Here is a 56,441-nt window from a genome sequence, read left to right on the forward strand (position 1 = left end):
CGGTCGCCGCGGGAGGGACGGTGGCCAGGCCCTCCTCGACCGTCAGCGCGGGCGGCCGCTGGCCGCAGCCGGCCAGGAGGAGGCCGGCGAGCGGGACGAGGACGAGAACGGGGAGGCGGCGCACCCCTCAGAGGTACCAGCCGCGCCTGGGGCCGGGCTCCGCCACGCCTGAAAGCTAAACTCGGAGCCATGGCAGATTCAACGTTCGACGTCGTCAGCAAGATCGACAAGATGGAGGCGGACAACGCCCTGAACCAGGCCCACAAGGAGGTCGAGCAGCGCTACGACTTCAAGAACGTCGGCGCCTCGATCGCCTGGAGCGGCGAGAAGATCCTGATCAAGGCCAACACCGAGGAGCGGGCGAACGCCATCCTCGACGTCTTCCAGTCGAAGCTGATCAAGCGCGGCATCAGCCTCAAGAGCCTCGATGCGGGCGAGCCCTTCGCGTCCGGCAAGGAGTACCGGATCGAGGCCACCCTCAAGGAGGGCATCGACCAGGAGCACGCGAAGAAGATCAACAAGCTCATCCGCGACGAGGCGCCGAAGTCGGTCAAGTCGCAGATCCAGGGCGACGAGCTCCGCGTCTCCTCGAAGAGCCGCGACGACCTCCAGGCGACCATGGCGCTCCTGCGCGGGGCCGACCTCGAGCTCGACCTCCAGTTCGTCAACTTCCGCTGAGGAATGACGCACACGGGAGCACGCGCGTGACCGCCGGCATCGACGAGCCCGACCGGCGGGGCCGCACCGGACTCGACCGGGAGGGCCTCGACCTCGTCGGGAACCCCGACGTCGTCGTGAAGGAGGTCACCCTCCTCTCGAGCGACTGGTACGTCCTCCGCACCACCCGCTTCGACTACCGGCACCGCGACGGCAGCTGGACCAGCGAGCAGCGCGAGACCTACGACCGGGGTAACGGCGCGGCGGTCCTGCTCTACGACGCCGACGCGCGCACCGTCGTTTTGATCCGGCAGTTCCGCTACCCCGCGTACGTGAACGGCGACCTCGACGGGATGCTCCTCGAAGTGCCCGCCGGTCTCCTGGACGAGGACGGGCCCGAGGAGGGCGCCCGCCGCGAGGCGTCCGAGGAGACCGGACTCGAGGTCGGCCGGCTCGAGCACGTGTTCGACGCGTTCATGAGCCCTGGCTCGGTCACCGAGAAGCTGCACTTCTACGCCGGCCGCTACCGCGCGGGCACCCGCAGCGGAGCGTTCGCGGGACTCGCCGACGAGGGCGAGGACATCGAGGTACTCGAGCTCTCGTTCGACGAGGCGCTGACCCAGATCGGCGTGCAGATCGTCGACGCGAAGACGATCATGCTCCTGCAGTGGGCGGCCCTGTCCGGCCCGTTCTCGCGCTGACCCGCGGACGTCGCGGCTGCGGACGCGTCAGCGCGCGTACTCGGCGAGGGCGCGTCCGGTCAGCGTGTCCGCCGCCGCGAGCCCGACCGGAGTCCCCTCGAAGACGATCGTCCCTCCGTCGTGCCCGGCTCCGGGCCCCACGTCGATGATCCAGTCCGCGTGCGCCATCAGGGCGCGGTGGTGCTCGATCACCACGACCGAGTTCCCGGAGTCGACCAGCCGGTCGAGCAGTCCGAGCAGCGTGTCGACGTCCGCGAGGTGCAGGCCCGTGGTCGGCTCGTCGAGCAGGTAGACGGATCCGGACGAGGCCATGTTGATCGCGAGCTTGAGGCGCTGACGCTCACCCCCGGACAGCGTGTTCAACGGCTGTCCGAGCGTGAGGTAGCCGAGACCGACGTCGACGAGACGGGCGAGCACCGTGTGCGCCGGTCCGCTCGCGAAGAACTCCGCGGCGTCGACGATCGGCATCGAGAGCACCTCGTGGATGTTCCTCCCGCGGAGGCGGTACTCGAGCACCTCAGCGGTGAACCGCTTGCCGTCGCACTCCTCGCAGACCGACGAGACCGTCGCGGCGGGGCCCAGCTCGGTGAAGATCATCCCGGCCCCCTTGCAGACGGGGCAGGCGCCTGCCGAGTTCGCGCTGAAGAGCGCCGGTCTCACACCGTTCGCCTTCGCGAAGGCCGCCCGGATCGCGTCGAGGACCCCGGTGTAGGTCGCCGGATTGCTGCGCCGCGAGCCGCGGATCGGCGACTGGTCGGCCACCACCACGCCCGGCCGACCCGCGAGCGAGCCGTGCAGGAGCGACGACTTGCCCGAGCCGGCGACTCCGGTGACGACGGTCAGCACGCCCAGCGGGACGTCCACGTCGACGCCGCGGAGGTTGTGCGTGGAGGCCCCGCGGATCTCCACCGCCCCGGTCGGACGGCGCACGGCCTCCTTCAGCGGGACGCGGTGACCGAGATGACGGCCCGTCAGGGTGTCGGACGTGCGCAGCTGCGCCACCGTCCCCTCGAACCGCAGCTCGCCGCCGTGCGCACCGGCCCTCGGACCGAGGTCGACCACGTGATCGGCGATCTCGATGATCTCCGGCTTGTGCTCGACCACCAGGACGGTGTTGCCCTTGTCCCGCAGGCGGCGCAGCAGCTCGATCATCCGCGAGACGTCGTGCGGGTGCAGACCCGCCGTCGGCTCGTCGAAGACGTACGTGACGTCCGTGAGGCTCGACCCCAGATGCCGCACCATCTTGACCCGCTGCGCCTCACCGCCCGAGAGGGTGCCCGACTCCCGATCGAGCGACAGGTAGCCGAGGCCGACCTGGACGAGGGCGTCGAGCGTCCCGAGGAGGGTCTCGACGATCGGAGCGACGGACGGCGCCTGCAGTCCGCGGAGCCACGCGGCGAGGTCGGTCGCCTGCAGCGCGGCGCACTCGGCGATGTTCCGGCCCCCGATGCGCGACTCCAGCGCCACCCGGGTGAGCCGGCCGCCTCCGCACTCGGGACAGGCGGCGAAGGTGGCCACCCGCTCGGCGAAGGCGCGGATGTGCGGCTGGGCCGCCTCCTTCGCCAGGTAGAGGCGGGTGACCTTCACCAGGAGGCCCTCGTAGGTCATCGTCATCCCGGCGATGGCCATCTTCGTGGCCGGACGGTGGAGGAACGCGTCCATCTGCTCGGGCGTGAAATCGGCGATCGGCACATCGGCCGGATAGAGGCCGGACTCGGCGAGGCCCTTCCAGTACCAGCCGCCGACGACGAAGTTGGGGATCGCGTCGAGAGCACCGCCCTCGAGCGACTTCGAGCGGTCGATCAGCGCGTCGAGGTCGATGCTCGACACCCGGCCCGTCCCCTCGCACCGGGGGCACATCCCCTCCGGCAGGTTGAAGGAGAACGCACCGCTCGTGCCCGCGTGCGGGTCGCCGATCCGGCTGAAGAGGATCCGCAGCATCGTGTACGCGTCGGTCGCCGTGCCGACCGTGGACCGGCCGTTCGACCCCATCCGCTCCTGATCGACGACGATCGTGGCCGACAGTCCGTCGAGCGACTCCACGTCCGGGCGAGCCGGCGACCCCATGAACTGCTGCACGAAGGCGGAGTAGGTCTCGTTGATGAGGCGCTGGGACTCGGCCGCGATGGTGCCGAAGACGAGCGACGACTTGCCGGAGCCCGAGACCCCGGTGAACACGGTGATCCTCCGCTTCGGGATGTCGACGTCGATCCCCCGGAGGTTGTTCTGGCGCGCACCGCGCACCCGGATGACGTCGTGGGGCGCGGCCGTGGTCATGCTGTCTCCGTCCAGAGCGGTGCCCGAATCCTAGAGGAGGTGCGCGGCGTCCGCGCCGGAACGACGAACGGCCCCCCGGAGTGCACCGGAGGGCCGTTCGGAGAGCACGCGTCAGAGCGCGACCGGCTCCGCCCGCGATATCGCGATCATGTCCTCGCGAGGAACGACCTTCACGCGCGCACGGCCCTCGGGCTCGCCGAGCGCCATCTCGTGCTCGTCCAGCCGGTGCCAGCCGTCGAGATCCGTGTAGGCGATGTCCCGCTCCTCGAGCAGGGCGACCACGGCCGCCTCCTCGGGGTGCTCGGGCGTCCACCAGGACGCCTGGTCGTTGACCACGTGCGCGACGGTCTCCATGGCGTCGGACTTGGTGTGCCCGATGAGGCCCACCGGTCCGCGCTTGATCCAGCCGGTCGCGTAGACGCCGTGGACCTGCTGGTCCTCGTCGTCCAGGACCTGGCCCTCGCGGTTCGGGATCACGCCGCGCATCTCGTCGAACGGGAGGCCGTCGAGCGGCGAGCCGAAGTAGCCGACCGCGCGGTACACGGCCTGCACGGGGACCTCGCGGATCTCACCCGTGCCGCGCACTCCGCCCTCGCCGTCCGGCTCGGTGCGCTCGTACCGGATCGCGCCGACCCGACCCGATCCGTCGTCCACGAACTCGAGCGGCTTCGCCCAGAAGTGCAGGTGGAGACGACGCGAGGCGCTCCCGACCTCGCGGGTGCGCCACTGGTTGAGCACCCGGTTGATGACCATGACCTGCTTGTTGGTCGCGATGGCGGCCTCCGAAGCGGGATCGAGGTCGAAGTCCTCGTCGGCGACGATCATGTCGACGTCGCGCAGCTCGCCCAGCTCGCGCAGCTCCAGCGGCGTGAACTTCACCTGAGCGGGACCGCGGCGCCCGAAGACGTGCACGTCGGTGACGGGAGAAGCCTTCAGCCCCTCGTAGACGTTCGGCGGGACCTCGGTGGGCAGGAGGTCCTCGGCGTGCTTCGCCAGCATCCGCGAGACGTCGAGCGCCACGTTGCCGTTGCCGATGACAGCGACGGAGGACGCCTCCAGCGGCCAGGTGCGCGACACGTCGGGGTGGCCGTCGAACCAGCTGACGAAGTCGGCCGCACCGTAGGAGCCCTCGAGCTCGACACCCGGGACGTCGAGCGGAGCGTCCCGGACGGCGCCGGTCGCGAAGATCACGGCGTGGTAGTGCCGCTTGAGATCCTCGAGCGTGATGTCGGTCCCGAAGTGCACGTTGCCGAAGATGCGGATGTCGCCCCGGTCGAGCACCTCCCGCAGCGCGGTGATGATCCCCTTGATGCGCGGGTGATCGGGCGCCACGCCGTAGCGGACCAGGCCGTAGGGCGCGGGCAGGTGCTCGAACAGATCGATCGAGACGTCGTACTTCTTCTCGGCCTTGATCATGAGGTCGGCGGCGTAGATGCCCGCGGGACCCGCGCCGACGATGGCCAGCCTGAGCTTGGTCATTGCGTTCCTCCTGCCGGGGCGCCGCAGCGCACAACCGGTCTCATTCCTGCGGCGCAGGGCGCGCCGCGACGATCGGGGTCAGCCGTTGCGCTCGACGACGGTGTCGGCGAAGCGCGTCAGCGCCTTGCGGACGGAGCCGTCGGGCAGCGGAGCGAGGGCGGCGACGGCCTCGTCGGCCCACCGGTGGGCCTCGGCGAGGGTCTGCGCGGTGACGTCGTGATCGCGCAGCTGAGCGATGGCGTCCGAGATGTCGGCGCTCTGCTCCTCCGTGTGCGCGATGGCGTCGTTCGAGCGGCTCACATAGCTCTCGATGCGGGCGAGGAGAGCCGCGGCGTCCCTGTCCGAGGAGGCGCGCTCGCGCAGGCGCAGGATCGGCAGCGTCGACACGCCGGCGCGGATGTCCGTGCCGGGGTTCTTGCCGGTCTCCTCCGGCTGGGGAGAGAGGTCGATCACGTCGTCGACGATCTGGAAGGCGACGCCGATCTTCTCGCCGAAGACGCGCATGGCCTCCTCGTACTCCTCCGGAGCCTCCGAGAACGCGACTCCCGTGCGGCCCGCCGCGGCGATCAGGGACCCGGTCTTGTCGGCCAGGACGGACAGGTAGTGCTCGACCGGGTCCTCGCCGTCGGTCGGGCCGACCGTCTCGTGCAGCTGCCCGAGGACGAGCCGCTCGAACGTGTCGGCCTGGAGCCGGATCGCCTTGTCGCCGAGCTCGACCATCAGCTGGTTCGCGCGGGCGAAGAGCAGATCGCCCGTCAGGATGGCCACGTTGTTGCCCCACACGGTCTGCGCCGACGGGACGCCGCGGCGCTTCTCCGCCTCGTCCATGACGTCGTCGTGGTAGAGCGATGCGAGATGCGTGATCTCGATCGCCTGCGCACCGAGCAGGACCTGCGGCGTGTTGCCGCGGCCCAGCGACGCGGCCAGGAGGGTGAGCATCGGGCGCACACGCTTGCCGCCCGCCTCGAGGAGGTACCGGGTGGAGACATCGGCCACAGCGTCCGCGAAGGACAGCTGCCGGACGAGACCCTCCTCGACCTGCTCCAGACCCGCGTCGATCGCGCGGGCGAGAGCCCGGTCCGACGAGGAGGAGAAGATGCGCTCGGAGAGGCCGAGCTGCGCCGTCAGAGACGGGCTGCGACGGGCGACGGGCGCAGTGGCGTTCACAGGGAAACCCTAACGTCTCGGCCTGTGCGGACCCCGGTCGTCATCGGGTCGCCGCGATCGGCTTGACGCCGCGGTGCAGCGCCACGATGCCAGCGGTCAGATCGCGGTAGGCCACGCGCTCGAAGCCCGCCGCGCGGAGCCAGGCGGCGACGACGCTCTGCTCCGGCCAGGCCCGGATGGAATCGCCGAGATAGTCGTACGCAGGATTGTTCGACGACGCGAGGCGCACGACGGCGGGCATGACCGTCGACAGGTAGAAGTCGTACGCGGCGGCCAGCGGAGCGATCGGCGGAGTCGAGAACTCGCAGATCACGACCCGGCCGCCGGGCTTCAGCACACGCAGGAACTCGGCGAGCGCCGTCCTCGGCTCGGCCACGTTGCGCAGACCGAACGAGATGGTCACGGCGTCGAACGACTCGTCCTCGAACGGGAGGTCCATCGCGTCGGCCTGGACGAACTCGATCCGGTCGTTGCCCGCCTGACGGCGACGGCCGACGGCGATCATCCCCGGGGAGAAGTCGGCTGCGACGACCTGGGCGCCCGACCGCGCCAGCGACGCGCTCGACGTTCCGGTGCCGGCCGCGATGTCGAGGATGCGCTCACCGGGAGCAGGGTTGACGGCGCGAGTCGTCGCGATCCGCCAGAGCCGGTCGTTCCCCACCGAGAGGAGTCCGTTCACCAGGTCGTAGGCGGGAGCCACGGTGTCGAACATCGAGGCGACCTCGTCGGGCCGTTTGGTGAGGTCTGCCTTCGTCACGATCCGCAAGTCTACGGCGAGACGCGGGACGGCGGCTGTGCATCCGCCGTCCCGCGCCCGGTCGGCGCGCTCCCCCCTGGGGAAGCGCCGGGACCGCCCCGCTCCGCCTCGCGCGGCGGCCCCGGACCGGATCACGGTAGCAACGGAGCCCTGCGCCCCGAGCCCCGCGGCATGGGACGTCCCACCTTCTGGCGCGGGCGTACCCTGCTGAGGTGACGCTCATCGGCGCTGGAACCCCCCTGCTGCGTGCGGAGACGACTCCACTGGACTCTCCGCCGTCGCTCCTCTCCCACTCCGACCCGAGGCGGCCCCTCCTCTGGCAGCGCGACGGCGCCGGCCTCAGCGGACGCGGCGAGGCCCTGCGCCTCGAGTTCTCGGGCCCGGAACGGCTGCGGGATGCCGCGGCGGCCTGGCGTCGGCTCTGCGACGCGGCGACGGTGGAGGACCGGGTCGGACTGCCCGGGACGGGGCTGGTCGCGTTCGGGACCTTCGCTTTCTCGAGCCGATCCGAGGCGACGAGCGTGCTGATCGTGCCGCGCACCGTGATCGGGACGCGCGACGGCCGGTCATGGCTGACGCGGATCACGATCGGCGAGGCGGAGAGACCGTATACGCCGAGCGAGGAGCCGCTGGGGGCGGAGTACCACGTGCCGCTCTCGCCGGGTGCGCTGCCGCCGGACGGGTACCGCGCGGCGATCGCTGCCGCGGTGGAGACGATCCGGGCGGGTGAGCTGTCCAAGGTCGTGATCGCGCGCGATCTGCAGGGGCGGCTCCCGCCGGGGGCGGACCTGCGTCGGATGCTGGGTGCGCTCACCGAGCGGTACCCGGACTGCTGGGGCTTCGCCGTGGACGGATTCCTCGGCGCCAGTCCGGAGACGCTGGTCGCGGTCGATCGGGGCGAGATCTCGGCGAGGGTGTTGGCCGGCACGGCCGCACGAGGCGAGGATCCCCTCGCCGACGCGGACGTGGAGGCCGCTCTGCTCGAGAGTCCGAAGGACCGCTCGGAGCACGCTTTCGCTCTCGCCAGTCTGGTCCGGGAACTCGAGCCCCACACACGGGAGCTGACGGCGGGCGCCGCCCCGTTCACGCTCCGCCTGCCGAATCTCTGGCACCTCGCGACGGACGTGCGAGGAATTCTGGGCGACTCCTCCAGCGCGCTCGATCTCGTCGATGCTCTTCACCCGACCGCGGCAGTGGCCGGCACTCCGACCGCCGACGCTCTTGCGCTCATCGAGCACCTGGAGCCCTTCGACCGCGGTCGGTACGCAGGACCCGTCGGCTGGATCGACGGCAACGGCGACGGCGAGTGGGCCGTCGGACTCCGCAGCGCCGAGGTCACGGCCGAGGGCGCGGTCACGGCCTGGGCGGGCGCCGGCATCGTGGCCGACAGCGTTCCCGAGTCCGAGCTCGCCGAGACCCGCATGAAGTTCCGCCCGATCACCGACGCGCTGGCATGACGCACGTCGGGAGTCGCTGAAGCCGTCGGCTACCCCGCCGGGTCGCTCTCGAGCCGGGGAGCACCCGGCCGTCGTCCTGCGCCCACCGGCGGACGCCCGGGCAGTGCCGGCGGCCGGGTCGTCACGCGACGGCCGGTCGGTGTGGTCCAGTCCGCTGTGCCGTCCGGATGGAGCAGATACGTCCAGCGGTCGCCGTGGCGCACGTGGTGGTGGGCGACGCACAGGGAGGCGAGGTTGTCGGGAGTCGTCTCTCCCCCGTTCGGCCATTCGACGCTGTGGTCGGTCTCCGTCGAGGACGCCGGCCGGGTGCAGCCCGGGAAGCGGCAGGTCTGGTCGCGGAGGCGGACCAGCAGCCTCATCCTCGGCGGTGGGAGCCGGTGGCGGCGCCCGACGGAGACGACCGCGCCGGTCTCCTCGTCGGTCAGCACGGGAGTGAAGGCGGCGTCGTCGTCGATGAGCGCTCGCACCGTCTCGGCAGGGATCGGCCCGTAGCCGTCGAGCTCGGCGGCCTCCTCGTCGTCACCCGCGGCGGTGCTCGCCGCCACGGTGACTCTCACCTCGGCCCGCAGCCCGGTCGAGGGCGCCGCGGCTCCCTCCGGAGTGGTCCCCGCCACGTCCCCGTGGCTGAGCAGGTCGGCCCACGCATCGGCGCGGAGCTGCGCCAGCGTCCGCAGATCGCGGTCCCCTTCGGCGCCGTCCCGCAGATCCCTCGCGATGCGGTCGAGCCGGGCGAGCGCTCCGACGGCCTCGGGCGCGGGGACGTGCGCGCAGACCGTCGCCATGCCGTCGATCCCGGCTGTCATCCACACCCGGCGGTCCTCGCGGGCGCGAGCGTGCCGCTCGGCGAGGGGCTCGTCGTGCAGCTCCTCCCGCACCCGCGCGAGGGCGTGGCGCAGCTGCCCCGGGGTCAGCGTCTCCGCGAGGTCGACGGCCCGGTCGTCATAGGCCGCGCGCGCCGCTGCGGGGAGGGTCGCCGCGACGGAGCAGATGAGCTGGCCGGCCTCCCAGCGCATTCTGGCGTCGGCGAGCGCGGAGCGGGTCCGCGGCAGCTCCTCCATCAGGAGCGAGGCGTGCAGCAGCTCCCTGGCGGCGGTGCGCTCGGAGACCCCGAGGGCGACGGCGAACTCCGCTCGGATCGACCGTTCGACGAGGTCCGTCGCATCCTTGCTGTCCGTCGAGGAGCCTCGGGCGAACGCGTCGGGACAGGTCAGCGCCGCGCGGTGTCCCGCGTGCAGCGCCTCCGCCGCGGACAGGAGCACCGGGGAGGCGCTCCTCGCGAGCGCCGCCGCCCGGTCGCCGAGGGCGAGGACCTCTCCTCGCACCGTCTCCGCATCAGCCATGCCTCCAGCGAAGCAGCAGCAGACGAGCTGCGGAGCTCGAACGAGGCGTCCCCGGGAGAACAGCGTCCGACGACGACCTGTAGAGGACCGACCGACCGGACCCGTGCGGACTCAGCGCTCGAGCCGGATCTCCACGACGCCCGGCCCGTCGCCCGGCGAGGTCAGCGCCTGCTCCAGCTCGCCGCGCGTCGCCGCACGACGGTGGCCCCACCCGTAAGCGCGCGCGAGAGCCTCCAGATCGGCGTTCTGCGGGGTGAACTGCACGCGATCGAACGCATCGGGATGCGAGCTCGATGCGACCTCGAGTCCGTCGAAGATCGTGCCGCCCCCGTCGTTCACGACGACGAGCTGCACGCGCGGGCGCCGTTCTCCGGGCGGGAGGAGGAGGCCGCCGGCCTCGTGGAGCAGAGTGAGATCACCGAGGACCGCGCGGGTGACTCCGCCCGCTCCCTGCTCGGTCGCCTGCGAAGCCACCGCGATCCCGAGAGCCGTCGAGATCGTGCCGTCGATGCCGGCGAGGCCGCGGTTCGCCAGGACGGATATCCGCTTGCCCGGCAGGGTCCCGTCGGCGACGCGGATCAGCCGCGACGCTCCGAACAGCAGCCGGTCGTGCGGCCAGGTGACCTTCCAGACCGCGGCGACGACGAAGTCGCGGGTGAGCGGTGCCCTGATCGCGGCGAGGGCGTTGCGCGCGTAGCCGCGGCGGTCCTCGACCGACATCGACCCGGCGTCGGGGACCTCGTCCAGCTCGTCGGGGTCGACCGTCAGGGCGCGGCTCGCGGACACCCAGGATCCGGCCCAAGCGCGCTCGCCGCGCTCGGGACGCGGCGACCCCTCGGGGCGGACCACGTCGACGCCTCCGACGCGGCGGGCGCGCCGGCCGGGGTTGTAGAACTGCTCGCGCACGGCGTCCACGACGATCACCTCGACGTCCTCGCGCCGCAGCAGCTCGGGGACCTCGCGGGAGAGCGTCGGGTGTCCGAGCACGATCGCCCGGCGGATGCGTCCGCCGAAGTCGGGCTCGCCGAGCAGGCGACGCCAGGCGACGACGAGCTGCGGTCCGAAGCGGGCGCCGGAGGAGACCTCGGCCAGCAGCGGCCAGTCGCCGGCGCGAGCGATCTCCTCGGCCGCGGCGCCCGCCTTGTCCCCGGCGATGACGACCGTGAGCGGCTCATCAGGGCCGGCGGTCACGACGGCACGCGGGATCCCGGATCCGACGGCGGGCGACGAGACCGGTTCGATCCGCTCGATGTCCGGCAGAGCGGAGGAGAGCGGATCGCGGAAGGAGAGGTTCAGGTGGACCGGCCCGCGGCGCGCCGCGGTGACGGCACGATCGGCGAGCGCCCGCGCGTCCTCGGACAGGGAGGCGTCGTCCGGAGCAGCGACGTCCTCGAACAGCCGCACGGCTCGCCCGTACAGCTCGCGCTGCTCGGCCGTCTGGTTCGAGCGGATGCCGCGCAGCTCGTCGGGCCGGTCGGCGGTCAGGACGATCATCGGCACGTCCGAGGCGTCCGCCTCGAGCACGGCCGGGTGCAGGTTCGCGGTCGCCGTGCCGGAGGTCGTGATGACGAGCGCCGGCATCCCGGATTCGAGGGCGAGGCCCAGCGCCAGGAACCCAGCGGAGCGCTCATCGATCCGCACGTGCAGCCGGACGTCGCCGCGGGTCTCGAGCTCGGCCGCCACCAGGGCGAGCGCCTGCGAGCGGGAGCCCGGAGCGACGACGACGTCGCGGACGCCGAGCGCGACGAAGCGGGTCAGGAGGTCGACCGCGAATCGGGTGGAGGGGGCGACCGGCCGGTGCTCAGGCATCCCGGCGGCCGGGGCCGTCGGCCTCGCCCTGCTCGTCCATGTCGGCGAGGTCGCGCTCGAGCTGGGCGATGCGCTCGGCCTGCAGGCGTTCCTCCTCGGGGTCGCGCTCGGTGCGGAGGGTGCCGAGGAAGTCGGGGTCGTCGTCCGGAGCGGTGTAGCGGCGGCCGGCGGCGCGCTGCTTTCGGGGGCGGCCGATCCAGAACCACAGTCCCGCACCGATGACCGGGAGGATCAGCACCACCAGGAGCCAGGACCACTTCGGGATCGCCCGCACGGCGTGACGGTTGCTCATCGCGACGTCGATCACGGTGTAGACCGTGAAGACGGCGAGGGCCACGAGCAGGCCGATGACGAGGCGGATCATGGACACGAGTCTACGTCCGGCACCCCCGTCGGGGAGGGTCCGCACGGACGCTGGACAGGAGGCTCCCACGGTGCTCACGGAAGCGCGTGCAGGGGCCGACGTACACTGTCCCGGTGAAACTGAGCCGCGCGGTCGTCGTCTACTCGCTCCTGCGCCTGGCGATGTTCGCCGGCGTCTTCGTGCTGGTGTACCTGCCGGCGCGCACCTTCGTCGACTCGGAGCTGACGGCCGCGGTCACCGCGGGCTTCGTCGCCGCGATCGCGAGCCTGTCCCTCTCCTACATCCTGCTGAGGAAGCCCCGCGAGCGCATCGCGGAGGCGATCTACGAGCGCCGCAAGGACGTCCCGCGCGCTCCGACCGACGACGACGTCGAGGACGCCGCGGTCGACGCGACCCGCGACGACCGCTGAGCCGGGCGATCCCGCCGGCGAGGGCTCCCCTCGGACGCGCTGACCCCGCTCGCACCAGGCCCGGCACGCAACAGCCGATCTCACCCGAATCCGGCCCACCCTAGCCCGCCTCGTGCGAGCCGCCGCTCTAGAACGCCAGCGCCGCCCCGAGGATCACCGCGTAGGCGAGCCCGCCCAGGCTGGTCAGCTGCAGCGCCAGGATGAGCTCCTTCGCCGTCTTCGCCGTCAGGGTGATCAGGATGGCCGGCAGGATCATCAGAAGCACGAAGAGCGTCAGCCACGCCAGCGGGTAGAACAGCGCGAGGATCACCGCGATGCCGAACGGGATCAGCACGAAACCCGTGTAGATCGCTCGGGACACGGCCGGTCCTGCGAGCACCGCGAGGGTCCGCTTGCCCGAGAGGCGGTCGGTCGGGATGTCGCGGATGTTGTTGACCATGAGCACGGCGCAGGCGAACAGGCCCGCCGCCACGGCGCCGAGCCACGACTCCTGGTTGGTGCGGCCGATCTGCACGAACGTGGTGCCGACGGTGGCGACCAGGCCGAAGAACACGAAGACGAAGAGCTCGCCGAGCCCGAGGTAGCCGTAGGGGCGGCGTCCGCCGGTGTAGAACCAGCCGGCCGCGATCGCCGCCGCGCCGACGATCAGGAACCACCACTGCCCCGAGAGGGCGGTGAGCACGAGGCCGGCGACGGCCGCGATCCCGAAGAAGACCAGGGCGACGGTGAGCACCTGGCGGGGCTTCGCCGCTCCGGAGCCGGTCAGCCGCGAGGGTCCGACGCGGTTGGCGTCGGTGCCGCGCACGCCGTCGGAGTAGTCGTTGGCGTAGTTGACGGCGATCTGCAGGGCGAGCGAGACGGCCAGGCAGAGCAGGGCGCGCACCCAGTGCCAGCCCTCGTCGACGACCTGGGTCGCTCCGGTGCCGATGAGCACGGGGGCGACGGCCAGCGGGAGGGTGCGGAGGCGGGCGCCGGCGATCCACTCGCGGGGACCGGCGGGCTTCACGACGACCGCTCGCGGGCTGCCCCCGGGGCGGCCGCTGGAGGACTTCTTCTTGCGACTCGTACTCGACACGGAGGGAATCCTACCCACCGGCCCGTCGACGCTCGGAGCCGGTCAGGCCTGCTCGGCGAGCACCTCGAGGGCGCGGCGGTCGGGCTTCCCGGAGGCGAGGAGGGGGATGCGGCCGACGGGCAGCACGGCCGCGGGAGCGGCGGCGCGCCCGAGGCGGTCGGCGATCAGGGCGCGCAGGTCGGTGAGCGGGGGAGCCTCCTCCGCCGTCACGACGACCGGGACCTCGCCCCACTGCTCGTCCGCCCGCCGCACGACGACCGCGTCGGGGACGGTCCCCTCGCGCAGCACGGCCTCGACGGCGTCGAGCGACACCTTCTCCCCGCCCGACACGATCACGCGGTCGAGCCGACCGGTCACCCGGAGGCGCCCGTCGACGATCGACCCCGCGTCGCCCGTGCGGTACCAGCGCTCCCCGTCGATCTCGAGGAAGGCGGCGGCGCTGCGCTCGTGGTCGATCGCGCCGTCGGCGTCGAGGTAGCCCTCCGCGAGGGTCGGCCCGCCGAGCAGCACCTGCCCGTCCTCGACGCGCATCCGCACGTCGTGGAGCGGGACGCCGTCGTAGACGCAGCCACCGGACGTCTCGCTCGATCCGTAGGTCAGGCGGATGCGCACACCGAGGGCGGCGGCGCGGTCCCGCAGCGGCTGCGGCGTCGCCTGGCCGCCGATCAGGAGCGCGTCGAACGAGCGGAGCGCCTCGGCCGCGGCCGGATCGCGCTCGGCGAGATCCAGCAGCCTCGCGAGCTGCACGGGGACCAGCGAGGAGTACCGCCGTTCCCCCGCCGGCATCGTCCGAGCGAGAGCGAGGAAGGCCGCCGCGTCGAAGCCGCCGGCCGGGAGGACGACCGGGTCGGCCTCCGCCGTCAGCGAGCGGACGAGCACCTGTAGTCCCGCGACGTAGTGCGTCGGCAGGCAGAGCAGCCAGCGTCCCGGCCCGCCCAGCTCGGCGAGGGTCGCGGAGGCGCTGGTGAGCAGGGCCGCTGTCGAGAGCGCGACCCGCTTGGGCGGCCCCGACGAGCCCGAGGTCTCGACGACGACGGCGACGCGCTGCGGCACGACGCCATCCTCGGAGGCGGTCGCAGCGCCGGGGGCGGAGACGCGGATCGCCGGGCCGCTGCCGTCCAGGGCCGCGCGAAGAGCGAGGAGGACGGCCTCGACCGTCGCGTCGACACCGGCGAGCGGGCGGGTCACCTGCGTGCCCTCCGGCTCAGAACTGCCACGGGAACGGCGACCAGTCGGGCTCGCGCTTCTCGAGGAAGGAGTCGCGTCCCTCGACGGCCTCGTCGGTGCCGTAGGCGAGGCGCGTGGTCTCGCCCGCGAAGAGCTGCTGGCCCACGAGGCCGTCGTCCACGGCGTTGAACGCGTACTTCAGCATCCGGATGGCCGTGGGCGACTTAGTGAGGATCGTCTCGGCCCACTCCACCGCGGTCGTCTCGAGCTCGGCGTGCGGGACGACCGCGTTCACGGCACCCATCTCGTAGGCGCGCTGCGCGGAGTACTCCCGCGCGAGGAAGAACACCTCGCGCGCGGCCTTCTGCCCGATCTGGCGGGCGAAGTACGCCGAGCCGTAGCCCGCGTCGAAGGAGCCGACGTCGGCGTCCGTCTGCTTGAAGCGCCCGTGCTCGGCGGAGGCGAGGGTGAGGTCGCAGACCACGTGCAGCGAGTGCCCGCCTCCCGCGGCCCAGCCGGGGACGGCCGCGATGACGACCTTCGGCATGAAGCGGATGAGGCGCTGCACCTCGAGGATGTGCAGGCGGCCGTTCCGCGCGGAGTCGATGCCCTCGGCGGTCTCGCCGTCGGAGTACCGGTAGCCGTCGCGGCCGCGGATCCGCTGGTCTCCCCCGGAGCAGAACGCCCAGCCCCCGTCGCGCGGGCTCGGGCCGTTGCCGGTGAGGATGACGACGCCGATGCGCGGGTTCGTCCGGGCGTCCTCGAGGGCGCGGAACAGCTCGTCGACCGTGCGCGGCCGGAACGCGTTGCGGACCTCGGGCCGGTCGAACGCGACCCGCGCGATGCGGCCGGAGCGGTCGTGGTGGTAGGTGATGTCCTCGAGTGCGTCGAAGCCGTCGACGGCCGCCCAGCGGTGCGCGTCGAACAGTTCGGAGACCTGCGTGCTCATGTCATGACCCTACTGATCCGGACTGCACGGCGACTCGACACCGCTCGGGCAGACGGAAGGGGACCCCGCTGACGCGGAGTCCCCTTCCCGGTGCTCGCCCCTACTTGGCGGCGGAGGTGGTGCGGTTCTCGGCCGACACCATCCAGGCGTACTGCTCGAGGCTCTGGATGATCGCGTGGAGGAGGTCCGCGCTGGTCGGGTCCTCCTCGTCCACCTGGTCGTGGACCTCGCGCATGGTGGCGGCGGTGTTCTCGAGGCGGATCGTGACCAGGTCGACGGTCTCGGCCGTGTCGATCTCGCCGTGCGGGTACTCGGGGAGGGTGGTGGTCGCGGCGACGGTGTCGCTGCGGCCGTCCGGGATCCCGTGGAGGGCGCGCATGCGCTCGGCGATGTCGTCGCTGAACTCGCGCGCGGCCTCGATGATCTCGTCGAGCTGCAGGTGGAGGTCGCGGAAGTTCTTGCCGACGACGTTCCAGTGGGCCTGCTTGCCCTGGACGTGGAGCTCGATCAGGTCGACGAGGACGATCTGGAGGCTGTCGAGCAGCTCCTTGGAGGCCTTGAAGCCCTTCTCGGCGTTCTGACGGCGGCTGGTCTTGGCACCGGAGCCCGCGGGGGCTTCGACGTGGCGTTCGAGGGTGGTGGTCATGGACCGTTCCTTTCTCTTGCAGTGCCGGGTGCGGTGTCCCGCCCCGAGTCTGGCTTCTTCGGCTGGACGGCGCCCGCACGCGCGGGGTGCGCGCGCTGGACGGGGCCCGTGGTTGCGGGGATCAGATCGTGGCGACGGATCCGGAGTCGACGCGGTAGTTCGAGCCGTTCACGAACGAGGCGCGGTCGGAGCAGAGGAAGGCGATCACGGCTGCGACCTCCTCGGCCTCGCCCCGGCGCTTCAGCTCCATGTACGGGCGCTCCTCGTCGAGGAAGGACGAGATCGCCTCGTCGACCGAGGTGCCCCTCTGCTCGGCGCGCTTGGACATCATCGCGTCGGTCATCGGAGTGCGGATGAACGCGGGCGAGACCGTGTTCACGAGCAGGCCCTCCTGCGCGTAGGAGCGCGAGAGGCCCTTGGCGAAGGCGAGGACGCCCGCCTTCGCGGCGCAGTAGGGCAGTTCGTCGTCGTAGGGCTGCACGGCGTCCTCGGAGGCGGTGAGCACGAGCCGGCCCCAGCCTCCGGTGCGGAGGTCGGGGAGGAACTCGCGCACGAGCCGCACAGGCCCGAGCAGATCGACCTCGAGGGTGCTGGTCCAGCCCTCGTCGTCGATCTCGTGGAAGAGGCCCTGCGCCCCCGTGACTCCGGCGCACTGCACGAGGATGTCGATCGCGCCGACCGCTCCGGCCACGCGGCGATGCAGCTCGACGAGCTGCTCCGTGCTGGTGACGTCGGCGGCGAAGGCGTGCAGGCGGCCCTCCGGAGCGTCGAGCCCGGCCGCCGCCCGGTCCAGCTCCGCCTGGTCCTTGTCGGTGATCACGACGGTCGCGCCCTCGGCGAGGAGGAGCTGCGCCGTGGCCAGGCCGATGCCGGAGTCGCCTCCGGTGACGAGGGCGGTGCGGCCGGTGATCCCGAGATCCATGCTGAGGTGCTCCTTGTGGGTGCGGTGCGAGGGGGTGGTACCGGTCTACGCCCCTCGGAGCCGGCCCTCAACGGGTTGCGCGGACGCCGTCGGCGGGGTTACGCGCGGCCGACCTTCTTCGGCGCCAGCTCCTCGATGGTGATGGCCGCGTTGATCAACGCGAGGTGGCTGAGCCCCTGCGGCAGGTTGCCCCAGAAGGCCAGGTCGTCGACCGCGATCATCTCGGACATGATCCCGACGTCGTTCGGGACCGTGGCGACGAGCTCGTCCATCAGGGCGACCGACTCGTCGTGCCGACCGACGCAGGCCAGGGCGGAGGCGAGCCAGAACGAGCAGGCCACGAACGGGTGCTCCTCGCCCTCCATGCCGGAGTAGCGGAACAGCAGCGCGCCGCGGCCCAGCTCCTTCACCAGGGCGTCGATGGTCGAGATCATCCGCTCGCCGCGCTCGTAGCCGCTGGGCGCGTGCAGGAGCACCGAGGCGTCCAGCTCCTCGCTGCCCGGGTACATCACGTAGGAGCCGAGCTCCTCGGACCAGCAGTGCTCCTCGATCCACTCCCGGATGCGGTCGCGCTCGAAGCGCCAGCGGTCGGGGCTGCCCGCGACCTGGCCGAGCTCCGCCAGGTGCACGGCCGCGTCGAGCGCCTGCCAGCAGCCCATCTTCGAGGAGGTGTAGTGCTGCTCCTCCTCCAGCTCCCACATGCCCGCATCGCGGTTCCGCCACAGGTCGCAGGTGGTGTCGGCGACGCGGGCGAGGAGCCGACCGGTCTGGATGTCGAGGACGTTGCCCTCGTCGACGTAGATGCGGCAGATGTCGAAGAGGTCGCCGAAGACGCCCAGCTGCAGCTGGCTCTGCGCTGCGTTGCCGGCGACGACCGGGCCGATGCCGGCGTAGCCCGGGACGTCGAACTCCTCGAGGACGGTCGGCATGGAGCCGTCGAGTCCGTAGAAGATGTGCAGGTCCGGCCCGTGCTCCTTGATCGTGCGGAGGAGCCAGGACAGCGCGGCGTGCGTCTCCTCGCGCAGGCCGAAGCGCACCAGCGCGTGCATCGTGTACGCGGCGTCGCGCACCCAGGCGAAGCGGTAGTCCCAGTTCTTGCCGCCGTTGGGCGACTCCGGGAGCGACGTGGTCGCGGCCGCGGCGATGGCTCCTGTGGGCGAGTAGATCAGCAGCTTGAGCGCGAGGGCGCTGCGCTGGACGGCCTCGGACCACGGGCCGTCGTAGGAGAACTCCTCCGACCAGTTCTGCCAGCTGCGGATGGTGCGGTCGATGCCGCGGTCGACGTTCTTCGCGACCGGGAAGTGCAGCGGCTCGTCATGCGTGGCCGACACGACCAGGACGTGCCGCACGGCGTCCTTCCCCGCGGTCACGACGAAGGAGCCCGTCAGCTCGTCGCCGGCGCCGGAGGGCGCGTCGTCGCCGTCGGGCCCGTGCTCCTGCCCGGTGACGCCGATGGTGATGTCTCCGGCGCGGATGAGCGAGCGGCCGTCGGCGTTCTGGATCCACGGGGAGAACCGGCCGAGTCCCGTTCCGGGACGCACGGCCCACCGCATCCGCACCTCGCCGTCGACACCGTCCACGCGGCGCGCGAGCTCGGCCCACGGGAGGCGGCCCGCGATCCCGGTGACGAGCGCGTCCGTCACGCGGACGGTCCCCGACTCGGTGGTGAAGGTGGTCTCGAGGACGTTCGTGTCGCGGATGTAGGCGCGCGAGACCTCGGCGGGCTCCTCGGGGGCGAGCTCGACGCAGCCGCCGGACTCGGCGTCGATCAGGGCGGCGAAGGCGGGGGTGGAGCCGAGGTCCGGGACGGGCATCCAGTCGACGCTGCCGTCCTTCGCGATCAGGGCGACCGTGCGACCGTCTCCGATCGCGGCGTAGTCGCGCAGGGGCCTGGTCGAGCGGGGTGCAGCCATCCCCTCACCGTAGGGCGCGGGCGGTGCACCGATTCGGGCTTGCGGGCGGACGGGCTTGCTTGTAGCGCCCGGTCAGGTCGTGGCGACTCCGCCGTACTCCTCGAGGCGGTCGGTGAACTCGCCGCGGTCCTCGTCCTGGAGGACCCCGTTCGCGTACCCCGCCAGGAACGCGCCCTGCGGGTCCGGCGAGAGGCCGACTCCGTCGAGCATGTCGGCGACCAGGCCGGTCGGATCGGCGTCGAGGTCGACGAGGCCCAGCTCGATCGCGGGCACGAGGTCGGCGGATGAGCGGGCGGTGACGATCCAGAGCGCGGCCGAGGCCTCCTCGTCCGAGAGGTCGCCGTCGAGCTCGTAGCCCGCCTCCGACCACTCCTCGGGGGTGTCGGCCACCTCGACGTCGTCGAAGCCGAGAGGCGAGAGCGCTGCGGTGAAACGGTCGACCGCCGCCTGCCTGTCGGCGTCGGTCGAGACGTCGGCGGCGGCGTACTCGGTCGCCGAGATGTAGTCGTAGAGGAGGGAGGGCCCGCCGTAGGCGTTCTGCGACTGCTCGTAGTACTCGTCGTCGGCCGAGGTCCACTCCTCGGGGACGGCGCCCTCGACGGCCGCGACGGCCTTCTCGGCACTCGCGCGCACGTCCTCCGCGGACGGCTGGCCGAGGATCGTCGCGGCGTCGCCGTCCTGGTAGCCGGGGTAGTCGTAGAGCGGATCGGACGGGTCCCCGCTGCCGAACGGGTCGTCCGTCGGGTCGCCGAACGGCTCGGACGGAGCGCTCGTCGACGCGCTGCCGGCGGCGGAGTCGAGCGCGCCGCCCACTCCGACGGCGACGAGCGTGCCGAGCACGCCGGTGTAGACGACGCCCACGAGGAGGCTCGTGCCCAGCGCGATCCAGGCGCCCCTGCCGAGCGGGCGGTGGGAGGGGACGGAGCCCTGCGTCGGGCCCGGGGCGGGCGCGGGCGGCGGGCTCATCGGCATCTGGCTCATCGCACTCCTCCGGACTCCAACGGCAGCCTCGTCAGTCTGGCACCTCGGCGGGCGCTCGGAGGAGGGACCCCGGGGGCTTGCGCGCGCGTCGCCGACCTCCTGCGCCCGGGTGGCCGCCGCGTCGCCCCGGCCGGTGGACAATGGCCGGATGGACGACGTCGTGCCCGCCTCCCCGCTCCCCTCCCTCGGCGAGATCGACGCGGGACTCCGCGTCGTCGCTCTGCCGCTGCGCACCCGCTTCCGCGGTGTGGACCACCGCGAGATCGCGCTCGTGCGCGGCCCCGAGGGCTGGACCGAGTTCTCGCCCTTCCTCGAGTACGGCGCAGAGGAGTCGGCGGCGTGGCTCCGGGCGGCGATCGACTACGGCTGGAGCGAGCAGCCGGCACCGCTGCGCGACCGCATCCCGGTGAACGCGACCATCCCGGCCGTCGCACCGCACGAGGTCGCCGCCGTGCTCGCGAGCTACCACGGCTGCCGCACGGCGAAGGTGAAGGTCGCCGAGCGCGGCCAGACGCTGGCCGACGACGTGGCCCGGGTCGTCGAGGTCCGCCGCCTGCTCGGTCCGGAGGGCCGGATCCGCGTGGACGCGAACGGCGGCTGGAACCTCGACGAGGCCGAGCACGCCGTCCACGCCCTCGCGGAGTCCGACCTCGAGTACGTCGAGCAGCCGTGCGCGAGCGTCGACGAGCTGGCGGAGCTGCGCTACCGGGTGAAGTACATGGGCATCCCGATCGCCGCCGACGAGAGCGTCCGCAAGGCCGCCGATCCACTCGCCGTCGCCCGGGCAAGAGCCGCGGACCTGCTGGTCGTGAAGGTCCAGCCGCTCGGGGGGACGCGCCGGGCGCTGGCCCTCGTCGCCGAGGCGGGGCTGCCGGCGGTGGTCTCGAGCGCGATCGACAGCTCGGTCGGACTCGCCATGGGCGCCGCCCTGGCCGCGGCGCTCCCCGAGCTGCCCTTCGACTGCGGACTCGGCACCGCGTCCCTCCTCGCCGCGGACGTCACGGAGCGGCCGCTGCGGCCGGTCGACGGCAGCATCCCCGTCGGCCGCGTGGAGGTCTCGGAGGAGCTCCTCTCCCGTCACGCCGTGTCGCCGGAGCGGCTCGCCTGGTGGCGGGCGCGGCTCCGCGACTCCTACGCGCTGCTCTGATCGTCGGCGGCGGGCGCCGCGTCCGAGGAGCGGCAGAATGGGAGCGTCGGCCGTCGGTGCCCGACGCATCCCCCACCCTCGAGCATCGGAGCACCGTGAGCGCATCGACCGTCCCCGTCCCCGTCTTCCTCGACTGCGACACCGGCATCGACGACTCGCTCGCCCTGGCGTACCTCCTCCGCTCGCCCCGGGCCCGCCTCGTCGGGATCAGCACGGTCAGCGGCAACACCGACGCCCGCCGGGCCGCGGTCAACAGCCTCGGCCTGCTGGCGCTGGCCGGCCGCGACGACGTGCCGGTCGCCGTGGGGGCGCACCACTTCCTCGAGGAGGACTACGCCGGCGGATCTCCGCACGTGCACGGCGACGACGGCATCGGCGGGGTCGCGCTGCCCGAGGGCGGCGAGCCGGTCGACGAGGATCCGGCCGACCTCCTCCTCCGTCTCGCCCGTGAGCACGAGGGCGAGCTGCGGCTGGTCGCGATCGGCCCGCTGACGAATCTCGCGATCGCCCTCCGTGCGCACCCGGAGATCGCGTCCCTCGTCCACTCGGTGACCGTGATGGGCGGAGCCGCGCTGGTCCCCGGCAACGTGACCGCCGTGGCGGAGGCCAACATCTGGCACGACCCTGCGGCCGCCGCCGAGGTCGTCGCGGCCGACTGGGATCTGACGCTCGTGCCCCTGGACGTGACCATGCGGCACCTGCTGACGGAGGAGGATCGCGCCGTCCTGCTCGCGTCGCCCGATCCCCTCGCGCAGGCCATCGGGCAGGCGCTCGACTTCTACTTCGACTTCTACGTCGGCCACTTCGGCGAGCGCACCGCTGCCATGCACGACCCCATGGCCGCCGCGATCGCCGTCGACGCCGTCGCCCTCACCTCCGCCCCGCGCGTCCACGTCACTGTCGACGCCACCCACGGCCCCGGCCGCGGCCAGACCGTCGCCGACCTCCGCGGCATCTACCGCGGCGTCCACCCCTCCGACGCCCGCACCCGCATCGTCCTCGCCCTCGACGCCCCTTTCGCCCCCCACCTCATCGGCGTCGTCACCGCCGTCTGACCCGCGCGGGGCCACCCGAAGCCCGTCCGTGCCCCCGGCCGCGACGCGCCCGTTCCTCGATCAGCACGCACCGACCCGGCGCTTCCGTACGCGGGAACTCGACAGGCTCGCTCCGAGCGTTCGTGTCAGGGGATCTCGATACTCGCGCTGCTCACTACTCGATCAGCATGTCCCGTCGACCGCCGTCCCCCCGCACTCCCGCGAAGCGCAGCTCCCCAGAACCCGACCGCGCAGCGGAGCGCTCCCCCACGGCGATCGCGAAGCGGAGCCCACCCACCTCGGCGACCGCGAAGCGGAGCCCACGCAGACCCGACCGCGAAGCGGAGCCCACCCACCACCGCGACCGCGAAGCGGAGCACTCCCCCACGGCGACCGCGAAGCGGAGCCCACCCAGACCCGACCGCGAAGCGGAGGCCCTCCCGCGGCGAACGCGAAGCGGAGCCGTCCCCAGTGCGCGTCCTGGTGGGCGGTCGGCGGGGCCTGGTGGGGTCGATCGCAAGGCGGAGGCGTCGGGCGTAGCGGCGCTACGTTCGTCGCCGACAACGCCGCGAGGGACCCCGCCAGGCCCCGCCGATCACATGCCGGTGTCGAGGCCGGAGTAGGCGTGGAGTCCCTTGAAGAACACGTTGACGACGCCGAAGTTGAACATGACGGCGGCGAAGCCGACGATGGCGAGCCAGGCGGAGGGGGTGCCGCGCCAGCCGCGGGTGGCGCGGGCGTGGATGTAGCCGGCGTAGATGGTCCAGATGATGAAGGTCCAGACCTCCTTGGTGTCCCAGCCCCAGTAGCGGCCCCAGGCCTTCTCGGCCCAGACGGCGCCGGCGATGAGCGTGAAGGTCCAGAGGATGAAGCCGAGGATCGTGACGCGGTAGGCGAGGTTCTCGAGGGTGAGGGAGCTGGGCAGGGTGCCCAGGAAGCGGAGGACCGAGCGGGGGCTGTCGCCGGAGGATTCGCGGCGTGCCTGGAGGAGCTGGGTGACCGAGAGCGCGAAGCCGAGGGCGAAGAACGCGGTGCCGAGGATCGCGACGAGCACGTGGATGACCAGCCAGTAGGACTGGAGTGCCGGCGGGAGCGGGACGACGGCGACGTAGTAGTTGACGGTCGCGATGCCGAGGAGCACCAGGACGAGGCCGGTGATGAACGCTCCGAGGAAGCGGAGGTCCCAGCGCAGCTGGACGGCGAGGAAGACGCCGATGATGATGAGCGTCCCGGTCATCGAGAACTCGTACATGTTCGCCCAGGGGACGCGGCCGGCGGCGACGCCGCGGAGGACGGTCGCGGCGAGGTGCAGCACGAAGCCGAGGAGCGTGAGCGAGAACCCGATGCGCATGGTCTTCGAGCGGGCGGGGGCGCGGTAGACCTCGTCCTCGACGCGGCTGCCGATGCGGGAGAGCGTCGCGGTGCGTCCGGAGCCTGCGGCGGCGACGGTGGCCTTGCCGCTGGCCGCGCGGTCGGCGGCGGCCGCGGAGGCGACGCGCTCCGCCTCCTGCACGACCTCGATCGACTCGCCGTCGGCCAGGGAGGCGCGGCGGGCGAGGTCGATCGCGAAGAAGACGAACGCCATGGCGTAAATGCCCATGGCGGAGGAGAGGCACAGCACCGAGTACTGCGAGAGGGTCGCGATCACCTCCTCAGGGTAATCGCTCGCCGCCCCGCCCGCCCCTTCGCGCTTGCACAGACTCGGCCCCTGCCCAGCCGGGCGGCGCCTGTGGAGGGGCCTCCGGGGCGTCCGGGAGGCGGGTCAGTCGAGCGGGGCGTGCCGGTCGGCGATCGTCCGCACGGCGCGCACCAGCTGCGGGTCCTCGCCACGGGCGAGTCCCGCGTACTCGAGGAGGAGGCCGCCGTCGTCCTGGGCGGTCGCCTTCACCCACACGCGGCGCCGCGGGACGAACAGCGAGGTGAGGAGTCCGGCGAGCACGAGGATCGCGAAGAGCAGCACCCAGCCCTGGGTCGCGTCGTGGTGGATGTCGAACGAGGCGAAGCGCTTGACGCTGTCGGTGCCGATCCGCGTGGGGTCGGCGCCCGTGTTGTCGAAGGTCACGCTGCCGAGCCCGTTCGGGAGCTCGGCCGTGTCGCCGGGCTTGAGGGTGATCGGCGCGACGCCGGTGGTGCCGCCGGTGAGCCGGGTCAGCGAGTCGGTGTTGAGCACGTAGACGGATGTGGGCACTCCCCCGTCGAGGCCGAGGTCGCCAGCGAAGACGTTCAGCGAGAGCACGGGGTACTGCAGGTCGGGGAAGATCGAGGTCGACGCCCCGGAGGCCAGCGTGTCCTGCGTCGGGTAGAAGAATCCGGTGAGGCCCAGCTGCTCGGAGAGCCCGTCCGGCACCTTGACGACGCCGACGGAGGTCAGGTTCGCGTCCTGCGGGAGGAACGGCACCGAGTCGGTGAAGATCGCCCGGCCGGAGGGATCCCGGACCGTGATCGTCGGCGCGTAGCCGTTGCCGAGGAGGTAGACGTTCGTGCCGCCGATCGCCAGCGGGTCGTTGACCTTGATCGTGCGGTCCTCGGTGCCCCCGCCGCGCTCGGAGGTCGTGACGTTCGCGGTGAAATCGACGGGCTGGCCGAGCGCCGACTGGTTCTGCTCCTCGTACTTCACGTCGAGGCTGTCGAGGGTCAGCTGGTACGGGTCGAGCTGGCTGCTGTCGAAGAAGCGACCGGGGTTGAAGGAGTCGTAGGCCGCGAGGTTGTTCGCGAACCCCTGGGAGCCCTCGACCAGCACGCGCTGCCCGCTGTAGCCGAACCCGCCGCCCACTCCGACGGCGACGAGGATGCCGACCAGGGCGGAGTGGAAGACAAGGTTGCCGGTCTCGCGGAGGTATCCGCGCTCGGCCGAGACGCTCGACCAGCGGCCGCGCGGGTCGTCGTAGCGCTCGACGCGGTAGCCCGCCCGGCGCAGGACGGAGTGGGCGGAGGCGACGGCCTCCTCCTCCGTCGCGCCCTCGACCTCGCGGACGGTGTAGCCGGCGAGGCGCTGCAGGCGTGCCGGGGTGCGCGGCGGCCGCGACCGCATCGCCTGGAAGTGGTGGCGCGTGCGCGGGACGATGCAGCCGATCAGGGAGATGAACAGCAGCAGGTAGATGCTCGAGAACCAGGCGGAGGTGTAGGTGTCGAACGCCTGCACCCTGTCGAGCAGGGGCGCGAGGTCGGGGTTGTCGACGAAGTACTGGGTCACGCCGTTGGGGTCGGAGGAGCGCTGCGGCACGAGCGATCCGGGGACCGCCGCGATCGCCAGCAGCAGCAGCAGGAACAGCGCCGTGCGCATGCTGGTGAGCTGGCGCCACATCCAGCGGAGCCAGCCGGTGAACCCGAGCGCCGGCTGCGTGACAGTGCCGTCGGAGTCGTAGTGGTCGGCGGGGCGGAAGGAGGCGTCCGTCCTCCGCTGCGCGGCCTCGTCGGGGCGGCGCGTGCTCTCCTCGGGCTCAGATCGCCGGCTGGAAGCCATCGATCACCGCCGAGAGGGATCCGTAGACGAGGGTGTTCCAGATGCCCGTGACCATCAGGACTCCGATCAGGACGAGGGCGGCGCCGCCGAGGATGTTGACCACGCGGATGTGGCGCTTCACGAAGGCGAGCGTGCTGGTCACCCAGCTGAAGCCGAAGGCGACGAGGAGGAAGGGGATGCCGAGTCCGAGGCAGTAGACCAGGGCGAGGAGGGCGCCGCGCCAGGGCGAGCCCACGCCGTAGCTGAGGGCGAGGATCGAGCTCAGCGTCGGGCCGAGGCAGGGCGTCCAGCCGACGCCGAAGACGATGCCGAGCAGCGGCGCTCCGATCAGCCCGGTGGCGGGACGGATACCGGGCCGGAGCGTGCGCTGGAGGAACGAGAACTGGCCGATGAAGACGAGCCCCATCGCGATCACGACGAGCCCGAGGACGCGGGTGATCAGGTCGGTGTACTGGCGCAGCCAGAAGCCGACCGTGCCCGCCGCCGCACCGTAGAGGACGAACACCAGCGAGAATCCGAGCACGAAGAGGAGGACGCCCAGCACGACCCGGCGGCGTCCGCGGGCCGCACGCTCGTCGGCGTCGGTGAATCCGCCGACGTAGGCGAGGTAGCCGGGCACCAGCGGGAGCACGCAGGGCGACGCGAAGGACACGAGCCCGGCCAGGAGCGCGATCGGCACGGCCAGCAGGAGCTGACCGCTGACGACGATGTCGCCCACGCCGCTACTCCTCCTCGGCGAGCGTGTCGCCCACGAGGGTCGAGAGGATCGACGCCTCCTGGAGCTGGCCGAGGATGCGCGACGCGACGCGCCCCTCCCTGTCGAGGACGAGCGTCGTGGGCACGGCGTTCGGCGGGACGGTGCCGGTGAAGGCGAGCTGCACCGACGAGTCGGTGTCGACGATGGAGGGGTAGCCGAGCCCGAAGGTGTCGGCGAAGGCGGCCGCGGTGGGGGCCTGATCGCGCACGTTGACGCCGACGAACGACACCCCCTTGTCGGCGAACTCCGTGTTCACCGTCTCGAGGTCCGCGGCCTCGGCGCGGCACGGGGCGCAGCTGGCGTACCAGAAGTTGACGACGACGACCTGCCCGGCGAGGTCGGCGGAGTCGATGGTGGCGCCGGTCTCGTCGGTGCCGGAGAAGACGATGGGGTCGTCCCGGTCGGCGGCGGCGATCTCGGTGACGGTGCCGTCCCCCGAGATGTAGCCCTTGTTGCTGCCGTTGCGGTACTGGTCGGCGAGCGGATCCTCGGAGCAGCCCGTCAGCGCGAGCGCGGCGGCCAGCGCGAGGACGCCCGCTGCGCGGAGCCGCCCCGTCCGGCGCATCAGACCGCTCCCACGTCGGTGGCCAGGCCCTGCAGGCCGGCGGCCGGGTCGGAGTAGCCGACCTCGACGAAGCCGTCCCCGCGCCGCTCGAGGGTCGTGATGCTCGAGAGGGCGCAGCGGCGCTTGCGCGGATCGTGGAAGAGGCGCTCGCCGGCGAGGGCGCGGTGGACCGTCCAGATGGGGAGCTGGTGGCTGACGATCGCGGCGTCGCCCTCCTCCGTGCTCTCCCACGCCGACTCGATCGCCGCGTACATCCGCGCCGAGATGGAGAGGTACGGCTCGCCCCAGCTGGGCTCGAAGGGGTTGCGGAGCCAGGGCCAGTGCTTGGGGTTCCGCAAGGCGGAGCTGCGCGCGGCGAGGGACTTCCCCTCGAAGCGGTTGCTCGGCTCGATCACCCGCTCATCGGTGCGGATCTCGAGCTCGAACGCCTGCGAGATCGGCTGCGCGGACTCCTGCGTGCGCTGGAGCGGCGAGGCGATCAGCGCCGTGACGTGGCGACGGCGCTCGAGCAGGTCGTCGGCGGCGGAGCGGGCCATGCGGTGGCCCAGATCCGAGAGCCGGAAGTTCGGGAGTCGTCCGTAGAGGACCCGGTCGGGGTTGAACACCTCGCCGTGCCGCACGAGATGGATCTGATCGGCAACCACGAGCGTCAAGTGTACGGAACGCGGCGTGGGGGAACGCCGGGAAAGGGTCGCCTGAGCCGGACCTGAGCGGAGCCTCAGCGGCGCGCCGAGACCGCCGCCGACAGCCGCCGCACGAGCGGTCCGGGCAGGTGCCGCACCACGGCCATCGGGACCCCGAAGCGCAGCGACGGCACCGAGACGACGGAGCCGCGCGCGACGTCGCGGAGGAACTCCTCCACCACCGCGTCCGCGTCGAGCCAGAGGAAGGAGGGGATGGAGGAGGTGTCCATCGCCGCCCGCTCGTGGAACTCGGTGCGCACCCAGCCCGGGCAGAGCGCGGCCGAGCGGACGCCGGTGCCGCGCAGCTCGACGGCCAGCGACTGCGCGAAGGCGGTCGCCCACGCCTTCACCGCGGAGTAGGGGCCGAGGTGCACGAAGCCCGCGACGCTCGAGACCGTGAGGATCGCGCCGCGGCCGCGGGTGGTCATCGCCTCGGCCGCCGCGCCCGAGAGCACGGCGACCGAGCGCACCATCACCTCGAAGGCGCGGTCCTGGGCGGCGACGTCCGGCTCGGCGAAGGTCCCGTCGATCCCGAAGCCGGCGTTGTTGACGAGGACGCGGACCGGACGAGCCGGATCGACGAGCCGCGCGCGCACGCTCTCGACCTGCTCGCGGTCGCCGAGGTCCGCGGGCAGGACCTCGACCGCCGCGGCGCCGAGGCCGCGCAGTCCGGCCGCCGCCTCCTGGAGGCGCTGCTCGCTGCGGGCGACGAGGACGAGGCTCCAGCCGCGGCGCGCGAACGCCCGGGCGAAGGCGAGGCCGATGCCGGAGGACGCGCCGGTGATCAGTGCGGCGCTCATGCGCGCAGGAGGGCGGCGAGGCCGTCCTCGCTCACGACGGGGATCCCGTAGTCGCGGGCCTTCCTCGCCTTGCCGGACAGGGAGTCGGGATCGGCGGCGACGACCAGCTTGACCTTCTTCGTCACTCCGGGGTGGGCGATCAGCCCGCAGTCCTCGAGGACGGTCGTCCACTCCTGGCGGGTCCGGCGCATCTCCCCGGTCAGGACGACGAGGTCGCCCGGCTCGAGCGAGAAGCGGTCGACGACGGGCGCGGGCTGTTCGACGGCGTCCCGCGGCTCCGTGGCCGCGACGAGCCGCTCGTGATCGATGCCGAGCAGATCGGCGACAGTCGCGAGGTCCATCAGCTCGTCGTCGGCGAGGACGCCGTCCGACCAGGCGACCGCGGTCAGGTCGTCGAAGTAGCGGTCGTGGAGGACGCGCACGACCGCACGACCGATTCCGAGGTCGTCGGCCGCGGTGACCAGTTCGCGCTCCTCGTGCGCCGAGATGACGCGGTCCAGGAGGCAGCGGTCCAGGAGGGCGAGGTACTCGCCGTGCTCCACGGGTCCGGAGTGGTCGGGCATCCGCTGGACGACGCGCTCCAGGAAGGAGGCGGGAGCCACGGCGGTCGCGGGTCGGGGCGTCCACAGTGTGCGCCTCCGCGGAACAGGAGGCCAGCCGTAGGCGAGTGCCTCTCTCAGGTGATCGTCCCAGCGGTCGCGACCACCGGAGACGGCGATGTACTCCGCGAGCAGGCGGCCCGTGGCGGTCGCATCGACGACGGCTCGGTGAGCGTTCTCCAGCGGGATGTCGAACGCGGCGCAGCAGTCGGCGAGCGAGCGCCCCGCACCCGGCAGGAACTCGCGTGCGAGCTGCATCGTGCACAGCAGCATCTCGCTCGAGAGTGCCGTCTCGACGCCGAGTCGGGCCAGTTCCGCTGTCAGGAACCGCCGCTCGAAGCTCGCATTGTGGGCGACGACCACCCGGCCGTCGAGATGTGCCAGCAGATCGGCGGCGATCGCGGCGAAGGACGGTGCGTCCAGTATCTCGCGCGCCGAGATGCCGTGGATCCTCTGCGCGCCGAGATCGCGGTCCGGGTTCACGAGCGTCTCGAACGCCGCCTCGAAGCGCCCCTCCGCATCGAGATGGACGACAGCGACCTCGATGACGCGGTCGCCCCGCTCGGGACGGACCCCCGTCGTCTCGAAGTCGATGACCGCGAATCCCGGTCCCGCCATGGCACATCCCCCTCGGATCCTCTCGAGCCCGCGCGCTCGCTCCGCGATGCTAGCCCGACGCCGGAGCACGCAGGGGGACCGACTGGACCCCCTTTCGTGCCGCGCCGGAGGCCGCGGGCCGGCGCGTGCTCCTGCTCCGCGCCGCCCGGCGGCCCCCGAGTAGACTCCCCTACCGTGACCGACGAGACCCGCCTCCCCCGAACCACTGTCAAGAAGCTCGCCGCGCTCGAGGACGGACCCGTCCGCGTGTCCGGCTGGGTCGAGACCGTGCGCGACCAGAAGAAGGTGCAGTTCGTCGTCCTGCGCGACGAGTCGGGTGCCGTGCAGCTGGTGAACCCGGCCGTGCGCGAGGCCGTCGAGGGCGACGACGCGTCGGCTGCGCGCCTCGCGATCACCGAGGAGATCTCCGGCCTCGCCCAGGGCTCCTTCATCACCGTCACCGGTGCGCTCAAGCACGACGAGCGCGTGAAGCTCGGCGGCATCGAGGTCAAGCTCGAGACGCTCGAGGTCGTCGCCGCGTCGATCCCGGAGGCGCCGATCGCGCCCGACTCCGGCATCGACAAGCGCATGGACTGGCGCTTCCTCGACCTGCGCCGTCCCGAGCAGAACCTCATCGCCCGTGTGCAGACCACGTTCGAGCACGCGCTGCGCACGTACTGGATCGAGCACGACTTCATCGAGATCCACACCCCGAAGCTCATGGCGAGCGCCTCGGAGTCGCGGGCCGAGCTCTTCGAGGTCGAGTACTTCGAGACGAAGGCCTACCTGGCGCAGAGCCCCCAGTTCTTCAAGCAGATGGCGCAGCCCGCCGGCTTCGGCAAGGTCTTCGAGGTCGGCCCCGCCTTCCGCGCCGACCCCAGCTTCACCTCGCGTCACGCGACCGAGTTCACGAGCGTCGACGCCGAGGTCTCCTGGATCGACTCTCACGAGGACGTCATGGAGCTGCACGAGCAGCTGATGGTCGCCGGCCTCACCGCCGTCGTCGAGAAGCACGGCGCCGAGGTCAGGGCGCTCTTCGACATCGACCTGACCGTCCCGACCACGCCGTTCCCGCGCATCCCGCTCGCCGAGGCCAAGCGCATCGTCGCCGAGCGCGGCTACGAGGTGCCCCGCGCCGACGACGACATGGACCCCGAGGGCGAGCGCCGCATCGCGGCCTACGTGCAGGAGGAGTTCGGGCACGACTTCGTGTTCCTCACCGACTACGCATCGAGCATCCGGCCGTTCTACCACATGCGCCGCGAGGGCGACGGGACGATCACCAACAGCTACGACCTCATCTACAACGGCGTCGAGATCTCGACCGGAGCCCAGCGCGAGCACCGCGTCGACGTCCTCGTCGAGCAGGCCCGCGAGAAGGGCCTCGACCCGGAGGAGCTCGAGTTCTACCTCGACTTCTTCCGCTACGGCGTCCCGCCGCACGGCGGCTTCGGCATGGGCCTCTCGCGCGTGATCATGCTGATGCTGAACCAGGCGAACCTCCGCGAGGTCACCTACCTGTTCCGCGGCCCGACCCGCCTGCTGCCCTAGGCGCGCACCACGGTCGCGGGAACCCCGAGCCGTCGAGACCGCCGCGGACGGCGGGTCCCCTCGACGGGCCGGGGTTCCCTCGCGCCAGCGGCTAGGGAGCCGGCAGCACCACGAGGTCGAGGTAGTCGGCCAGGCACGCCACCATGTCCACCGCGTCGCGCTCGAGCAGCCACTGCAGCTGCACACCGTCCCAGAGCGCGATGATCGACGCCGCCACCCGCTCCGGATCGGACCCCTCGCGCAGGCGGCCGGCTGCCTGGAGCTCGCGCAGCTCGGCCGCGTACTCGCTGCGGAGGCGGCGGAACCGCGCGGCGAAGAAGTCGCGCCCCGGGTGCTCCTGCGTCGTCGACTCGCCGCAGAGCACGGCGTACAGCTCGATCACTCCGGGCGCCGTCTCGTTGTAGCGGGTCTGCCGCAGGATGCCGGCGACCAGCCCCTCCTCCGGGTCCGGCGGCGAGGAACCGTCGCCCGTGATCAGGTCGCGGTGCTCAAGGACCGCGAAGAGCAGGTCGGTCTTCGACGGGAAGTAGTGCAGGAGGCTCGTCTGGCTGAGCCCGACGCGGTCGGCGACCTCCTGGAGGGAGCCGCGGGCGTAGCCCCGCGCGGCGAAGACCTGGTGGGCGGCCTCGATGATGGCGCGGCGGCGCTCGGCCGACTTCGCGTACGGGCCGCGTCGCCTCGTCGCCTCCGCCATCGACCCCTCCTCCGCACTGGAGGCGCCTCGCCGTGCCCCTCGAACGGCCAGCGTAGCGGCGGCGGAGGAGCAGTGCCGCCAATTTCGAGTACGTACTCGAATTCGTGGTAGCGTCCCGATCATCGCCGGGTGAGACTCCCCGGCTCTCCACCACGACGAAGTGAGGGAAGATGCATCCGTTCACCCGGAGACAGCTCATCGCCGCCGGTCTCGGCACCGCGGCACTCGGGAGCCTGACGGCCTGCGCGACACCGGGCACCGTCTCGGTCAACACGGCGCCGACGATCGCCCCGGCCACCGGCCCGGTCCGCCTGCAGTACTGGGGCTGGCTGAAGGACCTGCAGAAGGTCTGCGACGTCTGGAACGCCTCGCACCCCGAGATCCAGGTCGAGGCCGTCTGGATCCCCGGCGGCAACGCGGGCGGGTACCAGAAGCTCTACTCGGCTCTCGCCGCGGGCGGCGGGCCGGACCTCGGCCAGGTCGAGATCCGCTCCGTCCCCGAGTTCATGCTCGTCAACGGCCTCGTCGACCTCACCCGGTACGGCGTCGAGCAGTATCGCGACCTGTACGACCCCACGCTCTGGGGCCAGGTCAGCTACACCGGCGGCGTCTACGGCATCCCGCAGGACAGCGGCCCGATGGCTCTCTTCTACCAGCCCGAGGTGTTCGGGAAGGTGGGTGCGGAGCCGCCGACGACCTGGGACGACTGGGCCGCGGTGGCGACGGAGCTGCGCGGAGCCGGCTCCTACATCGACTGCTTCCCCCTCGCCGACGCCTCGGTCTTCGCCGCGTTCGCGACGCAGGCCGGTGCGCAGTGGCTGCGCCCGGAGGAGGACGGCTGGGTCATCGACATGACCGACGACGCCACGACGCGCGTCGCCTCCTTCTTCGACACGGCCATCGACCAGGACCTGGTGCAGACCGGCTACGGCGCCTACTCCCCCGCGTGGTTCGCGGCCGCGGCGAAGGGCGGTATCGCCTCCTGCGCCACCGGCAGCTGGGGCGACGCCCTGATCGAGGGGGTCAGCGGAGGCGCGGGCAAGTGGCGCGCTGCTCCCATGCCGGTCTGGGGCGACACCGGCTTCGGCTCGAGCTTCCTCGGCGGATCGACCGCGGCGGTGTTCTCGAGCAGCAAGCACCCGGAGGAGGCGATCGAGTTCGCCGTCTGGATGACCACCACGCAGGAGGGCATCGACGCGATGATCGCCAACAGCGGCATCGGCTGGTCTCCCGCGGTCGGCGAGATCGGAACGGCCCGCAAGGGTCCGAGCGACTTCTTCAGCGGACAGAACTACAACGAGGACGTCCTCGTGCCCGCATCGAAGGAGCAGAACCCGGACTGGTCCTGGTGGCCCGTCACGCAGCAGTCCTTCAACATCCTCAGCGACGGCTTCCGGAAGAAGGCGTCCGGGCTCTCGCTCGTGGACGCGGTCGCCGAGGCGGAGCAGCAGATCATCACGGTCTTCGAGAACAAGGGCCTGAGCATCAGGAGGGCCTCCGCATGACCACCACGACCTCCCCCGCCGCCGCCGCGGTCGCGGCCACCACGCGGACGCCGGGCGCGCCCCGGCGCAGCCGCGCCGTCGCCCGCGCCCCGTGGATCCTCCTCGGACCCTTCCTGGCCCTGTTCGTCCTCACGTTCATCGTCCCGATCGTCGTCGCCGTCGGCTCCAGCTTCACGAAGGTGACGCGCTCCGGCCTCTTCGGCGAGGCCGGGGTCACCAGCGGGTTCGCGGGCTTCGACAACTACGCGCAGGCCCTCGCCGACGGCAACTTCATCGCCTCCATCGGGCGGATGTTCCTCTTCGGCATCGTCCAGGTGCCGGTGATGATCGCCCTCTGCACCGTCCTCGCGCTGATGCTCGAGTCGGCGTCGGCGAAGTTCCCCGGCTTCTTCCGGGCGGCCTACTTCCTCCCCTACGGAGTGCCCGGAGTCATCGCGACGATCCTGTGGTCGTTCCTCTACGTGCCCGGCCTCAGCCCGCTCATCGACGCGGCGAACGTGGTCGGGCTCCAGCCCGACTTCCTCGGTGCGGACACGGTGCTCTGGTCGATCGCGAACATCTCGCTCTGGAGCTACACCGGCTACAACATGCTGATCATCGTCGCCCAGCTCAAGGCGATCCCGGTCGAGCTCTACGAGGCGGCGAAGGTCGACGGCGCCTCCACCTGGCGCGTCGCCCGCAGCATCCAGCTGCCGCTCATCCGCCCCGCGCTGGTGCTGACGACGATCTTCTCGATCATCGGAACGCTCCAGCTGTTCGCCGAGGCGCAGGTGCTGAAGACGGTCGCTCCGGCGATCGACAGCCAGTACACGCCGAACCTCAGCGCGTACACCACGGCCTTCGCCTACAACGACTACAACGTCGCCGCCGCCCAGGCCGTCCTGATCGCGCTGGTCGCGTTCCTGCTCTCCTTCACGTTCCTCTCGATCTCGAACAGGAGGTCGTCATGAGCCGCACCGAGACCCCGCCGACCACGACCACCGGAGTCGTCACCGCCGACCGCCCCGTGAAGACCGGACGCGGGCCCGACCGCTCGGCCGGCCGCAACCGCGCCTCGACCATCATCGTCACCGCGATCCTCGTCGTCGTGGCGGTCTACTTCCTCATCCCCGTCTACTGGGTCGTCGTCGCGGCGACCAAGACGACCGAGGACCTCTTCGCCACCTACGGCTTCTGGTTCGCCCCGACGTTCGCGCTCTGGGACAACCTGACGCAGGTGCTGACCTACGGCGACGGCATCTTCGTCCGCTGGTTCCTCAACTCCGTCCTCTACGCCGGAGTGGGCGCCCTGCTCGCGACCTACCTCGCCGCGGCGGGCGGCTACGCGCTGGCCAAGTACGAGTTCCGCGGCAGCAGGCTCGTGTTCGGGACGATCCTTGCGGGCGTCCTGGTGCCGGGCACCGCGACCGCTCTGCCGCTGTTCCTGCTCTTCAGCCAGATGGGCATCGCGAACACCTACTGGAGCGTGCTGATCCCCTCGCTCGTCTCGCCGTTCGGGCTGTTCCTCTGCCGGATCTACGCTCAGGCGACCGTGGACACCGCGATCATCGAGGCGGCGCGCATCGACGGCGCCGGGGAGCTGCGGATCTTCCACACGCTCGGGCTGCGCATCCTGACTCCCGCGCTGGTCACCGTGTTCCTCTTCCAGCTGGTCGGGATCTGGAACAACTACTTTCTGCCCCTGGTGATGCTCTCGGACACGAACCTGTTCCCGATCACACTGGGACTGAACAACTGGCTCGGACAGGTCGACCGCCTGCCCGAGTTCTACGAGCTGACGACCGGCGGCGTCCTGCTGTCGATCATCCCGCTCGCCATCGCCATGATCGTGCTGCAGCGCTTCTGGCGCGGCGGCCTGACGGAAGGCTCCGTGAAGTGACGACTCCCCCGACGACCTCCCACTACCTGACGGACACCGGACCGGGCTCCGGCCGCCGCCGGGCCCCCCGCTCGTGGCTGCACACCGACGCCCCGGCGCTCCCGCTGGACGGGGAGTGGCGCTTCCGCCTGCTCCCCGCCGCTCCGGGGACCCCGGGCGGCGCCGGCGTGCTGCCGGAGGGCGAGGGCGTGGACGCCGTCGGGGACGAGTCGTTCGACGACTCCGGCTGGGACCTGATGCCGGTGCCCTCGCACTGGGTGCTGCAGGGCGACGGGCGCTACGGACTGCCGGCTTACACGAACGTGCAGTTCCCGTTCCCGACCGAGCCGCCGTTCGTTCCGGACGCGAACCCGACGGGCGACTACCGCCGCACCGTCGTGGTCCCGGAGGAGTGGGACTCCGCCGAGGCGGTCGTCCTGCGCTTCGACGGGGTCGAGTCGCGCTACCGCGTCTGGGTCAACGGCGTCGAGATCGGCATCGGGTCCGGCAGCCGGCTCGCGCAGGAGTTCGACGTCACCGGCGTCGTCCGCCCGGGCGAGAACCTCGTCGTGGTCCGCGTGCACCAGTGGTCGGCCTCGAGCTACGTGGAGGACCAGGACCAGTGGTGGCTGCCGGGGATCTTCCGCTCGGTGCACCTGCTCGCGCGCCCCGTCGGCGGGATCGAGGACGTGTGGCTGCGCTCCTCCTTCGCCGGCGGCGCGGGCCGCATCGAGGCGGAGGTGACCGCCGCGGCCGACGCGTTCCCGCTGACGCTGCGCGTGCCCGGGCTCGGGATCGAGACGGTCTGGGCCTCGGCGGAGGAGATCGCCGCGATCGAGGTGACCGAGGTCGAGCCGTGGTCGGCGGAGGCTCCGCGCCTCTACGACGCGACGCTCGCCTCCGCCGGCGAGACGGTCTCGCTGCGGCTCGGCTTCCGCACGGTCGAGATCCGCGGCGACCGCTTCCTGGTCAACGGCGAGCGCGTCGTCTTCCACGGAGTCAACCGCCACGAGACGCACCCCGACCGCGGTCGAGCGTTCGACGAGGACTCCGCCCGCGAGGACCTCGCGATGATGAAGCGCTTCAACGTGAACGCCATCCGCACCAGCCACTACCCGCCGCATCCCCGTCTGCTCGACCTCGCCGACGAGCTCGGCTTCTGGGTGGTCCTCGAGTGCGATCTCGAGACCCACGGCTTCGAGCGGGTCGGCTGGGCGGGCAACCCCAGCGACGACCCCGCCTGGCGCGAGGCCTACCTCGACCGCATCGAGCGGACCGTCGAGCGCGACAAGAACCACCCGAGCATCGTGCTCTGGTCCCTCGGCAACGAGGCGGGCACCGGCGCGAACCTCGCCGCGATGTCCGCCTGGGTGCACGGCCGCGACCCCGAGCGCCCCATCCACTACGAGGGCGACTACACCGGCGGGTACACCGACGTGTACTCGCGGATGTACTCCTCGATCCCCGAGACCGAGCGGATCGGCACCGACGGCTCGCTCACTCCGCTGCTCGGCTGCTCCCCCGGCGAGTCCGCTCGGCAGCGCTCCAAGCCCTTCCTGCTCTGCGAGTACGTGCACGCGATGGGCAACGGCCCGGGAGCGATCGACCAGTACGAGGACCTCGTCGACCGCTTCCCGCGGCTGCACGGCGGCTTCGTCTGGGAGTGGCGCGACCACGGCCTGCGGGCGCGCACGCCGGAGGGCGTCGAGTACTACGCGTACGGCGGCGACTTCGGCGAGGTGGTGCACGACGGCAACTTCGTGATGGACGGCATGGTGCTCTCCGACGGCACGCCCAGCCCGGGCCTGTTCGAGTGGAAGCAGATCGTCGCTCCGGTGCGCCTCACGGTCCGCGGCGACGGCGTCGTCATCGAGAACCGCCGACACGACGCCTCCACCGCCGATCTGCGCTTCGCGTGGCGGGTCGAGCGGGACGGGCGGGTCACCGCGGAGGGAGTGCTCGACGCCCCGGTCATCGCGGCCGGCGACGCCGTGCACGTCGAGCTCCCCCCGCTCGAGGTGCGTCCCGGCGGCGAGACCTGGCTCACCGTCGACGCGGTCCTCGACGCCTCGACCGCCTGGGCGGAGGAGGGCCACGTGCTCTCCACCGGTCAGCACCTCCTCGCCGTGCCGTCGGCGGTGCCCGCGTGGACCCGCGCCGTCCGCGCCGCTCCGCCCCTCGAGGGCGGCGCGCTCGGAGTCGCGCGGTTCCGCGACGGCCGGCTCGCCTCCCTCGCCGGCCTGCCCGTCGACGGACCGCGCGCCGAGCTCTGGCGCGCCCCGACCGACAACGACGAGGGCGCGGGCTTCCCCGGCTACGTCACCGGCGACCCGTACGACGGCGACGGCCGCGGGACGCCGGCCCCCTCCTCCGCCGCCCGCTGGCGCGAGGCCGGACTCGACCGCCTGGTCGGCCGCGTGCAGGAGGTGGACGCCTCCGCCGGGCTCCGCCGCGTGACCCGCTTCTCGGCCGCGGACCTCGATGCGGGACTCCTGATGGAGGAGCGCTGGAGCGTCGACGGGGAGAGCACGGTCCTCCGCGTCGACCTCGTGCCGACCCGGGGCTGGGACTCCGTCTGGCCGCGGCTGGGCATCCGGATCGACATGCCCGCGTCGATCGACGGCGCGGAGTGGTTCGGCACCGGCCCGCTCGAGTCCTACCCCGACAGCCTCCGGGCCGCGCGGGTGGGGCGCTTCACGGCGGAGATGGACCGGCTGACGACTCCGTACGCCCGCCCGCAGGAGAGCGGTCACCGCAGCAGCGTGCGCGAGCTGACGCTGACGGAGGCGGGCTCGCCCCGGCTCCGCATCGAAGCCGCGCGCGACCTGCACGGGCGCCTCCCCGGCTTCACCCTGGCAAGGCACACGCCGCAGGAGATCACGGCAGCCGCGCACCCGCACGAGCTGCCGGCGTCGGAGCGCGCGGTCCTCGTGATCGACGCCGCCCAGCACGGCCTGGGCTCCCGTGCGTGCGGTCCGGACGTGTGGCCCGACTTCCAGCTGCGGCCGGAGGCGCGGACGATCCTCCTCCGCTTCACCGCGGCCGGCTGAGCGCCGGGAGAGGACGAGGGAAGGCCCGCGGGATCGCGTCTCGCGGGCCTTCCCTCGTCCTCCGGACGCGTCAGTCGCTCTGCGTGCGCGGCAGCGGTCCGCCGATGAAGAGGTCCGTGTTCATGCGCCGGCGGCGCATCACGACCAGGACGGCCGCGCAGGCGACGAGCGACGCGGCGACCGCGCCGCCGCCGATCATCAGCGCGGTGGTCGGCGTGATGCCGGCCGGTCCCGCCGAGGCGGCCGTGCTGAGGAAGGCGGTGCGCGCGGCGCTGATCGCGGTGCCGCAGACCTGCTGCGCCTCCCACGGTGCGGCCGTGGTGTCGCTGTCACGGTAGGAGACGGTCACGGCTGCCGTGCGGTGCGACTCGCGACCGAAGGCGACGACGCAGTAGACGGAGGGGTCGGGGTCGGCGATGACCGCGTCGCCCAGCGCCAGCTCGGCCCAGCCGATGGAGTCGGACTGCACGGCGACGTCGCCGGCGGCCAGGTCGGCGCGGGACCCGGAGGTCTCGAAGGCGCCCACGGCGACCTCCTCGTCGGCGTCGAAGCCCCAGACGGCGCCGCGAGGCGCCTCGGTGCTGCCGTCGCCGAGCTCGCGCGGCTCGAGCAGGAGGCCGTTGCCGGTGGAGGGCGCCAGCCGGAAGACGACCTTGGCGGCGGAGCCCTGGTCGCCCGTGAGGTCGACCGTGAAGGCGCCCGACTTGGTGATCAGCGCGGTCGGCACGGTCGCGGTGCCGCTCCCCGCCTCGAGGGTCAGCGGGGTCTTGGTGCCGTTCGGGTCGCGGAGGACCGCGGAGACGGCCTCGCCGCTCGCGAAGCCGGTGTACGAGAAGCCGACGCCGTAGAAGCGGGCGAGCTCGACGGTGAGCGCCTCCGGCTGCACGGCGAGCTCGCGGGTGAGGAAGACTTCCGCGGTCGCGGCACCGGCCGCCGGCTTCGCGCCCTCGGTCGAGGTGCCGAGCTCGGTGCGTCCGGGGGCCGACGCCGCCGGAGTGACGGCGCCCGCACCGGAGGAGCCGGCGGTGCCGGACGTGGTGGTGCCGGAGGTGGTGCCGCCGCCGGAGGTGCCGCCGGACGTCGCTCCGCCGGTGGTGCCGCCGCCGGAGCCGGAGCCGCCGGAGGACGATCCGCCGCCGGTGGAGGGCTGGCCGCCGCCGGAGCCGCCCTGCTGGCCGCCGCCGGTCGAGCCGCCGCCGGTCGAGCCGCCGCCGGTCGAGCCGCCGCCGGTGGATCCACCGCCGGTGGAGGGCTGGCTCGGCTGCTGGGGCGCGGGGTCGACCGGTGCCGGATCGACCGGCGCGGGGTCCACGGGCGCGGGGTCGACGGGAGCGGGCTGCTCGGGTTCTGCCGGCTCTTCGGGCACTCCGGGAACGGACGGCTCCTCGGGGACGCCGGGAACGGGGTCGGAGCCGCCGTCGCCCGGCTGCTCGGGATCCTCCGGCACGCCGGGGATGGTCGTCGCGGCCGGCTGCTCGACCGTGGTCGAGACCGTCGAGGCGGAGGGGGCCGCGACGGCCGCTCCGGGGAGGGCCAGGCCGAGCACGAGCGCCGCGAGAGCGGCGGCGGGCAGGGCGAGTCGGCGGGATGACGGCATGGCGGTTCCTTCCTCCACGGGCGACGATCTGCGTCCGCGCACGGAGGAGCGCACCCCTCCCTACGAGGGTAAGGGCGAGAGGCGAGCTATCGCGAGCCGTCCTGTCCCCCGTCAGAGGGACGTCGCGGTCGTGCTTCCGTCCGGACGGCCCGGTCGAGGCTCACCCGCGATCGAGGAGGGCCCGCCGGAGACGCGCGGGATCGACCCGCCAGAAGGTGTGCACGCGCCCGTCGATCAGCACCACCGGGATCTCCTCGACGAAGCGCTCGTGCAGCTCGGGATCGTCGAGGATCGACACCTCCGAGACGGCGACCGACGCCTCGGCGCCCAGGTCGGCGACCACCTGCTCGACCACGGTCCGCGCGTCGTCGCAGAGATGACAGCCCGGCTTGCCCACGAGCGTCAGCTCCACGTCCACCATGCGGTCAGTGTACGGCGGCCCCGGCGACGGGCGCCGAGACGGCGAGCGCCGCCGGGATGATCCGTGAACGCAGACGAGCGCCCGACCCCGGAAGGGCGGACGCTCGAGTGGGAAGAGGCGCGAGCCTACTTCTTGTTGCGACGCTGGTGGCGAGTCTTGCGAAGCAGCTTGCGGTGCTTCTTCTTCGCCATACGCTTGCGACGCTTCTTGATGACAGAACCCACGAAGACCTCACAACGTTCAGGGGGTCGACCGCCCGACGGGCGGCCGCTTACGAAAAACTGGCTCCCGCGAGCTTACACGACCCGGGGCTCCACCGTTTCCGGCTCCTCGGCGCCCCTCACTTGCGGATGCGCAGCGCCTCCGCCACCTTCGTCGCTCCCTCGCTGACGCCCCGCTGGATGTCCTGCACCACGGTGCTGACCTGGTGGGTGCGCTCGGCGAGCGCCCGACCCAGCGACTCCGCCCGGGCCGCGGTCGGAGCGTCGAGCAGGGCGCCGGCCGCCTCGTCCTCGGCGAGGAAGGGCAGCAGCCAGTCCTCGACCTCCGCCAGCGGCGCGTACTCGAGCGCGTAGAAGCGGTGCTGTCCGCTCTCGCGCACCGTGACGAGGCCGGTCTCGCGCAGCACCTTGAGGTGCTTCGAGACGGTCGGCTGGCTCAGCTCGAGGCGCGCCACGATCCGCGACACGCTCATGCCCTCGGCCGAGCCGTCCCGCCGCTGCTCGAGCAGCAGGGCGAGGATGTCCCGGCGGGTCCCGTCCGCGATCACCCCGAAGATGTCAGCCATGCGCCCAGGCTAGTCAGCGCCCCGGGGGCCCGGCACCGAGCGGGTAGCATGGCCGCGATCGAGTGGAGGATCCGCCGTGGTGGTTCGGCAGCAGTTCCGCAGCCCCGTGGGCGTCTCGCCCGTCTCCCCCTGGTCGGGGTTCGAGCGGGCCCGCGACCTCATCGACGACTTCGCCGGACGCTCGCCGTCCCGCTTCGCGATCCTCATCTTCTCGGCGCTCGTGCTCGTCTTCACCCTGCTGTTCTCGTTGCCGGTGTCGAGCACCACGGGCACCGTCACTCCGCTGCACGACGCCTTCTTCACCGCGATGTCGGTGATCTGCGTGACCGGCCTCGCGACGGTCGACATGGCGACGCACTGGTCGGCGTTCGGCCACTCGATCATCTTCGTCGGCGTGAACATCGGCGCTCTGGGAGTGCTGACGCTCGCCTCGATCATGGGCCTGGCGATCTCGCGCCGCCTCGGGCTCCGGGCGAAGCTCATGGTCGCCAGCGACTCGAACCCGCTGCGGATCCACTCCGGCCCCGTCGCCGAGGGCCAGGCCGTGCGCCTGGGCGAGATCGGCGGACTGCTCGCCACCGTCGCGATCAGCGCCGCCGCGATCGAGATCATCGTCGCGCTCCTGCTGTTCCCGCGGATGCTGATCGACGGGATCCCGATCGGCGAAGCCGTCTGGCACTCCTTCTACTACTCCGCGATGGCGTTCACGAACACCGGCTTCGCCCCGAACGCCGCGGGACTCACCCCCTTCGAGGACGACTACTGGTTCCTCGGCATCCTGATGCTCGGCGTCTTCCTCGGCTCGATCGGCTTCCCCGTCATCTACGCCTTCTCCCGCGGCTGGCGGCGCCCGCGCAAGTGGTCGGTGCACGTGAAGCTGACGCTGGTCACCTCCGTGATCCTGCTCGTCGCCGGGGCCGTCCTCTACATCGTGCTCGAGTTCGACAATCCGAGGACCTTCGGCAGCCTCGATGCGGGAGACACCGTCTTCCAGTCCTTCTTCCTCTCGACGATGACGCGGTCGGGCGGCTTCTCGACGATCTCGGTCCCCGACCTCAACGGCTCGAGCCTGCTCGTGACGGACATGCTGATGTTCATCGGCGGAGGATCGGCCTCCACGGCCGGCGGGATCAAGGTCACGACCCTCGCGATCCTGTTCCTGGCCGCCTTCGCCGAGGCCCGCGGCAACAACGACATGGAGGCGTTCGGCCGCCGGATCCCGAACGACGTCCTGCGCCTGGCCGTCTCGGTCGTGCTGTGGGGCGCGACGACGGTCGCCGTGTCGAGCGTCCTGATCCTGCACATCACCAAGGCCTCGCTCGACCACGTGCTCTTCGACGTGATCTCGGCCTTCGCGACCTCCGGGCTCTCGACGGGGCTCACCGCGGAGCTGCCGCCGTCCGGGGTCTACATCCTGGCGCTGACGATGTTCATGGGCCGCGTTGGTACCGTGACTCTCGCCGCCGCACTCGCCGCGAGCCAGCGGAGGCAGTTGTTCAGACGACCGGAAGAGAGGCCCATCGTTGGTTGACCGCATCAGGTACGACGCCCCGGTGCTGGTGATCGGCCTCGGGCGCTTCGGAGCCGCCACGGCCGGCCAGCTCGACCGCCTCGACCGCGAGGTCCTCGCCATCGACGCCGACGCCGGTCTCGTGCAGAAGTGGTCGGAGCGGGTCACCCACGCGGTGCAGGCCGACGCCCGCTCGCTCGACGCCCTCGCGCAGATCGGCGCGCAGGACTTCCAGGTCGCCGTCGTCGCGGTCGGCTCCTCCATCGAGGCGTCCGTGCTGATCACCGCGAACCTCGTCGACCTCAAGATCCCGCAGATCTGGGCGAAGGCGATCTCGCGCTCGCACGGCAAGATCCTCGAACGGATCGGCGCGAACCACGTGATCTACCCCGAGGCGGAGGCGGGCGAGCGCGTCGCGCACCTGGTCTCGGGCCGCATGCTCGACTTCATCGAGTTCGACGACGACTTCGTGCTCGCGAAGATGTACCCGCCCAAGCCGATCCGGGGGCTGACGCTCACGGAGTCGGGCGTGCGCCGCAAGCACCGCGTGACCGTCGTCGGCGTCAAGAGCCCGGGCAAGCCCTTCACCTACGCGACCGAGCAGACCGTCGTCTCGAACCACGACCTCATCGTGGTCAGCGGCACCCCCAGCGACATCGAGCGCTTCGCGGCCCTCGGCTCCTGACCCGCGCCCCCTCCCTCCTCCTCCTCAGCGGGATGCCGCTCCGGTTCGCCCGCTCCGGGGTGTCGCGTACCCGGGCGGCGTCTCGCGGAGAGGAGGGCGGAGTCAGGAGGCGGCGAGCTCGCGGGCGCGGGCCAGCGCGGCGTCGGTCGCCCGCGTGAAGAGGGCGGCGAGGTCGGCCTCCTGCAGGACCGCGACGGCCCGCTCGGTGGTGCCCTTCGGGCTCGTGACCCGCCGGCGCAGCTCCGCCGGCTCCTCGCCGGAGTCCGCGAGCAGCTCGGCGGCGCCGCGGAACGTGCCGACCACCATCGTCGACGCCTGCTCCGGAGTGAAGCCCTTCGCGACAGCGGCCGCGATGAGCTCCTCGATCAGCAGGAACACGTAGGCGGGCCCCGAGCCGGAGATCGTCGAGAGCGCGTCGAGCTGCGACTCCGGCACCTCGACCACCTCGCCGACCGTCTCGAACAGGCGGCGCACGAGCGCCAGGTCCTCGTCGCCGGACCGCGTGCCCGCGCTGAGGCCGGTGACGGCGCGGCCCACGACCGCGGGAGTGTTCGGCATCGAGCGGAGCACGGCGACGGACGCGGGCAGGTGCCGCTCGAACGTGGCCGCGGTCACGCCGGCGGCGACGGAGACGACGACCGCGCCCGGGGCGAGCGCGTCGGCGATCTCGTCGAGCAGGTCCGGCACCATGTGCGGCTTGACGGCCACGAGCACGATCGCCGCGCCCTCGACCGCACGCCGGTTGGCCTCCGGGTCGTCCGCGGTGGCGAAGGCGGTGACCACCGGGTGGCCGTCCCACGCGGCGGCCTTCGCGGAGTCGCGGTTGGTCACCCGCACGCCCCCCTCGACGCGCACGCCGGGAGCCAGCAGGCCCTGGAGGATCGCGCCCCCCATCGAGCCGAGGCCGAGGACGGCGATGGACGGGAGCAGGACGGGCGCATCGGTCACGCCGCTCATCCTACGAAGAGCCCGCGGCAAGGGGGTCCGGGTGCGGTCCGGCGCCTCGTAGGATGGCCCGACCATCCAGCGGCGAGCCCGAGGAGACCACGTGAGCGCATCCGGAGGCGGCACCGCGATCATCGCGGCGCTCGCGGCCAACCTCGGCATCGCCCTGACGAAGTTCGTCGCCTGGTTCTTCTCCGGATCCGCCTCCATGCTCGCCGAGGGCGTGCACTCGCTCGCCGACTCCGGCAATCAGCTGCTCCTGCTGCTCGGCGGCCGCAAGTCGCGGAAGGCCGCCGACGAGGAGCACCCGTTCGGCTACGGACGGGAGCGCTACGTCTACGCCTTCGTGGTGTCGATCATCCTGTTCTCCGTCGGCGGCGTCTTCTCGCTCTACGAGGGCATCGAGAAGATCGCCGAGCCGCACGAGCTCGAGAACGCCTGGCTGCCGATCCTGGTCCTCGTGATCTCGATCTGCCTCGAGGGCTACTCGCTGCGCACCGGAGTGAAGGAGTCGAACCGGGTCCGCGGCTCGCAGTCCTGGTTCCAGTTCATCCGCCGGGCGAAGGCGCCGGAGCTGCCGGTCGTGCTCCTCGAGGACGTCGCCGCGCTCACCGGTCTGACGTTCGCGCTGCTCGGAGTCGGGCTGACCGTGATCACCGGCGACTCGGTCTACGACGCGATCGGAACGATCATGATCGGCACCCTGCTGATCGTGGTGGCGATCGTGCTGGGCGTCGAGACGAAGAGCCTGCTGGTCGGAGAGGGGGCGACCCCCGCCGACGCCGCCTCGATCCGCGCCGCGCTCGAGGCCGGGCGCGACGTCGAGCGCGTCATCCACATGCGCACGCTCTACCTCGGACCGGACGAGATCCTCGTGGCCGCGAAGCTCGCCTTCCCGGCCGCCGAGACCCTCGAGCACGTGGCCGCCGGGATCGACGCCGCCGAGAAGCGGATCCGCGAGGCCGTTCCCGCCGCCACCACGATCTACCTCGAGCCCGACGTCGACCGCGGACGCGCGGGACCGCCGGCGGCCCGTCCGGCCGTGACGGAGGCGGAAGGGACGGCCGCCGCGGCCGCTCCGGCCGCCGCCGCTCCGCCCGCCGCCTCCCCGCCGGCCGCGCCGCACGGGAGCGCCTGAGATGCGCCGGGCCCTGGCGATCGTCAACGAGCGCGGTGCCGGGCTCGGCGCGCTCGAGCCGATGCTGACCGAGCGGGGGTTCGCCGTCGACGCCGTCGCAGGGACGGACCTCGACGCGATCGACATCCTCGCCCCCGACCTCGTCGTCACGCTCGGCTCCAGCGCCGGCGTCTACGAGACCTCGCGGCACCCCTTCATCAGCCCCGAGATCGCGCTCCTGCAGGACCGGATGCACCACCGCCGTCCCACGCTCGGCGTCTGCTTCGGAGCGCAGCTGATCGCGACCGCCCTGGGCGAGTCCGTCCATCCCGGATCGGCCCGCGAGGTCGGCTTCCGCCCGGTCGTGCTCACGGAGGAGGGCGCCGGCTCCCCGCTCCGGCACCTCGCCGGCGTCGACGTGATGCAGTGGCACGGCGACACCTTCGCGCTGCCGAGCGGAGCGGCGCTGCTGGCGTCGTCGCCGGCGGGCGAGGTGCAGGCGTTCGCCGTGGAGGACTGGCTCCTCGGCGTGCAGTTCCACCCCGAGCTGACCGGCACGATGGCCGCGCAGTGGCTCGAGGGCGACGGGGAGTGGGCGGGAGCGGCGGGCTACGACGCCGCCGCGCTCGCCGACGACGTCGCGGCGGAGCGCTTCGAGCGGATGCACGCGGCGACGCGGCTCGCGCTGACGGAGTGGCTGGGCGCTCCGAGCTGAGGGGTTCGTCGGCGCTCGGCGTCAGCGGCGGTCGGCGAAGAAGTCGAGCAGGAGCCGCGAGCACTCCGCGGTGCGGACCCCGGGGTACACCTCGACCACGTGGTTGTGCCGGCGGTCGCGGAGGAGGTCGTGCACGGATCCGGAGGCGCCCGCCTTCTCGTCCCACGCACCGAAGACGACGCGGTCGATCCGCGCCGCCAGGATCGCTCCGGCGCAAAGCACGCACGGCTCGAGCGTGACCACCAGCGTGCAGCCCTCGAGATGCCAGTCGCCGCGGGCCTCGGCCGCCGCGCGGATCGCGACCACCTCGGCGTGCGCCGTCGGATCCCGCCGCAGCTCGCGCTCGTTGCGCCCGAGCCCGAGCACCGCACCCTCCGAGTCGAGGACCACCGCGCCCACGGGGACGTCGCCCCAGCCCGCGGCCCGCCGCGCCTCGTCGAGCGCCAGGCCCATCCACTCCTCGGAGCGGCGGGGGACGCGGAGATCGCTGTCGCGCATCGCTCCCCCTCCTGCGGCGGCCAGCTGCGACCGGTGGGGCGCCGCTCCGGCCAGTAGATTGAGCTTATGCGCGTCCACGTAGCCGACCACCCGCTGATCACCCACAAGCTCACCGTGCTGCGTGACAAGCGCACCCCCTCCCCCACCTTCCGGCAGCTCGCCGAGGAGCTGATGACGCTCCTCGCCTACGAGGCCACCCGCGGCGTCCGCACCCGCACCGTCACCATCGAGACCCCCGTGACGCAGACCACCGGCCTCGCGCTCAGCGACCCGCAGCCGCTGGTCGTCCCGATCCTCCGGGCCGGCCTCGGGATGCTCGAGGGCATGGTCAAGCTCATCCCGACCGCCGAGGTCGGCTTCCTGGGCATGGCGCGCAACGAGGAGACGCTCGAGCCGACCACGTACGCGGAGCGCCTGCCCGACGACCTGTCGAACCGCCAGTGCTTCGTCCTCGACCCGATGCTCGCGACCGGCGGCTCACTCGTCGCGGCCATCCAGTTCCTCTTCGACCGGGGAGCGGTCGACGTCACCGCCGTCTGCCTGCTCGCCGCCCCCGAGGGCCTGGCCGCCGTCGAGAAGGCCTTCGGCGACCGCGACGTGACCATCGTCCTCGGCTCCCTCGACGAGAAGCTCAACGAGCTCGGCTACATCGTCCCCGGCCTCGGCGACGCGGGCGACCGCCTCTACGGCCTCGCGGGCTGAGCCCGCCGGCCCCCGGACGAGCGGGCCTCGCGTCGCACCCCGGAACAGGGAGCCCCGCTGAGCCGTGCCGGTCGGTCGGCGCAGCGAGGGTCTCGACAGCCCCCACCGCGACCGTCCGGCAAAGCCCGTCCTGCGGATCGAGCAGCCCGCGCAGCGGGCGCATCGAGGTCCCCAATCACGGCGCGCGCCTCCTCCCGAGCACCGGAACCACCCCCGACGCGCCGTCCATCCCCACGGAAGTGTTGACGCACCGCACCGGCCTCCGCTTTACTGACGGACATGACTGACACCCTGCACGCCCTGACCTCCCTCGAGGCCACCGGGAATGTCGGCATGATGATGGCCGGTGGCCCCGTCATGTGCTGTCGAATGTGTGCATGAGGAACTGACCTCGCCGGATCCCCGCACCGCCTCCGCCCGCTGATCGTCACGATCGGCTGAGCGTCCGAGGCGCGGACGATCCCCTGGATGCCCCGCATCCGTCTCTGCCGCCACCGCGCACCGCGGGCCGGCTCGATCGCGCACACCCGGATCCGCTCCCTCGGACACTCGTCCCGGATCCGACCAGCCAAGGACTCGTCATGACCCTCCTCCACACCCGCACCGTCCCCGCCGCCACCTCCACCGAGGCGCCCCGCCTCCAGCCGGTCGCCGACGCCGCGCCCGCAGCACCCCGCCTCCGCGCCGTCCCCCAGGGCACCGAGGCCCGCGGCTTCGCCCTGTACGTCGGCATCGACGAGGCCAAGGCCCGCGCCGCCGGAGTCGACCTCGGCCGCCTGGTCGAGGAGCTCAAGCGCGTCACGGCGCAGCTCGCCCCCGACGCCGAGACCTACGCCTCCGTCGCCCTCGCCCCGCAGGGCGCCGGCGGCCGCGACGTGGACGTGGTCCGCCTCGCGCTGCAGGACCCGGCCGCCGTCGCCAAGCGCCGCTCCGACGCCGAGCCCGACCCCGACCGTGCACCCGGCGGCGTCGTCATCGACATCTCCCGCAAGCGCGTCATCCTCGACGAGGAGACCACCCCCCTCACCTACAAGGAGTTCGAGCTCCTCCAGTACCTCGTGCTCCGCGAGGGCCGCACCATCGAGCGCGCCGAGCTCATCGCCTCGCTCTGGGGCGCCGCGGACGTCGACGCGCCGAACGAGCGCACCATCGACGTCCACGTCCGCCGCCTCCGCGCCAAGCTCGGCCGCTACGAGGAGATCGTGCGCACCGTCCGCGGAGTCGGCTACCGCTTCGACCGCCACGCCGACGTCGCCATCCGCTACGCGTCGACGCCGTCGCCGGATCTGTTCTGAATTGTGAGGAGAGCGCTTGCGCTCTCCTCACCGCGGTCGGCTTCACCGGTGGTCGCGATTCGGAGAGCGGGTCGCGACCGGCTAGCGGGAAACGCTGACACGCGTTTCCCGCGTTCGCCTCGAGAGCGGAACGTCCTCCCGACCTCCGGGGATGTGCGCGTACCGCCCCTACCCTGGAAAGGGCTGCTCGGCGGCCTGCTGTGTGGCCGAGGGCGTGGGGGGCGGGCGCGCCTCGCGGGGCAGGACGACGGGGCCGGGCCGCGTCGGCGGGGGACGCGGGCAGAGGGTGCTCGTCGTGTCCGCGGACGGTCAGGGATGGGCTGCGGTTCGGTGCGAACGTCGGAAGGCAGCAGACGGGGCGTCCTGGGTCAGGAGAGAGTCGTGCGGAGCGCGGGCGGGGTGGGGCGGCTCAGGGAGGATTCAGGAAAGAGAGGGTTGCGTCGTTACCGGGTCGTTATATAGTTCAAGTGCGTCGACCGTTTGCTGTGGCGGGAAGCGCGAGAAGTGATTGCAGGACACTCTTGGTGCAAGGGAATGAAGGCCGGCCGCTCGCCTCAGCGGCCGGCCTTCTGTCGTTCCCCCGGCCACCCTCCTCCGGCTCCCCTCCTCCCAGCACCCCGGCGTAGGCTGTACGGCGTCTGGATGTCAGGGAACCGCTTCCTGAGCGCCGAGAAGGAGGACCAGTGGGGTCGAGAGAGGCCGTCGCCGCCTGGGAGTCGCTCTTCCGCGCCCAGGTCCAGGTGATGCGCACCCTGAGCACCGAGTTCCCCTCGCGGGAGATCTCGATGAACGAGTACGACGTGCTCTTCAACCTCACCCGGCAGCCCGGTCGGCGCGCACGGCTGCGCGACCTGAACCGGCACGTCCTCCTGACGCAGCCCAGCGTCAGCAGGCTGATCGACCGGCTCGCCGCCCGCGGCTGCGTCGAGAAGAGCGAGGATCCGGCGGACGCCCGCGGCACGATCATCGCGATCACCGACGAGGGCTACGCGCTCTTCCGCCGCGTCGCGCTCACCCACATGAGGACCATCTCGGAGCAGGTCGGCGGCGTCCTCGACGAGGACGAGCTGAAGCAGCTGACCGCGCTCTGCGACAAGCTCCGCGACGGCATCGCCTCCTCCTGATCCGTCCCCGCTAGCACGGGCCGCAGCGACCGGCCAGGTCTTCGCCGCGGCGCGGGACTCGCGGATCATGGGGGTCACCATGAGTGACACCTCCCCCACCCTCGTCTGGCTCCGCGACGACCTGCGCCTGGCCGACAACCCCGCTCTGCGCGCTGCGATCGGCCGTGGCGGCCCCGTCGCGGTCTGCTACGTGCTCGACGAGGAGTCGGCGGGCATCCGTCCGCTCGGGGGCGCCTCCCGCTGGTGGCTGCACGGCAGCCTCGCAGCCCTCGCCGCCGACCTGCGCGAGCACGGCGCCCCGCTGATCCTGCGCCGCGGGCCGGCCGAGGCCGTCGTCCTCCAGCTCGCCGAGGAGATCGGCGCCGGAGCCGTGCACTGGAACCGCCGCTACGGGAGGGCCGAGCGCACCGTCGACGCGGCGGTGAAGGAATCGCTCCGCAACGGCGGCCTCGAGGCCGAGAGCCACCAGGGCTCGCTGATGTTCGAGCCGTGGACCGTGCAGACCGGCGCGGGCGGCCCCTACTCCGTCTACACGCCCTTCGCCCGCGCCTGCCGCGCCAAGCCGACGCCGCGCGCGCCGCTCCCCCGCCCCCGCTCGCTCGACGGCGTCACGGGAGAGATCGCCTCCGACTCCCTCGACGACTGGGAGCTGCTGCCCACGCGTCCCGACTGGGCGGGAGGGCTGCGCGAGCGCTGGGTCCCCGGCGAGAAGGCGGCGGCCGACCGGCTGCGCGCGTTCCTCGCGGAGCAGCTCGACGACTACGCCGACGGTCGCGACCGGCCGGCGGAGGACGCCACCTCGAACCTCTCCCCGCACCTGAGGTGGGGCGAGATCAGCCCCTTCCAGGTGTGGCACGCCCTGGAGGAGGCGCACGCGAAGGGCCTGCACCGCGGCGACGGCAGCGACCGGTTCCTCTCCGAGGTGCTCTGGCGCGAGTTCTGCTACCACCTGCTGTTCCACTGGCCGGATCTGGCGACCGCGAACTTCGACACCCGGTTCGACTCCTTCCCGTGGGGACGCCCAGGCCAGGAGGCGATCGACGCCTGGCACCAGGGGCGCACCGGCTACCCCCTGGTGGACGCCGGCATGCGCGAGCTCTGGAGCACCGGCTACATGCACAACCGGGTCCGGATGGTGACCGCGTCGTTCCTGATCAAGAACCTGCTGGTCGACTGGCGGGTGGGCGAGGAGTGGTTCTGGGACACCCTGGTGGACGCGGACCCGGCGAGCAACGCCGCGAACTGGCAGTGGGTCGCGGGCTCGGGAGCCGATGCGTCGCCGTTCTTCCGGGTCTTCAACCCGGTCACGCAGTCGAGGAAGTTCGACCCGGCCGGCGAGTACATCCGCCACAACGTGCCGGAGCTGGACGGAGTCGAGGGCGCCGCCGTGCACGAGCCGTGGACGCTCGAGGACACGCTGACCGGAGGCGCGGACGGCTACCCGGCGCCCCTCGTCGACCTCAAGGAGACGCGGGCGCACGCACTGGACGCCTTCGCGCAGATCAAGAGCGCCCCGCGCGACATCTCGCCGAGGGGCGACGACTGAGCGTCGCCGGCTAGACGCGTCCCGCCGGGCCGGTGGAGCGGCCGGACCCGGCGAGCGGGTCCTCATCCCCGCCCTGATCGCGCAGATCGCGGGCCGGGATGCCGACGAGCACCGCCCCGTCGGGCGCGTCCTTCACCACGACGGCGTTCGCGCCCACGCTGACGTCCGATCCGAGCACGAGCGGGCCCAGGACGACCGCGCCGGCGCCGACGACCACCCGGTTGCCGAGCGTGGGGTGCCGACGCTCGCGCCGGGCCGACCTCCCGCCCAGCGTGACGGAGTGGTAGAGCATGCAGTCGTCGCCGATCCGCGCGGTCTCGCCGATGACGACGCCCATGCCGTGGTCGATGAACAGGCGTCGGCCGATGGTCGCACCGGGGTGGATCTCCACCCCGGTCGCCGCGCGCGCCGCCTGGCTGAGCAGCCGGGCGGGCAGGCGGAGGCCCCGCCGCCACCAGGCGTGCGCGACGCGGTGCACCCAGACCGCGTGCACTCCCGGGTAGGAGAGGACGACCTCCACCGCGCTCCGGGCGGCGGGGTCGCGCTCCCGGGCGGTGCGGACGTCCTCGCGGAGCAGGGCGAGGAGCCCGGGACGCTCCGGTCCGGACGGGACGCGGCGCTCCGGCCGACCGTCGCGTCCGGAGCGGGGCGTCCCGGCTCGTCTCGAGGGGCTCAGCTGCGGAGGTCCTCGTACAGGACGGTCGAGATGTACCGCTCGCCGAAGTCGCAGACGATGGCGACGATGGTCTTCCCCGCGTTCTCGGGGCGCTTCGCGACCTCGAGCGCGGCCCACATGATCGAGCCGGAGGAGATGCCGCCGAGGATCCCCTCCTGCGCGGCCATCTCGCGGGCCACCCGCACGGAGTCGTCGAGCGTCACGTCGATGATCTCGTCGTAGACCTCGCGGTCGAGGATCGCGGGGACGAAGTTGGCGCCGATGCCCTGGATCTTGTGCGGACCGGCGGTGCCCTGGGTGAGGAGCGGGGAGTCGATCGGCTCCACTCCGATGATCTGCACGCCGGGCTTGCGCTCCTTGAGCACCTGGCCGACTCCGGTGATGGTGCCGCCGGTTCCGATGCCGGCCACGAAGACGTCGACCTCGCCGTCGGTGTCCTCCCAGACCTCCTCCGCGGTGGTGCGGCGGTGCACCTCGGGGTTGGCGGCGTTCTCGAACTGGCGGGCGAGGATCGCGCCGGGGGTCTCGTCGACGATCGCGCGGGCGCGCTCGACCGCTCCGCGCATGCCCTCGCTGCCGGGGGTGAGCACGATCTCGGCTCCGTAGGCGCGGAGGAGGACCCGGCGCTCGACGGACATCGTCTCGGGCATCGTGAGGACGACCTTGTAGCCGCGGGCGGCGCCCACCATCGCGAGCGCGATGCCGGTGTTGCCGCTCGTGCCCTCGACGATCGTCCCGCCGGGGTGCAGCTCGCCGGAGGCCTCGGCCGCGTCGATGATGGCGACGCCGATGCGGTCCTTCACGCTGTTCGCAGGGTTGTAGAACTCGAGCTTGGCGAGGACCGTCGCCTGGTCGGCGCCCTCCAGCCGGTTGATGCGGACGAGGGGGGTCCTGCCGACGAGCTGGGTCACGTCGTCGTGGATGCGTGCCATGGTGTGCGCTTTCTGCCGGGGCCGGCCGCCCGGGGCCCCGGAGCGGTGGGTGGAACGGGTGCTGCAGCGCCCCTCGGAGCGGCGCTCCCTCCACGATACGGATGCATCGACCCGAGGTCAGCACCCCGGACGCGCCCGCTCCTGCGCATCACCCGCCAGCTCCTCATCTCCACCGGGAGGAGGACGCCCCGCGGGCGCACCCGTCACGTACCATGAAGCCGGGGGATCGCGCGACTGCTCGCGAGGCTTCTCGCCACCCTCCCTCAGATCTCCGCGGCCCGGCGCCGCGTCGAAAGGACGACCGCTCCATGGCACTTCCCACTGCATCCCGCCGCTCCGTCCGGCCGCTCGGGATGTCGCTGCGGGCGGTCATGGGGTTCATCGGGATGAGCGCCGTGGCGGGCGTCCTGATCACCGTCGGCGTCACGCCGGCCCTCGCGCTGACGGGCCTGGCGACGAGCAACACGATCGGCATGTTCCAGAACCTGCCGGGCTACCTCGACGTGGGCCAGCTGATGCAGCGCACCAACGTCTACGCGAGCGACGGGACGACCCTCCTCGCCTCCGTCTACGACCAGAACCGCGTCGAGGTCGGCTGGGACGACGTCGCGCAGTCCGCGAAGGACGCCGCCGTCGCCGGCGAGGACCCGCGCTTCTACGAGCACGGCGGCATCGACCTCCAGGGCACGCTCCGGGCGATCGCCGTCACGCTGACGGGCGACGACCTGCAGGGCGGGTCGTCGATCACGCAGCAGTACGTCAAGAACGTCCTGGTGCAGAAGGCGGAGTCGATCACCGACGAGGCTGCGCGCGACAAGGCCTACCAGGAGGCGACGGACCCGACCCCCGAGCGCAAGCTCAAGGAGATGCGCCTCGCGATCGGACTCGAGAAGGAGGCGTCGAAGGACGACATCCTGCTCGGCTACCTCAACATCGCCCTCTTCGGGGGCACCGTCTACGGCATCGAGGCCGCGGCGAACTACTACTACGGCATCCCCGCGAGCCAGCTCTCGACCTCGCAGGCGGCCGCGCTGCTGGCGATCGTGAACAACCCGGCGAAGTTCCGCTTCGACAACCCGGGCGACGAGGCGAACGGCGCCGCCAACGGCTACGCCGCCACCAAGGAGCGCCGCGACTACATCCTGTCGGAGGAGCTCAAGCACGGCCGGATCGACCAGGCCGCGCACGACGCCGCCGTCGCCGAGCCGATCACCCCGAACATCACGGAGCCCTCGACCGGCTGCACCACCGCCGGCAACGCCGCGTACTTCTGCGACTACGTGCTGAACGTCCTCCGCAACGACTCCGTCTTCGGGGCGACCGACGACGAGCGCTATCAGCGCATCCGCCAGGGCGGCTTCGACGTCGTGACGACCCTCGACCTCGACATCCAGCAGGTCTCGCAGGCGGCGCTCAACGCCTACATCCCCTCCGTCGACCCGCGCTTCCAGGTCGGCGCGACGGCCGCCTCCGTCGAGGCGAAGACGGGCCGCGTGCTCTCCATGGTGCAGAACACGCAGTACAGCCAGGACGAGCAGTTCCTCGCCGCGAACCCCGGCTACAGCGCGATCAACCTCAACGTCGACCTCAGCATGGGCGGCGGCTCCGGCGTGCAGACCGGATCGACCTACAAGGTGTTCACGCTGGCGCAGTGGCTGAAGGCGGGGCACACCGTCAACGAGTCGTTCGCCTCCCCCACCTCCGGCTTCAGCTCCTACCCCCAGAAGTGCAACGTCGAGGGCGACGGCGGCTACTACGGCAAGTTCTCGCCTCGCAACGACGACCCGTCGGAGGACGCGAGCTCGATGAGCGCGCTCGGCGCGACCACGAACTCGATCAACACCGGCTTCATGGGAATGGCGCAGCAGCTCGACCTCTGCGACATCCGCACCACCGCCGAGTCGTTCGGGATGCACCGCGCCGACGGCCGCGAGCTCGCCAACGGGCCGGCCTCGGTCCTCGGGACGAACGAGATCGCGCCGCTGACGGTGGCCAACGCCTACGCGGGGATCGCGAACGACGGCACGACCTGCTCGGCGATCGTCATCGACCGGATCACCGACAGCGAGGGCAACGCCGTCGCCGCCCCGGCATCGGCGTGCACGCCCTCCGTGTCGCCCGAGGTCGCCCGAGGGATGCAGTACGCGATGCAGCGGGTGATGACCTCCGGAACGGCCTACGCCTCGAACCCCTTCGACGGGATCGAGCACATCGGCAAGACGGGCACCACCGACGAGGCCGCCGACGTATGGACGGCGGGCGCCAGCAAGGCCGCCTCCCTGGCGGTCTGGGTCGGCAGCATCAACGGCTTCGCCGACAACACCAAGCAGAACCTGCGCTTCATCAGCCTGACGGGCGAGAAGGGCACCATCCGCGCCTCCAACGCCCGGCACGCCATCTGGAAGCCGATCATGACCGCGCTCGACGAGAAGTACGGCGGCGACGACTTCACGGCACCGCCGGCCTCGATGCTCGCGTACTCGCCCCGATCGGCGGCGAACTCCGAGGTCCCCGACGTCACGGGCGAGACGGTCGAGAGCGCCACGGCGATCCTCACCGCCGCCGGTTTCGTCGTCGGGATGCACGAGTCGGTCGACTCCGCGACGATCCCGGAGGGCTCCGTCGTGTCGACGACGCCGAGCGCGGAGGAGACGGCGGTCGCCGGCGGGGTGATCCCCCTCCAGGTGAGCACGGGCAAGGCTCCGGCCAATCCGAACGACATCTCGGACCTGAACGGCGACCTGATCGAGTAGAGGCGTCGCCCGTCCCGTGAAGGGGCCGATCCCTCCGGGGTCGGCCCCTTCTGCTGTCGCAGGCGCCGGGCCTGCGCGGGCGCCCTCGCGCCGACTCCGGGCGGACGGGCGTCCGGCGCGGCCGTGGCGCGCCTCGTCGGGGATGTCGCAGGCCTCGCCTAGGGTGCTGGTGCAGCGAGAGGATCAATCCTGAAGCGACCGAACGTCCCCGTCTTCCAGCCCCGTCGAACCGTCCACGGGGCTCTCGGTGCGCTGTTCGGATTCATGATCGTCAGCGTCCTGGCGGGTCTGCTCGCCTCGCTCGTGGTCGCCCCCGCCGCCGCGCTCACCGGCGCGGCGACCTCCGGCACCATCTCGGCGTTCCAGTCCCTCCCGAGCTACCTCGAGGTCGGGCGCCTGATGCAGAAGAGCGACGTCTACGCGGGCGACCCGGGCGATCCGACGCTGCTGGCCTCCTTCTACGACCAGAACCGGATCGAGGTCCCGGCCGACCGGATCGCCGACTCCGTGAAGGACGCGCTCGTCGCGAGCGAGGACCCGCGCTTCTACGACCACGGCGGGATCGACCTGCAGGGCACCCTCCGCGCCATCGCCAGCACCTACCTCCTCGACGGCGACACCCAGGGCGGCTCGTCGATCACGCAGCAGTACGTGAAGAACGTGCTGGTGCAGAAGGCCGAGTCGATCCCGGACGAGGCGGACCGCGACCGCGCGTACGCGGAGGCGACGGCGACCACGGCCGAGCGCAAGCTCAAGGAGATGCG

52 protein-coding genes (2 of these 52 cut by a window edge) are annotated in these 56,441 nt (G+C 72.1%); 21 read left to right on the top strand and 31 right to left on the bottom strand.

Features of this window, described 5'->3' with window-relative positions; genetic code table 11:
* On the bottom strand, positions 1–124 hold the 5' portion of the coding sequence (locus C5B95_RS02435) for a hypothetical protein (protein ID WP_104348399.1). The gene continues 611 nt to the left of window position 1, outside the view; 124 of the gene's 735 nt are visible here — the first part of the coding sequence; its start codon is at positions 122–124; the stop codon falls past the left edge of the window.
* Positions 125–189: 65 nt separating this feature from the next.
* Here C5B95_RS02435 and C5B95_RS02440 point away from each other — a divergent pair, with 65 nt between their 5' ends.
* Both C5B95_RS02440 and C5B95_RS02445 read left to right on the top strand, forming a co-directional pair.
* A complete protein-coding gene (locus tag C5B95_RS02440; RefSeq protein ID WP_104223606.1) occupies positions 190–678 on the top strand; it encodes a YajQ family cyclic di-GMP-binding protein in 489 nt (162 codons plus the stop codon).
* Positions 679–704: 26 nt separating this feature from the next.
* Positions 705–1,358 (top strand): NUDIX domain-containing protein, encoded by a 654-nt coding sequence (locus C5B95_RS02445; protein ID WP_104282427.1) that lies wholly within the window; start codon positions 705–707, stop codon positions 1,356–1,358.
* Between the two features lie 27 nt (positions 1,359–1,385).
* Here the strand turns inward: C5B95_RS02445 and C5B95_RS02450 are convergent, their stop codons facing one another.
* The 4 genes from C5B95_RS02450 to ubiE all read right to left on the bottom strand — a co-directional run bounded on the left by C5B95_RS02450 (position 1,386) and on the right by ubiE (position 7,038).
* Positions 1,386–3,635 (bottom strand): excinuclease ABC subunit UvrA, encoded by a 2,250-nt coding sequence (locus C5B95_RS02450; protein WP_104348400.1) that lies wholly within the window; start codon positions 3,633–3,635, stop codon positions 1,386–1,388.
* Positions 3,636–3,746: 111 nt separating this feature from the next.
* Positions 3,747–5,114 (bottom strand): FAD-dependent oxidoreductase, encoded by a 1,368-nt coding sequence (locus tag C5B95_RS02455; RefSeq protein WP_104348401.1) that lies wholly within the window; start codon positions 5,112–5,114, stop codon positions 3,747–3,749.
* A 78-nt stretch (positions 5,115–5,192) separates the two neighbouring features.
* On the bottom strand, positions 5,193–6,281 hold the full coding sequence (locus tag C5B95_RS02460; protein WP_104223602.1) for a polyprenyl synthetase family protein: 1,089 nt from the start codon (positions 6,279–6,281) through the stop codon (positions 5,193–5,195).
* A gap of 40 nt (positions 6,282–6,321) precedes the next feature.
* Positions 6,322–7,038 (bottom strand): bifunctional demethylmenaquinone methyltransferase/2-methoxy-6-polyprenyl-1,4-benzoquinol methylase UbiE, encoded by a 717-nt coding sequence (ubiE, locus tag C5B95_RS02465; RefSeq protein ID WP_104226060.1) that lies wholly within the window; start codon positions 7,036–7,038, stop codon positions 6,322–6,324.
* Positions 7,039–7,250: 212 nt separating this feature from the next.
* Between ubiE and C5B95_RS02470 the strand changes: the two genes are divergently transcribed.
* On the top strand, positions 7,251–8,495 hold the full coding sequence (locus tag C5B95_RS02470) for an isochorismate synthase MenF (RefSeq protein ID WP_374954247.1): 1,245 nt from the start codon (positions 7,251–7,253) through the stop codon (positions 8,493–8,495).
* 29 nt (positions 8,496–8,524) lie between these two features.
* Here C5B95_RS02470 and C5B95_RS02475 read toward each other — a convergent pair whose 3' ends face one another.
* The 3 genes from C5B95_RS02475 to C5B95_RS02485 form a co-directional block, all read right to left on the bottom strand.
* Positions 8,525–9,835 carry an HNH endonuclease signature motif containing protein gene (locus tag C5B95_RS02475; protein WP_104348402.1) on the bottom strand — a complete coding sequence of 437 codons (1,311 nt, stop codon included), beginning with the start codon at positions 9,833–9,835 and terminating at the stop codon, positions 8,525–8,527.
* 111 nt (positions 9,836–9,946) lie between these two features.
* On the bottom strand, positions 9,947–11,644 hold the full coding sequence (menD, locus tag C5B95_RS02480; RefSeq protein ID WP_104348403.1) for a 2-succinyl-5-enolpyruvyl-6-hydroxy-3-cyclohexene-1-carboxylic-acid synthase: 1,698 nt from the start codon (positions 11,642–11,644) through the stop codon (positions 9,947–9,949).
* Positions 11,637–12,008 carry a PLD nuclease N-terminal domain-containing protein gene (locus C5B95_RS02485; protein WP_104225908.1) on the bottom strand — a complete coding sequence of 124 codons (372 nt, stop codon included), beginning with the start codon at positions 12,006–12,008 and terminating at the stop codon, positions 11,637–11,639. The genes menD and C5B95_RS02485 overlap by 8 nt, the downstream gene beginning before the upstream one ends.
* 113 nt (positions 12,009–12,121) lie before the next feature.
* Here C5B95_RS02485 and C5B95_RS02490 point away from each other — a divergent pair, with 113 nt between their 5' ends.
* Complete coding sequence (locus C5B95_RS02490; protein ID WP_104239140.1) at positions 12,122–12,418, top strand: DUF4229 domain-containing protein; 297 nt, start codon at positions 12,122–12,124, stop codon at positions 12,416–12,418.
* Positions 12,419–12,545: 127 nt separating this feature from the next.
* Here the strand turns inward: C5B95_RS02490 and C5B95_RS02495 are convergent, their stop codons facing one another.
* The 7 genes from C5B95_RS02495 to C5B95_RS02525 all read right to left on the bottom strand — a co-directional run bounded on the left by C5B95_RS02495 (position 12,546) and on the right by C5B95_RS02525 (position 20,071).
* Positions 12,546–13,493, bottom strand: coding sequence for a 1,4-dihydroxy-2-naphthoate polyprenyltransferase (locus tag C5B95_RS02495; RefSeq protein ID WP_374953116.1), 948 nt, complete (start codon positions 13,491–13,493; stop codon positions 12,546–12,548).
* 42 nt (positions 13,494–13,535) lie between these two features.
* A complete protein-coding gene (locus C5B95_RS02500) occupies positions 13,536–14,681 on the bottom strand; it encodes an AMP-binding protein (RefSeq protein ID WP_181067975.1) in 1,146 nt (381 codons plus the stop codon).
* Positions 14,682–14,697: 16 nt separating this feature from the next.
* Complete coding sequence (locus C5B95_RS02505) at positions 14,698–15,609, bottom strand: 1,4-dihydroxy-2-naphthoyl-CoA synthase (protein ID WP_068255374.1); 912 nt, start codon at positions 15,607–15,609, stop codon at positions 14,698–14,700.
* 100 nt (positions 15,610–15,709) lie between these two features.
* Positions 15,710–16,255 carry a Dps family protein gene (locus C5B95_RS02510; protein ID WP_104223596.1) on the bottom strand — a complete coding sequence of 182 codons (546 nt, stop codon included), beginning with the start codon at positions 16,253–16,255 and terminating at the stop codon, positions 15,710–15,712.
* Between the two features lie 121 nt (positions 16,256–16,376).
* Positions 16,377–17,177, bottom strand: coding sequence for an SDR family NAD(P)-dependent oxidoreductase (locus tag C5B95_RS02515; protein ID WP_104223595.1), 801 nt, complete (start codon positions 17,175–17,177; stop codon positions 16,377–16,379).
* Positions 17,178–17,275: 98 nt separating this feature from the next.
* The gene (locus C5B95_RS02520; protein WP_104233419.1) at positions 17,276–19,090 is read right to left on the bottom strand and encodes a glycoside hydrolase family 15 protein; all 1,815 of its coding nucleotides are present in this window, start codon (positions 19,088–19,090) and stop codon (positions 17,276–17,278) included.
* A 72-nt stretch (positions 19,091–19,162) separates the two neighbouring features.
* Complete coding sequence (locus tag C5B95_RS02525) at positions 19,163–20,071, bottom strand: hypothetical protein (RefSeq protein WP_104233420.1); 909 nt, start codon at positions 20,069–20,071, stop codon at positions 19,163–19,165.
* Between the two features lie 148 nt (positions 20,072–20,219).
* On the opposite strand from C5B95_RS02525, the gene C5B95_RS02530 reads away from it, so the two are divergent.
* A complete protein-coding gene (locus tag C5B95_RS02530) occupies positions 20,220–21,218 on the top strand; it encodes an o-succinylbenzoate synthase (RefSeq protein WP_104233421.1) in 999 nt (332 codons plus the stop codon).
* Positions 21,219–21,313: 95 nt separating this feature from the next.
* The gene (locus C5B95_RS02535; RefSeq protein ID WP_104348494.1) at positions 21,314–22,273 is read left to right on the top strand and encodes a nucleoside hydrolase; all 960 of its coding nucleotides are present in this window, start codon (positions 21,314–21,316) and stop codon (positions 22,271–22,273) included.
* A gap of 574 nt (positions 22,274–22,847) precedes the next feature.
* On the opposite strand, the gene ccsB is transcribed toward C5B95_RS02535, so the two are convergent.
* The 7 genes from ccsB to C5B95_RS02570 form a co-directional block, all read right to left on the bottom strand.
* A complete protein-coding gene (gene ccsB, locus C5B95_RS02540; protein WP_104348495.1) occupies positions 22,848–23,852 on the bottom strand; it encodes a c-type cytochrome biogenesis protein CcsB in 1,005 nt (334 codons plus the stop codon).
* A gap of 162 nt (positions 23,853–24,014) precedes the next feature.
* Positions 24,015–25,715 (bottom strand): cytochrome c biogenesis protein ResB, encoded by a 1,701-nt coding sequence (locus C5B95_RS02545; RefSeq protein WP_104225914.1) that lies wholly within the window; start codon positions 25,713–25,715, stop codon positions 24,015–24,017.
* Complete coding sequence (locus C5B95_RS02550; protein ID WP_244230512.1) at positions 25,693–26,433, bottom strand: cytochrome c biogenesis CcdA family protein; 741 nt, start codon at positions 26,431–26,433, stop codon at positions 25,693–25,695. Before C5B95_RS02550 ends, C5B95_RS02545 begins: the two co-directional genes overlap by 23 nt.
* 4 nt (positions 26,434–26,437) lie before the next feature.
* The gene (locus C5B95_RS02555; protein ID WP_104233423.1) at positions 26,438–27,037 is read right to left on the bottom strand and encodes a TlpA disulfide reductase family protein; all 600 of its coding nucleotides are present in this window, start codon (positions 27,035–27,037) and stop codon (positions 26,438–26,440) included.
* The gene (locus tag C5B95_RS02560) at positions 27,037–27,681 is read right to left on the bottom strand and encodes a histidine phosphatase family protein (protein ID WP_104224864.1); all 645 of its coding nucleotides are present in this window, start codon (positions 27,679–27,681) and stop codon (positions 27,037–27,039) included. The genes C5B95_RS02555 and C5B95_RS02560 overlap by 1 nt, the downstream gene beginning before the upstream one ends.
* A 74-nt stretch (positions 27,682–27,755) precedes the next feature.
* Positions 27,756–28,520: an SDR family oxidoreductase gene (locus C5B95_RS02565; protein ID WP_104233424.1), complete on the bottom strand. Its 765-nt coding sequence runs from the start codon at positions 28,518–28,520 to the stop codon at positions 27,756–27,758.
* Positions 28,517–29,737 (bottom strand): exonuclease domain-containing protein, encoded by a 1,221-nt coding sequence (locus tag C5B95_RS02570; protein WP_104233425.1) that lies wholly within the window; start codon positions 29,735–29,737, stop codon positions 28,517–28,519. Before C5B95_RS02570 ends, C5B95_RS02565 begins: the two co-directional genes overlap by 4 nt.
* A gap of 174 nt (positions 29,738–29,911) precedes the next feature.
* Here C5B95_RS02570 and aspS point away from each other — a divergent pair, with 174 nt between their 5' ends.
* Positions 29,912–31,267, top strand: a complete 1,356-nt coding sequence (gene aspS, locus C5B95_RS02575) for an aspartate--tRNA(Asn) ligase (RefSeq protein WP_258059744.1) — start codon at positions 29,912–29,914, stop codon at positions 31,265–31,267.
* Between the two features lie 91 nt (positions 31,268–31,358).
* Here aspS and C5B95_RS02580 read toward each other — a convergent pair whose 3' ends face one another.
* On the bottom strand, positions 31,359–31,961 hold the full coding sequence (locus C5B95_RS02580; RefSeq protein ID WP_258059745.1) for a TetR/AcrR family transcriptional regulator: 603 nt from the start codon (positions 31,959–31,961) through the stop codon (positions 31,359–31,361).
* 170 nt (positions 31,962–32,131) lie between these two features.
* Here C5B95_RS02580 and C5B95_RS02585 point away from each other — a divergent pair, with 170 nt between their 5' ends.
* The 4 genes from C5B95_RS02585 to C5B95_RS02600 are packed head-to-tail and all read left to right on the top strand — an operon-like array spanning position 32,132 to position 38,374.
* Positions 32,132–33,466, top strand: a complete 1,335-nt coding sequence (locus C5B95_RS02585; protein ID WP_104224859.1) for an ABC transporter substrate-binding protein — start codon at positions 32,132–32,134, stop codon at positions 33,464–33,466.
* On the top strand, positions 33,463–34,416 hold the full coding sequence (locus C5B95_RS02590) for a carbohydrate ABC transporter permease (RefSeq protein WP_104225918.1): 954 nt from the start codon (positions 33,463–33,465) through the stop codon (positions 34,414–34,416). Before C5B95_RS02585 ends, C5B95_RS02590 begins: the two co-directional genes overlap by 4 nt.
* Complete coding sequence (locus C5B95_RS02595) at positions 34,413–35,345, top strand: carbohydrate ABC transporter permease (RefSeq protein WP_104348404.1); 933 nt, start codon at positions 34,413–34,415, stop codon at positions 35,343–35,345. The genes C5B95_RS02590 and C5B95_RS02595 overlap by 4 nt, the downstream gene beginning before the upstream one ends.
* Positions 35,342–38,374: a glycoside hydrolase family 2 TIM barrel-domain containing protein gene (locus C5B95_RS02600; RefSeq protein WP_219813802.1), complete on the top strand. Its 3,033-nt coding sequence runs from the start codon at positions 35,342–35,344 to the stop codon at positions 38,372–38,374. The genes C5B95_RS02595 and C5B95_RS02600 overlap by 4 nt, the downstream gene beginning before the upstream one ends.
* Before the next feature lie 70 nt (positions 38,375–38,444).
* On the opposite strand, the gene C5B95_RS02605 is transcribed toward C5B95_RS02600, so the two are convergent.
* From C5B95_RS02605 to C5B95_RS02620, 4 genes are all read right to left on the bottom strand, one after another.
* Entirely contained in the window at positions 38,445–39,971 is a 1,527-nt protein-coding gene (locus C5B95_RS02605) for a hypothetical protein (RefSeq protein ID WP_104348405.1), read from the bottom strand.
* Positions 39,972–40,131: 160 nt separating this feature from the next.
* Positions 40,132–40,392, bottom strand: coding sequence for a glutaredoxin family protein (locus C5B95_RS02610; RefSeq protein WP_104282435.1), 261 nt, complete (start codon positions 40,390–40,392; stop codon positions 40,132–40,134).
* Positions 40,393–40,517: 125 nt separating this feature from the next.
* Positions 40,518–40,616, bottom strand: coding sequence for a 30S ribosomal protein bS22 (locus C5B95_RS02615; protein ID WP_003792170.1), 99 nt, complete (start codon positions 40,614–40,616; stop codon positions 40,518–40,520).
* Between the two features lie 116 nt (positions 40,617–40,732).
* Positions 40,733–41,179 carry a helix-turn-helix transcriptional regulator gene (locus C5B95_RS02620; RefSeq protein ID WP_104224854.1) on the bottom strand — a complete coding sequence of 149 codons (447 nt, stop codon included), beginning with the start codon at positions 41,177–41,179 and terminating at the stop codon, positions 40,733–40,735.
* Positions 41,180–41,339: 160 nt separating this feature from the next.
* Between C5B95_RS02620 and C5B95_RS02625 the strand changes: the two genes are divergently transcribed.
* Together C5B95_RS02625 and C5B95_RS02630 are read left to right on the top strand one after the other, a co-directional pair.
* The gene (locus tag C5B95_RS02625; protein WP_244229642.1) at positions 41,340–42,710 is read left to right on the top strand and encodes a TrkH family potassium uptake protein; all 1,371 of its coding nucleotides are present in this window, start codon (positions 41,340–41,342) and stop codon (positions 42,708–42,710) included.
* Positions 42,703–43,374 (top strand): TrkA family potassium uptake protein, encoded by a 672-nt coding sequence (locus tag C5B95_RS02630; protein ID WP_068255410.1) that lies wholly within the window; start codon positions 42,703–42,705, stop codon positions 43,372–43,374. Before C5B95_RS02625 ends, C5B95_RS02630 begins: the two co-directional genes overlap by 8 nt.
* A gap of 102 nt (positions 43,375–43,476) precedes the next feature.
* Here the strand turns inward: C5B95_RS02630 and proC are convergent, their stop codons facing one another.
* On the bottom strand, positions 43,477–44,268 hold the full coding sequence (proC, locus tag C5B95_RS02635) for a pyrroline-5-carboxylate reductase (protein WP_374953059.1): 792 nt from the start codon (positions 44,266–44,268) through the stop codon (positions 43,477–43,479).
* Positions 44,269–44,422: 154 nt separating this feature from the next.
* Here proC and C5B95_RS02640 point away from each other — a divergent pair, with 154 nt between their 5' ends.
* Both C5B95_RS02640 and C5B95_RS02645 read left to right on the top strand, forming a co-directional pair.
* Positions 44,423–45,457: a cation diffusion facilitator family transporter gene (locus tag C5B95_RS02640; protein WP_104268573.1), complete on the top strand. Its 1,035-nt coding sequence runs from the start codon at positions 44,423–44,425 to the stop codon at positions 45,455–45,457.
* A gap of 1 nt (position 45,458) precedes the next feature.
* Positions 45,459–46,151, top strand: a complete 693-nt coding sequence (locus tag C5B95_RS02645; protein WP_104225924.1) for a gamma-glutamyl-gamma-aminobutyrate hydrolase family protein — start codon at positions 45,459–45,461, stop codon at positions 46,149–46,151.
* Between the two features lie 21 nt (positions 46,152–46,172).
* Here C5B95_RS02645 and C5B95_RS02650 read toward each other — a convergent pair whose 3' ends face one another.
* Entirely contained in the window at positions 46,173–46,649 is a 477-nt protein-coding gene (locus tag C5B95_RS02650; protein ID WP_219813803.1) for a nucleoside deaminase, read from the bottom strand.
* 66 nt (positions 46,650–46,715) lie between these two features.
* On the opposite strand from C5B95_RS02650, the gene upp reads away from it, so the two are divergent.
* The 4 genes from upp to C5B95_RS02670 all read left to right on the top strand — a co-directional run bounded on the left by upp (position 46,716) and on the right by C5B95_RS02670 (position 51,316).
* Positions 46,716–47,351, top strand: coding sequence for a uracil phosphoribosyltransferase (gene upp, locus C5B95_RS02655; protein WP_104224850.1), 636 nt, complete (start codon positions 46,716–46,718; stop codon positions 47,349–47,351).
* Between the two features lie 581 nt (positions 47,352–47,932).
* Complete coding sequence (locus C5B95_RS02660) at positions 47,933–48,646, top strand: winged helix-turn-helix domain-containing protein (protein WP_104266721.1); 714 nt, start codon at positions 47,933–47,935, stop codon at positions 48,644–48,646.
* 743 nt (positions 48,647–49,389) lie between these two features.
* Positions 49,390–49,770, top strand: coding sequence for a MarR family winged helix-turn-helix transcriptional regulator (locus C5B95_RS02665; RefSeq protein WP_104247054.1), 381 nt, complete (start codon positions 49,390–49,392; stop codon positions 49,768–49,770).
* A 79-nt stretch (positions 49,771–49,849) separates the two neighbouring features.
* Positions 49,850–51,316, top strand: coding sequence for a deoxyribodipyrimidine photo-lyase (locus tag C5B95_RS02670; protein WP_104266779.1), 1,467 nt, complete (start codon positions 49,850–49,852; stop codon positions 51,314–51,316).
* A 10-nt stretch (positions 51,317–51,326) separates the two neighbouring features.
* Here C5B95_RS02670 and epsC read toward each other — a convergent pair whose 3' ends face one another.
* Both epsC and cysK read right to left on the bottom strand, forming a co-directional pair.
* Positions 51,327–51,893, bottom strand: a complete 567-nt coding sequence (epsC, locus tag C5B95_RS02675) for a serine O-acetyltransferase EpsC (protein ID WP_104348498.1) — start codon at positions 51,891–51,893, stop codon at positions 51,327–51,329.
* A gap of 95 nt (positions 51,894–51,988) precedes the next feature.
* On the bottom strand, positions 51,989–52,924 hold the full coding sequence (cysK, locus tag C5B95_RS02680; RefSeq protein WP_104237779.1) for a cysteine synthase A: 936 nt from the start codon (positions 52,922–52,924) through the stop codon (positions 51,989–51,991).
* A 308-nt stretch (positions 52,925–53,232) separates the two neighbouring features.
* Between cysK and C5B95_RS02685 the strand changes: the two genes are divergently transcribed.
* Together C5B95_RS02685 and C5B95_RS02690 are read left to right on the top strand one after the other, a co-directional pair.
* Positions 53,233–55,677 carry a penicillin-binding protein gene (locus tag C5B95_RS02685; RefSeq protein ID WP_159939720.1) on the top strand — a complete coding sequence of 815 codons (2,445 nt, stop codon included), beginning with the start codon at positions 53,233–53,235 and terminating at the stop codon, positions 55,675–55,677.
* A gap of 264 nt (positions 55,678–55,941) precedes the next feature.
* A protein-coding gene (locus C5B95_RS02690; RefSeq protein WP_104348406.1) for a transglycosylase domain-containing protein crosses the window boundary here: on the top strand, positions 55,942–56,441 show its 5' end (the start). The gene runs 1,819 nt beyond the window's last position; 500 of the gene's 2,319 nt are visible here — the first part of the coding sequence; its start codon is at positions 55,942–55,944; its stop codon lies off the right edge, out of view.

Source organism: Rathayibacter sp. AY1A7, assembly GCF_002930845.1.
In the GTDB taxonomy this organism is placed as follows: Bacteria; Actinomycetota; Actinomycetes; order Actinomycetales; family Microbacteriaceae; genus Rathayibacter.

Excerpts from the sequence above, each read along its gene's own strand:
- C5B95_RS02660 (WP_104266721.1), top strand. The coding sequence starts at position 47,933 with ATGACCCTCCTCCACACCCGCACCGTCCCCGCCGCCACCTCCACCGAG.
- C5B95_RS02515 (WP_104223595.1), bottom strand. The coding sequence starts at position 17,177 with ATGGATCTCGGGATCACCGGCCGCACCGCCCTCGTCACCGGAGGCGAC.
- C5B95_RS02570 (WP_104233425.1), bottom strand. The coding sequence starts at position 29,737 with ATGGCGGGACCGGGATTCGCGGTCATCGACTTCGAGACGACGGGGGTC.
- C5B95_RS02525 (WP_104233420.1), bottom strand. The coding sequence starts at position 20,071 with ATGAGCCAGATGCCGATGAGCCCGCCGCCCGCGCCCGCCCCGGGCCCG.
- C5B95_RS02555 (WP_104233423.1), bottom strand. The coding sequence starts at position 27,037 with ATGCGCCGGACGGGGCGGCTCCGCGCAGCGGGCGTCCTCGCGCTGGCC.
- C5B95_RS02685 (WP_159939720.1), top strand. The coding sequence starts at position 53,233 with ATGGCACTTCCCACTGCATCCCGCCGCTCCGTCCGGCCGCTCGGGATG.
- ccsB (WP_104348495.1), bottom strand. The coding sequence starts at position 23,852 with ATGGGCATTTACGCCATGGCGTTCGTCTTCTTCGCGATCGACCTCGCC.
- C5B95_RS02605 (WP_104348405.1), bottom strand. The coding sequence starts at position 39,971 with ATGCCGTCATCCCGCCGACTCGCCCTGCCCGCCGCCGCTCTCGCGGCG.
- C5B95_RS02520 (WP_104233419.1), bottom strand. The coding sequence starts at position 19,090 with ATGGCTGCACCCCGCTCGACCAGGCCCCTGCGCGACTACGCCGCGATC.
- C5B95_RS02530 (WP_104233421.1), top strand. The coding sequence starts at position 20,220 with ATGGACGACGTCGTGCCCGCCTCCCCGCTCCCCTCCCTCGGCGAGATC.
- C5B95_RS02590 (WP_104225918.1), top strand. The coding sequence starts at position 33,463 with ATGACCACCACGACCTCCCCCGCCGCCGCCGCGGTCGCGGCCACCACG.
- C5B95_RS02440 (WP_104223606.1), top strand. The coding sequence starts at position 190 with ATGGCAGATTCAACGTTCGACGTCGTCAGCAAGATCGACAAGATGGAG.
- proC (WP_374953059.1), bottom strand. The coding sequence starts at position 44,268 with ATGGGGGGCGCGATCCTCCAGGGCCTGCTGGCTCCCGGCGTGCGCGTC.
- upp (WP_104224850.1), top strand. The coding sequence starts at position 46,716 with ATGCGCGTCCACGTAGCCGACCACCCGCTGATCACCCACAAGCTCACC.
- C5B95_RS02485 (WP_104225908.1), bottom strand. The coding sequence starts at position 12,008 with ATGATCCGCCTCGTCATCGGCCTGCTCGTGGCCCTCGCCGTCTTCACG.
- C5B95_RS02545 (WP_104225914.1), bottom strand. The coding sequence starts at position 25,715 with ATGGCTTCCAGCCGGCGATCTGAGCCCGAGGAGAGCACGCGCCGCCCC.
- C5B95_RS02565 (WP_104233424.1), bottom strand. The coding sequence starts at position 28,520 with ATGAGCGCCGCACTGATCACCGGCGCGTCCTCCGGCATCGGCCTCGCC.
- C5B95_RS02620 (WP_104224854.1), bottom strand. The coding sequence starts at position 41,179 with ATGGCTGACATCTTCGGGGTGATCGCGGACGGGACCCGCCGGGACATC.
- cysK (WP_104237779.1), bottom strand. The coding sequence starts at position 52,924 with ATGGCACGCATCCACGACGACGTGACCCAGCTCGTCGGCAGGACCCCC.
- C5B95_RS02455 (WP_104348401.1), bottom strand. The coding sequence starts at position 5,114 with ATGACCAAGCTCAGGCTGGCCATCGTCGGCGCGGGTCCCGCGGGCATC.
- menD (WP_104348403.1), bottom strand. The coding sequence starts at position 11,644 with ATGCCTGAGCACCGGCCGGTCGCCCCCTCCACCCGATTCGCGGTCGAC.
- C5B95_RS02610 (WP_104282435.1), bottom strand. The coding sequence starts at position 40,392 with ATGGTGGACGTGGAGCTGACGCTCGTGGGCAAGCCGGGCTGTCATCTC.
- C5B95_RS02645 (WP_104225924.1), top strand. The coding sequence starts at position 45,459 with ATGCGCCGGGCCCTGGCGATCGTCAACGAGCGCGGTGCCGGGCTCGGC.
- C5B95_RS02585 (WP_104224859.1), top strand. The coding sequence starts at position 32,132 with ATGCATCCGTTCACCCGGAGACAGCTCATCGCCGCCGGTCTCGGCACC.
- C5B95_RS02450 (WP_104348400.1), bottom strand. The coding sequence starts at position 3,635 with ATGACCACGGCCGCGCCCCACGACGTCATCCGGGTGCGCGGTGCGCGC.
- C5B95_RS02505 (WP_068255374.1), bottom strand. The coding sequence starts at position 15,609 with ATGAGCACGCAGGTCTCCGAACTGTTCGACGCGCACCGCTGGGCGGCC.
- C5B95_RS02665 (WP_104247054.1), top strand. The coding sequence starts at position 49,390 with ATGCGCACCCTGAGCACCGAGTTCCCCTCGCGGGAGATCTCGATGAAC.
- C5B95_RS02650 (WP_219813803.1), bottom strand. The coding sequence starts at position 46,649 with ATGCGCGACAGCGATCTCCGCGTCCCCCGCCGCTCCGAGGAGTGGATG.
- C5B95_RS02595 (WP_104348404.1), top strand. The coding sequence starts at position 34,413 with ATGAGCCGCACCGAGACCCCGCCGACCACGACCACCGGAGTCGTCACC.
- C5B95_RS02475 (WP_104348402.1), bottom strand. The coding sequence starts at position 9,835 with ATGGCTGATGCGGAGACGGTGCGAGGAGAGGTCCTCGCCCTCGGCGAC.
- C5B95_RS02580 (WP_258059745.1), bottom strand. The coding sequence starts at position 31,961 with ATGGCGGAGGCGACGAGGCGACGCGGCCCGTACGCGAAGTCGGCCGAG.
- C5B95_RS02670 (WP_104266779.1), top strand. The coding sequence starts at position 49,850 with ATGAGTGACACCTCCCCCACCCTCGTCTGGCTCCGCGACGACCTGCGC.
- C5B95_RS02510 (WP_104223596.1), bottom strand. The coding sequence starts at position 16,255 with ATGACCACCACCCTCGAACGCCACGTCGAAGCCCCCGCGGGCTCCGGT.